This window comes from Leclercia sp. UBA1284, from assembly GCF_002308415.1.
Lineage (GTDB): Bacteria > Pseudomonadota > Gammaproteobacteria > Enterobacterales > Enterobacteriaceae > Enterobacter > Enterobacter pneumoniae.
In genome coordinates this window covers 1-57671 of the sequence record NZ_DBUS01000005.1, presented here as the reverse complement: position 1 = coordinate 57671, position 57671 = coordinate 1, and the positions used below count along the sequence as shown (strand labels likewise).

The window sequence follows — 57671 nt, the reverse complement described above, 5'->3', positions numbered from 1 at the left end:
TAGCCCAGCCCTGTTCGAATGTGTGAAATCTGGCACTGAATCGTTATGGTGTCCAGCGAGCGGAATTTTGTGTGATCTCAATCACGTAAATGTAGGGGGTGCGCAGATTATTGACGTGATCCGTGTCACAAATATGACGTGTAAAAAAAATACAGTGGTCAATAAAGTGGCTGAATCGGCACAAAAATGTGAGGTTTGTCACATAATGCTGGCGCTGGTTTGTTTATTAATTGTGATGAAATTCACAAAATATTTTTATGCAGATTACTCTGGATGTGATCGGGCGCAGAGTCTGTCATGGGAGAACTAAACGGTATGAAAGTGAGCAACATTATCTGTGAGTTGAATGATCTCTGCCCGGCACCCGTAATCTCACCGAAGGAGGTGACCTGCCTTTTTCTCTTTGCCTGAGCCATACTTAACCTTTTGTTGGCATACAGGAGCAGGCAATGAAACTTATCGGCAGTTATACCAGTCCCTTTGTCCGGAAGATCTCCATTCTTTTGCTGGAGAAGGGGATCACCTTCGAGTTCATCAACGAACAGCCCTATAACGCCGACAATGGCGTGGCGCAGTACAACCCGCTGGGCAAAGTACCCGCGCTGGTGACGGATGATGGCGAATACTGGTTTGATTCACCGATCATTGCCGAATACATAGAAAAGCTGGATATCGCCCCGGCGATGGTGCCGCGCGAGCCGAAGGCGGCGCTCTACATCCGCCAGATCGAAGCGCTGGCCGACGGCATTATGGATGCGGCTCTGGCCTCCGTGCGTGAGCAGGCCCGCCCGCCCGCACAGCAATCAGAAGCAGAGTTGCTGCGTCAGCGTGAAAAAATCAGCCGCAGCCTCGACTGGTGCGAAACCCTGATTCGCGAGGGCAAGCTGGCCACCGACAGCGTTAACCTGGCGACCATCGCCATTGCCTGCGCCATTGGTTATCTCAATTTCCGCCGCGTCTCGCCGGGCTGGTGCGTCGAGCGTCCACTGCTGGTCAAACTGGCCGAAACCCTCTTCCAGCGCGAAAGCTTCGCTCGCACTGAACCGCCAAAGGCGTGATGTCGCCTATAACACTTCCTGGCGCCAGGCTGTACAATCCCTCTTCATATTGACTCCCTCTCCCGTCGGGAGGGGGGAAGAGACCCAACAGCCAGGCACTTTCATGACTACTCAGCACTCTCTCTACAGCCAGCTACCCGCCACCGATCGTCTGCTTCGCGACCCCAGGCTTCTCCCCGTCGTAGAGAAGTTTGGTCATGTCCGCACGGTCGAAGCGTTGCGCCTGTTACAGGCAGAAGCCCGCGACTTTATTCGTCAACAGCAGGCGCTGCCGCAGTGGGACTGGTTTCTGGAAGTGGAAAAACGGCTGGCGGCGGACACGCCACCAGGGCTACGTCCGGTATTTAACCTGACGGGCACCGTGCTGCACACCAATCTGGGACGTGCGCTGCTGGCGGAAGAGGCGGTTGCGGCGGTCACCCAGGCGATGCGCCAGCCGGTGACGCTGGAGTACGACCTGGACGGCGCCGGGCGAGGTCATCGGGATCGCCCGCTGGCAGAGCTGCTGTGTCAACTCACCGGCGCGGAAGACGCCTGCATTGTGAATAACAACGCGGCCGCCGTGCTGCTGATGCTGGCGGCGACGGCGGCACAGAAAGAGGTGGTGGTGTCGCGCGGTGAGCTGGTTGAAATTGGCGGCGCGTTCCGCATTCCGGACGTCATGCTGCAGGCGGGATGTAGCCTGCGGGAAGTAGGCAGCACCAACCGCACCCACGCCAAAGACTATCGCGCGGCAATCAATGAAAATACCGCGCTGCTCATGAAAGTGCACACCAGCAATTATGCGATTGAAGGCTTTACCCACGCGGTGGATGAAGCCGAACTGGCGCAAATGGGTCGGGAGATGAATGTACCGGTCGTTGCCGATTTGGGCAGCGGCTCGCTGGTGGATCTGAGCCAGTTTGGTTTGCCGAAAGAGCCGATGCCGCAGGAGTTGATTGCCGCGGGGGTGAGCCTGGTGAGCTTCTCCGGCGACAAGCTGCTCGGTGGTCCGCAGGCCGGCATTATCGTCGGTAAACGTGAGCTGATTGCCAAATTGCAGCAGCACCCGCTGAAGCGCGCCCTGCGCGCCGACAAAATGACGCTCGCCGCGCTGGAAGCGACGCTGCGGCTCTATTTACACCCAGAGAAGCTGACCGAACGCCTGCCCACCTTGCGTCTGCTAAGCCGTGATGCCGCCTCGCTACATCAGCTGGGCGAGACGCTTCTGGCGCAGGTTGCCCCGCACTATTCGGACTTTGAGGTGCGCGTTGAGCCTTGCCTGTCACAGCCCGGCAGCGGTTCCCTGCCGGTGGAGAGATTGCCTGGCGCAGCGCTGACGTTCACCCCGCGCGATGGACGCGGCAGCCAGTTAGAGGCACTGGCCTCACGCTGGCGGGCGCTGCCCGTTCCGGTGATTGGCCGTATCAAAAATGGCCGGCTGTGGCTGGATCTACGCTGTCTGGAAGATCAAACCCTGTTTCTGGAGATGTTGCTGAAATGATTATTGCCACTGCGGGTCACGTTGACCATGGCAAAACGACGTTGTTGCAGGCGATTACGGGGATTAACGCCGATCGCCTGCCGGAAGAGAAAAAACGCGGCATGACCATCGACCTCGGGTATGCCTACTGGCCGCAGCCGGATGGCCGCGTGCTGGGGTTTATTGACGTTCCGGGGCATGAAAAATTTCTCTCGAATATGCTGGCGGGGGTGGGGGGTATCGACCATGCGCTGCTGGTGGTTGCCTGCGACGATGGTGTGATGGCGCAAACGCGTGAGCATTTGCACATCCTGCAGCTCACCGGCAGTCCCCAGCTCACCGTGGCGCTGACCAAAGCCGATCGCGTTGATGATGCGCGCGTGGCGGCGGTGCGTGAAGAGGTGCAGGCTAGCCTGGCGGAATATGGATTTGGCGATGCGGCGCTGTTTGTCACTGTCGCAACCCAGGGGCAGGGTATTGACGCCCTGCGCGACCATCTGCAACAGCTTCCGGCCCGCGAGCAGGCGGGGCATCAACGTTTTCGTCTGGCCATCGACCGGGCCTTTACCGTGAAGGGAGCGGGGCTGGTGGTCACCGGCACGGCCCTGAGCGGTGAAGTGAAGGTGGGTGATAGTCTCTGGCTGACCGGGGTCAATAAAAGCATGCGTGTGCGCGGTCTGCATGCGCAAAATCAGCCCACGGAGCAGGCCCATGCCGGGCAGCGTATTGCCCTGAACATTGCGGGCGATGCTGAGAAAGAAGAGCTTAGCCGGGGCGATTGGCTGCTGTCTGACGCACCGCCGGCGCCGTCGACGCGGGTGATCGTGGCCCTGCAGGGCGAATTGTCCCTGAGTCAGTGGCAGCCTCTGCATATTCACCACGCGGCCAGTCACGTGACCGGCCGCGTGTCGCTGCTGGAAAACGATCTGGCCGAGCTGGTGCTGGATAACCCGTTGTGGCTGGCTGATAACGATCGGCTGGTACTGCGGGACATCTCGGCACGCGTTACGCTGGCGGGAGCGCGCGTCGTTACCCTTCATCCGCCGCGCCGTGGCAAACGTAAACCTGAATATCTGCACTGGCTGGCGCAGCTTGCGAAAGCACCGGACGATCGTGCGGCGCTGCGTCAGCATCTGGAGCGCGGGGCGGTCAATCTGCTGGAGTTCGCCTGGGCGCGCCAGCGCAGTGAGGAAGGGCTACGCGAGCTGACGCGTCATCCCGATTTTATCCAGGCCGGATCCATGCTGCTGAGTACCGGGATTGCCGCCCGCTGGCAGCGTAAAATTCTTGATGTGCTTAGCGCTTACCATCATCAGCACCAGGATGAGCCGGGGCCAGGCCGTGAACGCCTGCGGCGTATGTCACTGCCAACGGAAGATGAAGCCCTGGTCCTGCTGTTGATAGAAAGGATGCGCGAGAATGGGGATCTGCACAGCTATCATGGCTGGCTGCACCTGCCGCATCACAAAGCCGGCTTTACCGATGCGCAGCGCGCCATCTGGCAAAAGGCGGAAGGGCTATTTGGTGATGAGCCCTGGTGGGTACGCGATCTGGCGCGCGAGACCGCGACCGACGAGCAGGAGATGCGCCAGATACTGAGGCTGGCCGCGCAGCAGGGGCTCATTACGGCGATCGTCAAAGATCGTTACTACCGCAATGATCGCATTGTGGCGTTCGCCAGTTTGATCCGTGAGCTGGATCAGGAGCGGGGGTCCACCTGCGCCGCCGACTTCCGTGACCGGCTGAACGTGGGGCGCAAGCTGGCGATCCAGATCCTGGAGTACTTCAACCGCATCGGCTTTACCCGCCGTCGTGGGAACGACCACCTGCTGCGCGATGCGCTGCTTTTTGCTGCGGATAGACCGCAACCTTAAGCCTCGCGTCGGGAAAGTGCCTGTTTTGCCAGCCAGACGGCGCCCAGCCGGCCCGCCTGGTTACCCAGTTCACAGGGCAAAATAGGCACCTGCAGCGCCTCCCACTCGTCAAAGGATTGCAGCTTACGGTCGAGCAACTGATAAATTTTCTCCTGCTCGCTGATGCCGCCGCCGATTAATACCACCTGCGGATCAAACATCGAGATTACGCTGTAAATGCCACGCGCGAGGAAGCGCGCCCACTCTTCCACCGCTTCCCGCAGATGCAGATCGTTTTCCATCAGTTTGAAGAGCGCTTCGCCTTTTGGCATCTCCTCCTCAGAGACCGCCAGCGCCCGGCGACAGGCCTCCATCAATCCTCTGGCAGAGGCGACTTCGTGCATCCCTTCGCCATTATTGCCGACCGGAATCACTCCAAACTCACCGGCGCGGTAGTGCGAACCACGCCAGAGATCGCCCTCCACCACGATGCCACCTCCTATGCCGGTGCCAAGCGTAATGCAGACAAAGTGCTGATAATCGCGCCCTGCACCCCGCCACAGTTCGCCCAGCGCCGCGCAGTTCGCGTCGTTTTCGGCAGTGACGGGGAGATCGGTAAGCTCTGCAAACAGGTCGTAGAGGTTTACATCGTCAAGGAAATCCAGCGCCCCGGCCTTAGCCGCTTTGCCGGTATGCGTATTGATATGGCCCGGGAAACTCACGCCAATGGCCGCAATCTCATGATCTTTCTGGTAAGCCTGCACCACCTCGCGCCACTTTTGCCTGAAGGTCTCTTCATCTTCTGGCGTATCAAATTGATCTTCCGCCAGTTCGTTACCATCTTCATCGATCACGCCATGTTTTATGTGCGTTCCACCGACATCAAAACCGATAAATAGCCGCATTTACGCTTCCTTTATGAGCCTGTGCACCTTAATTATGGCTCAGACCAAAAAACGGAACGTAAAGTAAGGTAATGCGTGAAGGGGCTCGCAAAGCAGACGCTGGCTGGCGCTGTTTTCACCGCCGCGGTCTACCTTTGAAGGACACTTCACGCAAGGAGATGGCCATGACCAACAATCCTCCCTCATCACGCATTCTGCCCGGCGAGTATGGTTTTCCTCTTAAGCTAAAAGCCCGTTATGACAACTTTATTGGCGGCGACTGGGTGGCACCGGCCGACGGCGATTACTATCAAAATGTCACCCCGGTCACCGGACAGCCGCTGTGCGAAATCGCCAGCTCCGGCAAGCGGGATATCGACCTGGCGCTGGATGCCGCCCACAAAGTGAAAGATCGGTGGGGGCAAACCTCGATGCAGGACAGGGCTGCCATCCTGTTTAAAATTGCTGACCGCATGGAGCAAAACCTTGAGCTGTTAGCCACGGCAGAGACCTGGGATAACGGAAAACCCATCCGTGAAACCATGGCTGCTGACGTGCCGCTGGCTATCGATCATTTCCGTTATTTTGCCTCCTGTATTCGCGCCCAGGAGGGGGGTATCAGCGAGGTAGATAAAGATACCGTGGCCTATCACTTCCATGAGCCGCTGGGGGTGGTGGGGCAGATCATTCCGTGGAACTTCCCGCTGCTGATGGCGAGCTGGAAGATGGCGCCAGCGCTGGCAGCCGGTAACTGCGTGGTGCTGAAACCGGCGCGTCTCACGCCGCTATCGGTATTGCTGTTGATGGAGGTGATTGGCGATCTGTTGCCGCCGGGCGTGGTGAACGTGGTGAACGGTGCGGGGGGCGAGATTGGCGAATATCTGGCGACCTCGAAACGCATCGCTAAAGTGGCCTTTACTGGCTCCACGGAAGTGGGACAACAGATTATGCAGTACGCGACCCAGAACATCATTCCGGTGACTCTGGAGCTGGGCGGTAAATCCCCTAACATCTTCTTTGCCGACGTGATGGATGAAGAGGATGCCTTTTTCGATAAGGCGCTGGAAGGCTTTGCCTTATTTGCCTTCAACCAGGGGGAAGTCTGTACTTGCCCGAGTCGTGCCCTGGTGCAGGAGTCTATCTATGAACGCTTTATGGAGCGCGCGATTCGCCGCGTAGAGTCCATCCGCAGCGGCAACCCGCTGGACAGCGTCACCCAGATGGGGGCGCAGGTTTCTCACGGGCAGCTGGAAACCATCCTTAACTATATTGATATCGGTAAAAAAGAGGGAGCGGATGTCTTAACCGGCGGGCGCCGCAAACAGCTTGGCGGCGATTTAAACGAAGGTTACTACCTCGAGCCTACGATCCTGTTTGGTAAAAACGATATGCGTGTCTTCCAGGAGGAGATCTTCGGCCCGGTGCTGGCAGTGACCACCTTCAAAACCATGGACGAGGCGCTGGAGCTGGCGAACGATACCCAGTATGGCCTGGGGGCAGGCGTCTGGAGCCGTAACGGTAACCTGGCTTATAAAATGGGTCGCGGCATACAGGCAGGGCGCGTATGGACTAACTGCTACCATGCTTACCCGGCACACGCCGCCTTCGGCGGTTATAAGCAGTCGGGCATCGGACGTGAAACTCACAAGATGATGCTGGAACATTACCAGCAGACGAAGTGCCTGTTGGTAAGCTATTCCGATAAGCCCCTGGGGCTGTTTTAACTTCCCTGAGCAGGCTGCCCCACGGCGGCCTGCTCAATCTGCTTACGCAGCGTATTCATTACGCCATCCAGCACATACTGCACGCGGAGTGGCTGGTATTCGCGTTTACGGAAGATGGTCACCAGATCCAGCCACCACTCCTCCTGATGGGTAAAGCAGGGCACCATCAAACCCTGCTCTATCTCTTTTTGCAGGCTCTCTTTTGGTGCGAAGACGATCCCCAGATGATTACGCGCCAGTTCGAGCGCCGCATGGGTGTTGTCACAAATATAGTTACCAGTGACTTTGTAATCGCGTATCTGGTCGCTCTGATGTGCGCGGAATCGCCAGATGTTGGCGTCATCGACGATCATAGAATCGATAAGAATACAGGAGTGGTTAATGAGATCGTCCGGGCTGTTAATCGGATGATTTTTTATATATTGCGGAGTAGCAAACGCAGTAATGGAATATTGGGTGAGGGTGCTGGCGACCAGGTTTTCATCTTTCGGTTGCGCATAGGTAATTAATATATCGCAGTCGTCAGGGAAGGTGACGCCTTCGTAGAATTCGTTGGTACTGAGATTATAGGTCTTCAGGCTAATATGAATGTCTTCGAGATTTTTAATTTCATGGATTACGTAGCGAGCCAGATAGGTAATAATTCCTGTTGGCGCATATATTGTCACTTTTCCGCGCTTTTCGTGCTTGTAATCACCAATGAAATTGATCAGTCGCTCGTTTTGTTTGAGTGAACGGTTAATGTAAGGCAACAGTGATTCGCCAAACTGAGTCAATGCCAGATGGCGGGTGGTACGCTCAAATACCTTAAGCCCGACCCGTGCCTCAAAATCAGAGAGATATTTGCTGACATTGGCCTGCGCCATGCCTAACAGAGCGGCAGCATCGCCGATACTGCGGGTCGCAGCGATGACCGAGACGATCTTTAATTCACGCGGTTTGATCTGCAGTTTGCGCATGGGTAACGCCCATCTATATGATTTCATATATAATATTATATAAACAACTTAATTGCACCGCGAATTTTGTAACCATTACTATGCGCCGGGTCGTAATATTATTAATGGACGCATGGAATGGCTTTTAAAAATAAATTTACCCTCGCCGCGCTTTTATTTTCCCCGTTTTCCGTCATGGCGGCAGAATTTTCCCTGGGCATGGGGGCTGCATATAATGAATCGCCTTACAAAGGGTATAGCGATACGCTCTCTGCCGTGCCGCTGGTCAGCTATGAAGATCATCATTTTTATGTGCGCCAGGCTTCTTTGGGCTGGATTATCTGGAAAGATGAGAAAAACGAACTGAGTTTGACCGCTTCCTGGATGCCGCTGCACTTTGACTCTGACGATAATGCCGACGCTCACATGCGCCAGCTGGATAAACGCCGGGCCTCTGCCATGCTGGGGGGCGCATTTTATCGCCACGAGCGCTGGGGTAGCCTTAAATTCACTCTTGCGGCAGATGCCGGGGACGAAAGCGGCGGCGTAATGGGGGAACTGGCTTATTTCAAGCCTGTTCGTATGGCGCGTTTTACTCTGACGCCCTCCGCGGGTGTTTATTATTACAATGAGAGCCTTAACGATAAGTACTATGGCGTATCCGCCTCTGAATCACGCCGCAGCGGCCTGCAGCAGTACGCCGCAGGCGACAGCTGGATGCCTTACGTCGGGCTTTCGGCCCAATATGCGCTTACGTCGCAACTCCTGCTGAACGCCAGCGCCCGCTACGCTGCATTGCCTGATGCGGTGAGAAAGAGCCCGATGATCGATCGTGACGATAGCGTTACGCTGATGATCGGGCTCGCCTGGCGCTTCTGATGATGCGAATCTGCAGCCAGGAAAAAGGGCATCCTTCATTCGCCTGGCGGTGCTCCCCTGCCTGGCGGTTCGCCCGGCGGGGTAGATGTCGCGTCGTACGGGGCGGGTTTATGCCTCGTCTACCCAGATCCGCATTTCCCCTTCGCCACGATTAGCCCAGCTAAACCACGGAATAAACGTTAGCGTCTGTGCCTGCGGTGGGCAGGGGGCGCGATCGTACTGCCAGAGCGGCGCGTTTGTGCCGTCTTCGCTGTTTCGGCAGTATCCTTCTGCTTGTATTAGCATTTTATGGGCGAAAATCCCCTTTCCTTCAAAGACACGGAATGTACTGTCGGCGGGCAGGGTTAAGTTATGCAGCCCCTCGCCGTTATCGGCCTGCTCCAGGCAGTAAACCAGCGGGCCGCGCTGGATGGCCACCTTGCCCGCCTGCTGACGCACCTGCCCGTTGCCATACACCCGGCGAACCGGCATCGGTAGGGTGAGCACCAGCGCATCTCCCTCCTGCCAGCGGCGATTGAGGTACAGATACCCCTGGCGCACCTCACCTTGCAGCGTCTCACCGTTCAGCGTTAATTGCGGAGAATCGCACCAGTCCGGCAGGCGCAGCGCCAGGGTATGTTCCACCGGTACCGGAGAGGTAATGGTGATAGTGACCTGATCCTGCCACGGATAGTTACCGCTGATGCGTAACTGCAACTCCTGGTCCCCTACCGGGAACGCCATACTGTTGCCCACGTATAAATTGATGAACAACGCGTCGTCACGGACTGTATAGATGTAATGACCAATCGAGGTCAGCACGCGGGCGATGTTCGGCGGACAGCAGGCGCAGCCAAACCAGCGCTGGCGAACCGGCTTCACGTGGTCGTAAATATGGTTGAAAGCCAGCGATTTAGGATGCACTTCAAGCGGGTTTACATAGAAGAAGTGCTTGCCATCGAGCGCCATGCCGCCCAGCACAGTATTGTAAAGCGCGCGCTCCATCACGTCGGCGTACTGGCTATTGGCTTCCATCTCCAGCATGCGTCGGGCAAACATCATCAGCCCAATGGAGGCGCAGCTTTCGGCGTAGACGGTGTCGTTCGGCAGATCATAATCGCTACTGAACGCTTCGCCGCTGCTTTGTGAACCAATACCGCCGGTGATGTACAGCTGGCGTTGCGCCATATTGTTCCACAGGCGCAGACAGTCCTGACGCTTGCCTTCGTCCTGGCTTAGGCGTGCCAGATGTGCCACGCCGGTCATCAGATAGACAAAACGCACCGCGTGGCCGATGGCCGTCTGCTGTTCGGCAATAGGCTGATGCGCCTGGCTATAGGCTTTATCTTTCACCATCCACGCCGGGCCGTAGGTATTCCAGTACGACGTTTTTCCGCGCTTCTCATACTCGATGTCGTAAAAGTGCGGCTGCGCGCCGCGCTCCTCGACGAAATATTTTACCAGCGCAAGGTAGCGAGGCTCCTGAGTGACATCGTACAGGCGCATCAGCGCCAGCTCGATTTCAGGGTGGCCGGGATAACCGTGGAGCTGCGTATCATGCGGGCCAAAGACGCTGTCGATATGGTCTGCCAGTTTGCACACCACCTCCAGCAGGTTACGTTTACCGGTGCCCTGGTACCAGGCCACGCCCGCTTCGATCATATGCCCTGCACAGTAAAGTTCATGACATTCAGCCAGGTTGGTCCAGCGCTCGTCCGGTGCTTTGACTGTAAAGTACGTATTGAGGTAACCATCGTCACACTGCGCCGCAGCGACCAGAGCAATCACCTCATCGGCCGTTTTCTCCAGCTCGGGGTCAGGTTTCTGGCACAGAGACCATGCGACGGCTTCCAGCCATTTTGCGACGTCGCTATCCTGGAAAACCATGCCGTAAAAGTCACCGTGCTCCAGCCCCGCTGCGATACGAAAGTTTGTGATGGCGTGACTCGGTTCCGCCTCGGCAATCCGGTCGTTCAGGGCATCCCACTGATAGGGGATCACCACATCGCGAACAAGCCGCTGATACTGACCCAGGAAAGGGTCACTGATTTTTAATTTATGCAGGTCGGGTTCCATTATGGACATCTTCTACTCCTCAGGACTGAACATGGCGCTGACGCAGGTCGGTCGCTATGCGCGCCATCATGGGGTTACTGAGTCTGCACCAGCGAATCGCGATCGCCAGTAGCAGGTGGAACAGGGCCGGCAGCAGGGTCTCCATCATGGTGATCCCCTGCAATGACGCAGCGGTCTGGTTGCCTGCGCCCGGCTGATAAGCGACAAATATAAATACCAGGCTGATGATCCCGGCGCTGGAGGCCCAGGCCAGCTTGATAAAGAACAGGTTAAAGGCGAAGTTCATTCCGGAGGAGCGCACACCGGTTTTCCACTCGCCGTAGTCGTCGGCAAACGCCATTAGCGAGAAGTGCAGCGGCAGGGTAAAACCAAGGATCACGCCGTTGCCGAGAATCACCGCCAGCCACAGGGTTTGATGTTCCGGCCCGCCGGGCAGGAACCACATCCCTACCGCCAGCCCAGCCAGCACCAGGTTGGTGTAGTAGTAGAGTTTGACCGTATCGCTACGTCGGGAGAGATAGTTAACGATCACCGCGCCCAAGATCGCCGCGAAGGTGACCATGGTGAAGAAGAGCGAGGTATAAGCTGTGCTGCCCTTCAGCACATAGGTGATGAAATACATGTAGCCGCCGCCGCGGATATTAAAAAACATTGATGAGCAAGAACGACATCACCAGCATCAGCAGTAGCTGATCGTTTTTACGCAGCCCGGAGAGGTGCTCGCGCAGGGTAAATTTGCCCATCAGCGCCAGGGGTACGCGCTCCCGCACCCAGAAGAAGCAGCAGAGGAACATGACTACCGCCACGGCGCAGAGCACCCCTACGCCAAGCTGATAACCCTGGGCCGCATCACCTTTACCGAGCACCGCCACCAGCCATGGCAGTCCCACGGAGACTAAAAAGCCCGCCACCCCGCACAGCACAAAGCGCCACGCCTGGCAGGAGATCACTTCACTGTGGCGCGTGGTCATGGTGTTGATGAGTGCGCAGTAGGGGACGTTGATGGCGGTATAGCCCACCGATAACAGCAGGTATGTGCCAAACGCCCACATGATTTTGACGCCCATGCCGGCATCCGGCACGGTGAAGGTGAGCACCCCGATAATCCCAATTGGCAGGGCTATCCACAGTTGCCACGGACGAAAACGTCCCCAGCGGCTCTGGGTGCGGTCAGCAATAACGCCCATGATGGGATCGGAAATAGCGTCGAATACGCGTAAGGCAATAAACAGCGTGCCTACCAGGGCGGGGGTTAAGCCAAAGATATCGGTATAGAAAAAGGTCAAAAAATTCATGATCAGGCAGGTGATGACGGTGCCACCGGCATCACCCAGGCCGTAGCCTATTTTTTCGCGAACAGAGAGGCGATCGTCAGCGGCCTGCCCGGCGATATCTCTCTGCGTAATCGAAGTAGAAGTCATGAGGTAACTCCTCGGTAATAGAATTTTTATAGGTGTTACTGTGGGGTACCTCATTCATTCTGCACTGAAAGTCTGGGGCGACAAGGGAAGGGAAAAGTATAAAAAGGTGAGGATTCCGACTTCGTCGTCAAAGTGTGATTTCGATCGGGAAGAAAAGGGAATAGCTGTTAATAATCAATGGAAAAGGCGTATTTAACGGCCATTTTCAGCGAGATAGTGAATATCCATGCTCGAATTATCCATAACACTTCCGATTAGCGTTCAGAATGGCGGGTACTTTATCTCCCGGGGTATTGGCCGGCACCCGGCGCGTAAACTCACCTCGTGGGAGATTATCTTCGTCGAAAAAGGGAAATTAACGATCCAGGAGGAGAATAGGGTTTTCGAGGTGCAGGCGGGAGAAAGCTTATTACTCTGGCCCCAGCGTCGTCATCAGGGCATTGAGGATTTCCCCCCCGATTTACGCTTTTACTGGCTGCATTTTGATGTGAATGAGCAAGCGTTGCAATCGCCACTGGGGACGCAGTTGGCAGTGCATCAACACGGCAAAAGCGGTGATCCTTCGTCGGTGATTTCGCTGTTCAGACAGTTTCTTACCGAGCAGGAGAAGTTACAGCGCAGTCCGGCGCTGGAGTACCTTTTACTGCTGATTTTACAACAAATCTCTCTTACGGCCGGCCCCCAACAGCCGCCCGATGAGGCCGGCGTGAGTTTAGCCTGGAAGGCCCGCCAGATTATTAGCACCCGCTTCCATTTACCCCTGAGCACCTCCCAGCTGGCTAAAGAGCTTCACTGTAATGCCGATTATCTAGGGCGGGTCTTTCGCCGGGTGTTCCATCTCACGCTAACGGAGGCCATTCATCGCCAGCGGGTGAGGGCGGCGGAAAAATTGCTGCTTAACGGTGCGGTTTCGCTTAAAGAGGTGGCAACCCGCTGTGGTTTTAATGAGGTGGGCTATTTCCGCCAGATTTTTCGCAAACATACAGGCTTAACGCCCGCCGTCTGGAAGCGGCGTTACTGCAAAGAACACATTAATTCGGCCTGACCTTAGGGCAATTTCCCAGTTTTGCTGGCAAGAACCCTAAATCCGCCGTTTACCGTAGTGGGATCAAGGCGGCTTCCCCGTTCACTCTGGCAACCTGACTTTTTTCCAACGTGGATGGAGCAGGAGATGAACCCGTATATTGTCGCGGACCCGGCAAAGTGCATCGGTTGCCGCACCTGTGAAGTGGCCTGCGTGGTCGCGCATCAGGAAGATCAATCATGCACGACGGTCAGCCCAGCGACCTTTGCTTCGCGCATTCGGGTGATGAAGGGGGCGACGTTCACCACGGCGGTGACCTGCCATCAATGTGAAGAGGCCCCCTGCGCCAGCGTCTGCCCCGTGCAGGCCATTCAGCGCGAGGCGGGGATCTGGCGGGTAGAGCAGCAGCGCTGCATCGGCTGTAAAAGCTGTGTGATCGCCTGCCCCTTTGGGGCGATGCAGGTGATGCGGGTTGATGAGCGGGCGCTGGCGTTGAAGTGCGATCGCTGCGCCCATCGCGAGAGCGGGCCTGCCTGCGTGGCGGCCTGCCCGACTCATGCGTTACGCTGTCTTGACCCGGTGACACTCCGCGCAGCGCGGCTGCGAGCGCGAGCTTAGGCCTCGTCGCGCCAGGCGCGATCGATCTCTTCGGCCAGAATTTTTACCCCGGCTTCGATTTTCTCCGGGTCTGGCACGTAGTTCATACGCATACACTGATGCGTGTGCGGCCAGGGTTTATCCAGCCCCGGGAAGAAGTAATCGCCCGGCACCATCAGCACGCCGCGTTTTTTCAGGCGCTGATAAAGCAATTCTGTGGTGATAGGCAGATCTTTAAACCATAGCCAGAGAAAAATCGCCCCTTCCGGTTTGTGGATCAGGCAGCGCTCTTCCGGCAGGTAACGACGAATCATGGCGATCGTCTCCTGCACGCGCTGATAGTAGAACGGCTTAATCACCTCGTTCGACAGGCGCAGCAGGTCGTTGCGCTTAATCATCTCGCACATCATTGCCGGGCCAATGCCGCCAGGCGAGAGGCTAATAATGCCGTTCATGTTGGTGATGGCAGTGATGATTTTTTCATTGGCAATGATAATCCCGCAGCGACTCCCAGGCAGACCGAGCTTGGAGAGGCTCATGCACAGTACAATGTTCGGGTTCCAGAGCGGGCGCGCTTCGCTAAAGATGATACCGGGGAACGGTACGCCGTACGCGTTATCAATGACCAGCGGAATACCGTGCTGATTGGCCAGCACGTCGAGTTTCATTAACTCTTCGTCGGTAATCACGTTGCCGGTGGGGTTGGTGGGGCGAGAGACGCAGATCATGCCGGTCTCTTCGCCAATGTGCAGGTGTTCAAAATCCACGTGATATTTGAACTGGCCTTCCGGCAGCAGCTCGATATTTGGACGCGCGGAGACGAACAGATCCTCTTCCAGGCCGGAATCGGCATAGCCGATATACTCCGGCGTCAGCGGGAAAAGCACTTTTTTGGTGCTGCCGTCGGCACGACGTCCGGCGAAAAGGTTAAACAAGTAGAAAAACGCGCTCTGGCTGCCGTTTGTCAGTGCAATATTCTGTGGCCCGATCTCCCAGCCCAGTTCGTTGCGCAGCATATCCGCCAGTGCGGTGAGCAGCTCGGTTTTGCCTTGCGGCCCATCGTAATTACAGAGCGCGTCCGTGGCTTTGCCGTTTTCGAGCATATCGGCCAGCAGGGTGCTGAAGTAGCTGTTCATGGCCGGGATTTGCGCCGGGTTTCCGCCGCCCAGCATGATGGCCCCTGGTGTGCGCAGGCCGTCGTTGAGATCCTCCATCAGGCGCGTAATGCCTGAATGGCGGGTGAATTTGTCGCCAAAAAGTGAAAAGGTCATAGCAGGTGGTCTATCGGGCTTGTAGTAAATTTGGCTCACCTTAACGCTACAACTGCGCAGGTGCAAATCGAAGTCGCTGGGCTTGTTTGCGTCTATATAGGGAAAAAAAGCCTTAGGGAAGTGAATTATGCTGTTTTAGCGCGCCTCGCCGGAGTGGCGAAGCGCGCATTTGGATTCAGTGTTGACCAGCCCACACCACCATCACTTTGTCGTCATGATGCTGGCGCACAAAACCGTACCCCTGGCTCAGCGTCAGGGTGGTTTGCTTGCCTTCACCTATTGCCGGATGGCGAGCGCGGAACTGCCCAAGCAACTGCCAGTGCGCCACGGACTTCGCCTGTTTGCCGGTCACCTCCTGCCAGTTCATCTCCGAGCGGGTGCCTTGCAAAGGGTCCGAGCCGGTTGGGCCAAACGGGCGGGCAGACTCATCGCCATAGAAGATTTGCACCGTGCCGGGCGCCAGCAACAGCAGCTCCGCCGCCCGCGAACCGCCTTCGCGGAACAGGCGCGTATCATGTGACGAGAGGTAGCTCAGCACATTGAAGTCCTGTAATTTCTCTGCCATTTGCTGCCAGGTGAGATCCATATCGGACAGGCAGTCCACCGCTTTGGCCGCTTGCTCCTGATAATCGAAATTGATCATCGCATCAAAACCGTGCTGGTAGTAATCGCTGCGCATTACGCCATGGCCCCAGGCTTCACCGGTCATCCAGAAGGGGGCGTCATCCAGCTTTTTATCGGGATTCGCCTGCTTCCATGCGACCAGCGCCTCGCTCGATCGCGCTTTTAACTGCTGCCAGGCCGCAAGCTCCACGTGTTTGGCAGTATCGACCCGGAAGCCGTCGATACCGTAATCCCGCACCCACTGACTGAGCCAGGTGACGAGGTAATCACGTGGGGTGGCATCGGGAAGCGGTTTCGCATGGGTATCGGGTTTGTGCTGATAAAAGTTTGGTAAACCCGATGGGGTGGTGGATTCGGTTTTCAGATCCGGTAAGAAAGCGAGCGACATGGTCTGGTCATCAAAGCCGGGGTTGTCGTAATCACCAATGTCGGTTCGAATCCACTGCTTGCCCCACCATTTATCCCAGGCGGCTTTGTCGCTGAAATTGATGTAATCATTAAAGCTATGCCAGCTCTGTCCGGCGGCAGGTTTCCAGTCGGTCCAGCGTTCACCCAGAATCTTTTTTTGCTCATCGCCCTTAAGGTAAAGGGCGCCAAACTGAAACGCCTGCATATCCGCAAGGGTGGCATAGCCCGTGTGGTTCATCACCACGTCAAACAGGATACGGATGCCGCGGCGGTGCGCTTCGTCGACCAGTTGTTGCAGGTCTGTCTCATTGCCCATATTGGCATCAAGCCGGGTCCAGTCCTGCGTGTAGTAACCATGGTAGGCGTAGTGGGGGAAGTCGCCTTTGGTGCCGCCGCCTACCCAGCCGTGGATCTGCTCCAGCGGAGAACTGATCCATAAAGCATTCACCCCGAGCTGCTGCAGGTAATCCAGCTTGCTGGTGAGCCCTTTTAAATCGCCGCCGTGGAAAGTACCGATCTCCTGCATACCGTCTTTGTGCCGGCCGTAGCTGTTGTCGTTGGTGGGGTCGCCATTTACATAGCGATCGGTTAAGACAAAATAGACGGTAGCGTTTTGCCAGCTAAAGGGGGCCGCTTTATCGGTTTCGGCGCGCTCGAGCAGCAACAGGCCATTACTATTGGCCGCAGGGCGCAGGGTAATTTTGCCCTGTTGAACGGTGGCAGTCTGCTTGCTGTAGAAATCCCGTACGACGCTGCCCTCCGGAAATGTGCTGCTGACATCCAGGGTCACCGGCGCGCCGTCCCATTTCGGACATTGACGGGTGACGCTGGCAACAGTCTGCGCGTTGGCGGTTTTGACACTCAGCATCAGTGTCGGCGTGCCAGAGCGGGTATCGATCTGCATTTGATACTCACCGTCGCGAAACAGGCGCCACTGTGGCTTATCACCTTCACAGGGTTTGAGCGACAGCATCTCATTGAGTTTGACGGGGCCGGCCGGCTGCCAGCACGTCTGGTCAAAAATGAGGCTTAAAGGGCGTGTACCCTTCGCAAGCTTTGCATGGGCGGTGTACAGACCTGTGCCTTCTGCCTGAAAGGCAGGAAAACCGTCGGCCGACCAGTCGGCGCAGGCCATGGCAGGCAACAACACAAGCGCTAAAGCTGAGTGTTTCATTTTACATTCCTGTCGCAGCGTTTTGCCTATTTTGCCAGCAGGCTGGCAGCGCAAACTCCTCCCTGGGAGAAAGGCTGAGGGAGGAGACGAAAGGGTGAGTGATCTCGCGCTAATTTAGCCACTTATCTGCGATATCGCGCACAATTTGCAGAAAATGATGCTTAACTGAGCAGCGTCCTGATGACATGGTTTCGGATTTAGACTATTTCTAAGGGTGCTCTGGAAGGGTATTTTTGTTATGATTTGAGATTCACCTCTCAATTTTGTGAAAAAAATAAGGTGTTGGAATGTTCAAATCCGACCAGGAGACCTAATGATATCGATTCCCATACGACGATATGGGGCCGCGATACTCATGTTACTCACCATGACATTTTCAGGTGGGGTGCTTGCGAAGACGCACACGGATACAACGAGTCACAAAGCCCATATTAGTAAGAAAGTAAGCAGTAAGACGGTAAGTAATAAGGTTAGCAGTAAACAAGAGTATTCTCGCAATAGTGTAAAGAGCAGTTCACTTCCTGATTTGCGAAAATACCCTTCCGGGACACCAAGGAAAAAAGCGTTTCTCCGGACGGTAATGCCTTATATCACAAGCCAAAACGCTGCGATTACCGCCGATCGTAACTGGTTAATATCTAAACAGTACGCGAGCCGCTGGTCTCCAGCTGAGCGCTCACGTCTGAAAGACATCACCAAACGTTACAAGATCAGCTGGTCTGGCAATACCCGCCGTGTTCCGTGGAACACTTTGCTTGAGCGCGTGGATATTATTCCAGGCAGCATGGTGGCAACCATGGCCGCAGCAGAAAGCGGTTGGGGTACCTCTAAGCTGGCCCGTAGCAACAACAACCTGTTCGGCATGAAGTGCGGAAAAGGCAGCTGTAATGCGCCGGGCAAAGTTCGTGGCTATTCGCACTTTGATTCCGTCAAAGATTCGGTCAATGCCTACGTGGTGAACCTGAATACGCACCCGGCGTACAACTCATTCCGTAAGTCCCGTGCTCAGTTGCGTAAAGCGGACCAGGAAGTGACGGCGAGCACCATGATTCACAAGCTGAAAGGGTACTCGACGCAGGGGCAGCGCTATAACAATTACCTGTTCTCAATGTATCAGGATAATCAGCGCTTAATTGCCGCCCATATGTAATCTGTTATCTTATAAAAACGCCTTCCATCCGGAAGGCGTTTTCTTTGCTCATTCAGCGTTAAATTAATACTTCGCTATGACGATCGCGATAATCCTTCGGCGTGGTGTCGTACTCTTTTTTAAATACCGAATAGAAATACTGCAGCGACGGATAACCACACATTTGCGAAATTTCGTTGATAGAGAGTGAGGTCGAAATTAACAGACTGCGCGCTTTCTCCAGTTTCTCGGCATGGATCACCGCGTGGATAGTCTCCCCCACCTCCTCTTTAAAACGCTTCTCCAGATTTGAGCGGGAAATCCCCACCGCATCCAGGACTTGATCTACCTTTATGCCTTTGCAGGCATGGTTGCGGATATAGTGCATGGCCTGAATAACCGCCGGATCGTTAAGCGAACGGTAATCGGTAGAGCGACGTTCCACCACGCGTACCGGCGGCACCAGCAGGCGTTGCAAAGGGAGATGTTCATTATCCAGCAGGCGGTGCAGCAGCTTGGCGGCCTGATACCCCATCTGGCGAGTTCCCTGCGCCACTGACGATAACGCCACCCGTGACAGGTAGCGGGTCAGCTCTTCGTTATCGATGCCAATCACGCACAGTTTTTCCGGTACCGGGATGTGCAGATGCTCGCAAACCTGCAGCACATGGCGTGCGCGGGCATCCGTCACGGCGATGATGCCGGTTTGCGGCGGCAAGGTTTGCAGCCAGTCGGCCAGGCGGTTCTGCGCGTGCTGCCAGTTTTCCGGCGCAGTTTCCAGCCCCTGATAGACCACCCCGCGATACTTCTCTTTCGCCACCAACTGACAGAACGCATACTCACGCTCGGCAGCCCAGCGTTTGCCGCTCGAGGCGGGCAGGCCATAGAAGGCGAAGCGATGTACCCCTTTTTCTTTCAAATGCAGAAACGCGCTCTCAACGAGCGCGTGGTTGTCGGTCGCGATGTAGTGCACGCCGGGATAATTTTCCGGCGCGTGATAGGATCCGCCGACGCCCACGATGGGCAGGTCGACATCTTTCAGCAGTTGTTGGATGACGTCATCGTCGTAGTCGGCGATCACACCGTCACCCAACCAGTCTTTAATGTTTTCGATGCGGGTGCGGAAATCCTCTTCGATAAAGATATCCCACTCCGATTGCGACGCCTGCAAATATTCACCAACGCCCTCTACCACCTGGCGGTCGTAGGCTTTATTGGCATTGAACAACAACGTAATGCGGTGGCGCTTCTCAAACATGGCACGCTTTTCCCAGTGTCATTGACAGGTGACCGATTTATCTTCAGGCACGTCGCTTGGTGGCTGAATCCATCCATACCGCCAGCAGCAAAATGGCGCCCTTAACGATATATTGCCAGAATGTCGGCACGTCCATCATACTCATTCCGTTATCCAGAGACGCCATAATAAATGCCCCCATCACCGCACCCGCCACGCTGCCAATCCCCCCGGCGAGACTGGTTCCACCAATCACACAGGCGGCAATCGCATCCAGCTCGGCGATATTGCCCGCAGAGGGTGAACCGGCTCCCAGACGTGAGCTTAAAATCAGCCCGGCAATCGCCACCATCAGGCCGTTGATAGCAAAGACGGCGAGCTTAGTGCGCTCAACGTTAATGCCGGAAAGGCGAGCGGCTTCAATGTTGCCGCCGATGGCATAAATTCGCCGACCAAATGCGGTGCGCGTCGCCATGAACATTCCCGCCAGCAGCAGTAAAACCAGCAACAGCACCGGCGTCGGTACGCCGCGATAGTCGTTAAGCAACCAGATAGCACCCAGCACGATCACCGCCGTCAGCGCCTGACGCCCCACGAATGGTGCCGCGGTGGGCGCAGCGAGCCCCAGCGCCTGGCGACGCATTCTGCCACGCCACTGCCAGGCGACAAACGCCATCAGGCCAATGGCGCCCAGGGTAAAGCCAATACCATCGGAGAGGTAACTTTGACCAATCTGTGACATAGAGGCGCTGGTGGGCGACACGGTGGTGCCGTTGGTAATACCAATCAGAATGCCGCGGAAGGCCAGCATCCCGGCGAGGGTCACAATGAATGAGGGTACTTTACGGTAGGCCACCCACCAGCCGTTCCAGGTTCCGAGCAGCAAGCCGAGCAGCAGGGTAACAACCACGGTCAGCGGCAGCGGCCAGCCCAGCCAGACATCAAAAATCGCCGCCACGCCGCCCAGCAACCCCATCATCGACCCGACCGAAAGGTCGATCTCCGCAGAGATAATCACAAACACCATGCCCACCGCCAGGATGCCAGTTATGGCGGTCTGACGCAGCAGGTTAGAGATATTACGCGCGCTGAGATAAGAGCCGTCCGTCATCCAGGTGAAGAACAGCATGATCGCCACAATCGCGGCGATCATCACAAAGACCTGCAAATTCAGCGCTTTTAGACCCGAAAAGGCCCCTGGCGTTGGCACGGCGACTTTCACTTCAGACGGGTTGCTTTTCGACATGACGTTCGCTCCTTAATGCGGCTTCCATTACCTGCTCCTGCGTCAGGTTCTGGTTTTTCAGGTTGGCTTTGAGTTTCCCTTCGTGCATAACCAGCACCCGATCGCTCAGCCCCAGCACTTCAGGCAGTTCTGAGGAGATCACAATGACGGCAATGCCCTGCTGCACTAGCTGGTTAATCAATTTGTAGATTTCATATTTCGCGCCAATGTCGATGCCGCGCGTGGGCTCATCGAGAATTAAAATGCGTGGATTGAGCAGCAGACAGCGGGCCAGAATCGCCTTCTGCTGGTTACCGCCGCTCAGGCGACCAATCGCCAGATCGGGCGATGAGGTTTTGACCTTCAGACGTTGCAGGGAGTGCAAAATACAGTGCTGCTCGGCAGCGTCGTCCAGGCTGCTCAGGGTTCCGGAGAACTGATCCAGAGCCGCAAGGGTGATATTTTTCCCCACCGCCATGACCGGCACGATGCCATCTTTCTTGCGATCTTCCGGCACCATGGCGATACCCTGGGCGATGGCCTGCTGACAGTTGTTGATGGTGACCGGTTGCCCGTCGATAAAGAGGGCCCCTTCGCGCCGACCGGGCCAGACGCCAAACAGGCACTGCATCGCTTCGGTACGCCCGGCGCCCACCAGGCCGGCGATACCGAGGATCTCTCCCCGATGCAAAGAGAAGGAGATATCGTTGACGCGCTTAATGTGGCGGTTCACCGGGTGCCACGCGGTGAGGTGCTCCACGCGCAGCACCTCTTCTCCAATGGTGTGGGGTTCGTTGGGGTAGAGCGCCGTCAGCTCACGTCCCACCATCATGGTAATAATGTCATCTTCGCTCATCCCCTCTGCGGCACGGGTGCCAATATGCTGCCCATCGCGAATCACGCAGATGGTGTCAGAGATGGCTTTCACTTCGTTCAGCTTGTGCGAAATATAGATGCAGGCAATCCCGTGGTTTTGCAGGTCACGAATGATGTCCAGCAATACCGCGGTCTCCTGTTCGGTGAGGGACGCCGTAGGTTCGTCGAGGATCAACAAGCGCACCTGTTTATTGAGCGCTTTGGCAATTTCCACCAGCTGCTGTTGCCCCAGCCCTAAGTCGCCGACTCGGGTATCGGGCGAGATCGCCAGGCTCACCTGCGCCAGCAGTTTCTCGCAGCGCAAAGTCATGGTGTCGTAATCCAGTACGCCGTGGCGGCTTAGCTCGGCACCGAGAAAAATGTTTTCCAGCACCGTGAGGTGTTTCACCAGCGCCAGCTCCTGATGAATGATGGCGATGCCTTTGCGCTCCGTATCGCGAATGTGGCTGGCCTGTAATGTCTCGCCCGCGAAGACGATTTCGCCGTCATAGCTGCCGTGGGGATAAATGCCGCACAGCACCTTCATGAGCGTGGACTTGCCGGAGCCATTTTCACCGCATAACGAGACGATTTCCCCGGCATTTAAGCGCAGACTAACGTTATCGACCGCTTTCACGGCGCCAAACGCTTTGGTGATACTTTTCATTTCCAGTAGATAAGACATAACTGCCCCGCATGCCCTGAGGAGAGATCAGGCCCCCGGAGGTGGGGGCCATACTGGATTAGAGTTCGCTCTTTTTATGGAAGCCGTCTTTGATGACCGTGGCGTCAATGTTCTCTTTATTGACTTCGATAGGGGTCAGCAGGCGGGCAGGGACATCTTTCAGGCCATTATTCAACGACGCATCCGCTTTAGGCTGCTGACCGTTGCCCAGCTCAACGGCAATTTCTGCTGCGGTGGTTGCCAGCTCGGTGATGGGTTTATAGACCGTCATGGTCTGCGTGCCGGCAACAATGCGTTTAACCCCAGCGAGGTCGGCATCCTGGCCGGAGATGGCGACTTTACCTGCCAGCCCCTGGGCGCTCAGCGCCTGGATGGCACCGCCGGCGGTGGCATCGTTGGAGGCGACAACGGCATCAATATGGTTGTTATTTGCCGTTAACGCGTTTTCCATAATTTTCAGTGCGTTTTCGGGTAACCAGCCATCGGCCCACTGATCGCCAACCACTTTAATCTTGCCGCCGTCGATATAAGGTTTCAGCACTTTCATCTGTCCCTGGCGGAACAGTTTGGCGTTGTTATCTACCGGCGAGCCGCCCATCAGGAAGTAATTGCCCTCAGGCACCTTGGCCACCAGGCTTTGCGCCTGCAGTTCACCCACTTTCTCATTATCAAAAGAAATATAATAATCGATATCGGCGTTATTAATCATCCGGTCATAAGCCAGGACTTTAATACCTTCTTGTTTTGCTTCTTTGATGACGTTACTTAATACCTGACCGTTGTAAGGAATAATGACTAATACGTCGACGCCGCGGTTAATCATATTTTCAATTTGCGACATCTGGGTCTCTTCATTGCCATTGGCAGACTGAACAAACACTTTGGCGCCTAATGCTTCTGCTTTATTCACAAAAATGTCGCGATCTTTTTGCCAGCGCTCCAGACGGAGATCGTCAATCGCCATTCCGATTTTGACTTCTTTCGCATGACCCGCCGCGCTCGCCAAAACGAGAGAGGCGCAGAGGGTGAGGCATAGATTCTTTATCTTCATAATTTTATAGCCTTTTTGTAGGGTGATGATGCTGAGATAAAAGAAACCTTCACTGCAGGAGACGCAACAAATTCTTAACGGGGAAAGGCAGGCTGGCAATTACAGATTTTTATCTTCTCGTTATGATATTTGGTTTATTTTCGAATTTATGACCGCGATCGGATTTTAAAAAACGTAAGCCATTAATTACACATCGATCTGGAATTAATGCCGAAAAATTAGCTTCTCTGCAGATTAATTTTGCGAGCCAGCGCACGTTTGCGCATTCTCTCAATAGCAGTGTGAAATAACGTAATTGAGCAAGCGGGAATGTCTATTCACTATTACTCCAGAATCACTTTTTCGCCGTATCCCTGATTATGGAGCTCAATATGCAAGCTTATTTCGACCAACTCGAACGCGTTCGTTACGAAGGGCCAAAATCCGCTAATCCATTAGCGTTTCGTCACTACAATCCGGATGAGCTGGTGCTGGGTAAGCGCATGGAAGACCACCTGCGTTTCGCCGCCTGTTACTGGCACACGTTCTGCTGGAATGGCGCCGATATGTTTGGTGTAGGCGCGTTTGACCGCCCGTGGCAGCAGCCTGGTGAGGCGATGGAGCTGGCAAAACGTAAAGCTGACGTCGCATTTGAATTCTTCCATAAACTGAACGTGCCTTATTACTGTTTTCACGATGTGGATGTCTCGCCTGAAGGCGCGTCGCTGAAAGAGTATCTGAATAACTTCGCCCAGATGGTTGATGTGCTGGCTGAGAAACAGCAACAAAGCGGCGTCAAACTGCTGTGGGGTACCGCTAACTGCTTCACGCATCCGCGTTACGGTGCGGGTGCGGCCACCAACCCGGATCCGGAAGTGTTCAGCTGGGCCGCGACTCAGGTGGTGACGGCCATGAATGCCACGCATCAACTGGGCGGCGAAAACTACGTTCTGTGGGGCGGCCGCGAAGGCTATGAAACGCTGCTGAACACCGATCTGCGCCAGGAGCGCGAACAGATTGGGCGCTTTATGCAGATGGTGGTCGACCATAAACATAAAATTGGTTTCCGCGGCACGCTGTTGATTGAACCGAAACCGCAGGAGCCGACCAAGCATCAGTATGACTACGATGTGGCGACCGTTTACGGCTTCCTGAAGCAGTTCGGCCTGGAAAAAGAGATTAAAGTGAATATCGAGGCTAACCATGCCACCCTGGCAGGGCACTCGTTCCACCACGAAATCGCCTCTGCTATCGCGCTGGGTATCTTCGGCTCTGTCGATGCCAACCGTGGCGATCCGCAGCTGGGCTGGGATACCGACCAGTTCCCGGTGAGCGTGGAAGAGAACGCGCTGGTGATGTACGAGATTATCAAAGCGGGTGGCTTCACCACCGGTGGCCTGAACTTTGACGCCAAAGTGCGCCGTCAGAGCACCGATAAGTATGATCTGTTCTATGGTCATATTGGGGCGATGGATACCATGGCGCTTTCCCTGAAAGTGGCGGCGCGCATGATTGAGGACGGCGAGCTGGATAAGCGCGTGGCAAAACGCTACGGCGGCTGGAACAGTGAGCTGGGCCAGCAAATTTTGAAAGGCCAGTTATCACTGACGGAGGTGGCGAAGTACGCTGAACAGCATAACCTGGCACCGCAGCACCAGAGTGGCCATCAGGAGTTGCTGGAAAACCTGGTCAATCATTATCTGTTTGATAAGTAATCGCCCAACCCGTATGCCCGGCCGCACTATGCTGCCGGGTCATTTTGTTAAGGAGTTACCACTATGTATATCGGGATCGATCTTGGCACATCGGGTGTGAAAGCTATCCTGCTTAGCGCCCAGGGAGAGGTGCTGGCTGCGCATACCGAAAAACTGGATGTCTCGCGCCCGCATCCGTTGTGGTCTGAGCAGGATCCTGAACAGTGGTGGCTGGCGACAGATCGCGCCATGAAGGCGCTGGGCGCGCAACATAGCCTGCATGAAGTTAAGGCGCTGGGCATTGCCGGACAGATGCACGGTGCCACGCTGCTGGACAAAAACCAGCAGGTACTACGCCCGGCGATTCTCTGGAATGACGGTCGCTGCGGTGAAGAGTGCGCGATGCTAGAAGCGCGGGTACCTGATTCGCGTGACATCACGGGCAACCTGATGATGCCGGGCTTCACCGCGCCAAAGTTATTGTGGGTGCAGCGCCATGAGCCAGAGATTTTCTCCCGGGTCGCAAAAGTGCTCTTGCCAAAAGATTATCTGCGTCTGCGGATGACCGGCGATTTTGCCAGTGATATGTCGGATGCCGCGGGCACCCTGTGGCTCGATGTGGCGAAGCGCGACTGGAGCGACACCATGCTGGATGCCTGTCAGCTTTCCCGTGAGCAGATGCCCAAACTCTATGAAGGCAGCGAAATCACCGGTGCGCTCACCCCCTCTGTCGCGCAGGGCTGGAATATGCCTGCCGTTCCGGTGGTGGCAGGCGGTGGCGATAATGCCGCAGGTGCGGTTGGTGTCGGCATGGCCGATGCCGGGCAAGCGATGCTGTCGCTGGGGACATCCGGGGTCTATTTTGCCGTGAGTGATGGCTATCGCAGCAATCCGCAGAGCGCTGTGCACAGTTTTTGTCATGCGCTGCCAGGGAAATGGCATCTGATGTCGGTCATGTTAAGTGCGGCCTCCTGCCTTGACTGGGCGGCGAAGCTGACCGGGCTGGGCACGGTGCCAGCGCTCATTGACGCGGCGCAGCAAGCAAATGAAGAGGCGGACGCCGTCTGGTTCCTGCCCTATCTTTCGGGTGAGCGTACGCCGCATAACAACCCCAACGCTAAGGGCGTCTTTTTCGGCTTAACGCATCAACATGGCCCTGCCGAGCTGGCGCGTGCGGTGCTGGAGGGTGTGGGGTATGCACTGGCTGATGGCATGGATGTGGTACATGAATGTGGACTGCGTCCCACCAGTATTACGCTTATCGGCGGCGGGGCTCGGAGTGCGTACTGGCGGCAGATGCTGGCAGATATCAGCGGGCATCAGCTCGATTATCGTACCGGCGGTGACGTCGGCCCGGCACTGGGGGCGGCGCGGCTGGCGCAAATCGCGGTGAACCCGAACACGCCTTTAGCCAGTTTGCTGCCACAGCTGGCGCTGGAGCAGCAGCACTCGCCTGAGGCCGCGCGTCACGCACGCTATGCCGAGCGACGCGAGGTGTTCCGCAAGATCTACCAGCAGCTGCAGCCGCTCATGTCCTGAAAATAGAGCCGGGCGACATGCCCGGCCTTGATTAACTGACAAAACGGCGCGTATCAATACGTTGCAACAGCATCGATAGCAGCAGACTCACCGCCACCGTGACGGTAAAAATCCAGACGATATCCAGCAATGGCCAGCTCTTCAGCTCTATGCCGCGCGTACGCAGGGCGTGGATCACCAGCGCATGGAAACCATAAATCGCCAGCGAGTGGCGGGAGATCAGCCCCAGTATCGGCAAGGGCCGGCTGTTCATGGTGTTTTTGGCAATGATCAGAAGCGACACCGCACAGATAAAGACCGCAGGGCCACAGTAGAGATACCAGGTGTCCGCAAAGGCTCCGCGCCATTGCAGTTCGTGCATTGTCCCCCGCGAGATAACCAGCACCGCCGCCAGGAACAGGGCGGTAGATAACCCGGTCAGCCAGGGTTTACGCGTATCCATCATGCCCAGCGCGCGGCCGAGCATACCGTACAGCACGTAGTAAAAAGTATCGCCATTGATATAGAGATTAATGGGCAGCCATTCAAAACCGCCGATCTTTTGCGATACCGTATTCGGGTTCGCCACCACGCCGACTACCACCATCAGCGCCAGTAGCATCCTCCCGCTGACGTTCTTGACCTGGATGAGCGGTGACATCAGGTAGATAACGATAATCGCGAAGAAGAACCACAAGTGATAGAAAACCGGCTTCTGCAGCAGGTTTGTCAGCGAAAGTTCGCTGTTAATTGAAGTGAACAGTGTGATGTAGAGGAAAGCCACCAGGCTATAAAACAGCAGGCAGAGCCCGATGCGTAAAAAGTGTCGTGGGCGGGCACTACGCTCACCAAAAAAGAGAAAACCGGAAATCATAAAAAAAAGCGGCACGCTGACGCGCGACGCAGAGTTCAAAATATTGGCAATATCCCAGTTAACCAGGCTGACACTGTGGGCGTTGGTAATATACCAGGTGGTAGTATGGATCATCACTACCATTAAACAGGCGATCCCTCGCAGATTATCAATCCAGCTAATTTTTTCCTGCATCCTTCCCTCGGTTTCCTCATTAAAAAGGGTATGACTCTTGATTATCACCAGCCGCTCACTGGATAAATCTGAGTTTAGGCCGGTCCGTCTTGCCCAGGCGTGGCCTGATTCGCAGAATAGGTCACCTTATTCTATAAAGCGTAGAGTGTAAAAATAACCGCCACCGCTAAGGGCGATAATAAATATGATGATGCGAGCAATGTTACTGCTGTTACCTGCGCTGTTGGCGGGGTGTAGCTCGTCAGATGCGCCACCGCCGCAAACCGCGCAGAACCTCAAGGTAAGCCCAACGCGGTCGCTGGATATGGAGGCGTTATGCCGTGGCGAAGCAGCTCACCGTTACAATACCGGTACGCAGACTATCGACGTGACTGGGTTTGAACAGTTCCAGGGCAGTTATGAGATGCGCGGCCTGACATCCCGCAATGAGAACTTTGTCTGTTCTTTTGATGCAGAAGGGCAGTTTTTACATCTTTCTATGCGTTAATCCCGCTGCAAACAGCCTGCCAGGCCGCTTTCTGCCGCGGGCTAGCCCGCTTATTTCCCAATTTTCCTTAAACACCCCCGTTTCGTACTGTATATCTTCCAGCCGACGGGTATACTGATCCCTTCCATTTAAAACCACACGTATCCAGCACGAAATACTATGCAAAAGTTTGATACCAAGACCTTCCAGGGCCTGATCCTGACGTTACAGGATTACTGGGCTCGCCAGGGCTGCACCATTGTTCAACCTTTGGACATGGAAGTTGGCGCCGGCACCTCACACCCAATGACCAGCCTGCGCGCACTGGGGCCAGAGCCAATGGCTACTGCCTATGTTCAGCCTTCCCGTCGTCCGACCGATGGCCGTTACGGCGAAAACCCGAACCGCTTACAGCACTACTATCAGTTCCAGGTCGTCATCAAGCCTTCTCCGGACAACATCCAGGAGCTGTACCTCGGGTCGCTGAAAGAGCTGGGTATGGATCCAACCATTCACGATATTCGTTTCGTGGAAGATAACTGGGAAAACCCAACGCTGGGTGCCTGGGGTCTGGGCTGGGAAGTGTGGCTGAACGGCATGGAAGTGACGCAGTTCACTTACTTCCAGCAGGTGGGTGGTCTGGAATGTAAACCGATCACCGGTGAGATCACCTACGGTCTGGAACGTCTGGCAATGTATATTCAGGGCGTAGACAGCGTTTACGACCTGGTCTGGAGCGACGGCCCGCTGGGTAAAACCACCTACGGCGACGTGTTCCATCAGAACGAAGTGGAACAATCCACTTATAACTTCGAATATGCGGACGTGGACTTCCTGTTCACCTGCTTCGAGCAGTACGAGAAAGAAGCGCAGCAACTGCTGGCGCTGGAGACTCCGCTGCCGCTGCCAGCCTACGAGCGTATTCTGAAGGCCGCCCACAGCTTCAACCTGCTGGACGCCCGCAAAGCTATCTCCGTGACTGAACGTCAGCGTTATATCCTGCGTATTCGCACCCTGACCAAAGCCGTTGCAGAAGCTTACTATGCGTCCCGTGAAGCCCTTGGCTTCCCGATGTGCAACCGAAACAAATAAGAGGCGGCCATGTCTGAGAAAACTTTCCTGGTGGAAATCGGCACCGAAGAGCTGCCACCAAAAGCCCTGCGCAGCCTGGCTGAATCTTTTGCTGCGAACGTGACTGCCGAGCTGGATAACGCCGGCCTGGCGCACGGTAAAATTGAGTGGTTTGCTGCACCGCGTCGTCTGGCGCTGAAAGTGGCCAGCCTGGCGGCGTCACAGCCGGATCGTGAAGTGGAAAAACGTGGCCCGGCCATTGCACAGGCATTCGATGCTGAAGGCAAGCCGAGCAAAGCGGCTGAAGGCTGGGCGCGCGGCTGCGGGATCACCGTGGACCAGGCTGAGCGTCTGACCACTGACAAAGGCGAGTGGCTGCTCTATCGCGCTCATGTCAAAGGCGAAAGCGCAGAAGCGCTGCTGCCAAACATGATCGCCACGTCGCTGGCGAAACTGCCTATTCCAAAACTGATGCGCTGGGGCGCGTCCGACGTGCACTTCGTGCGTCCTGTTCATACCGTGACCCTGCTGCTCGGCGATACCGTCATTCCTGCGACCATTCTGGGCGTGGCGTCCGATCGCGTGATCCGCGGCCACCGCTTTATGGGCGAGCCGGAATTCACCATCGATAACGCAGACCAGTATCCACAGATCCTGCTGGAGCGCGGTAAGGTCATTGCCGACTACGAACAGCGTAAAGCTAAAATCAAAGCGGACGCCGAAGAAGCGGCACGCCAGATTGGCGGAAACGCTGACCTGAGCGACAGCCTGCTGGAAGAGGTGACCTCTCTGGTGGAATGGCCGGTTGTGCTGACCGCGAAGTTCGAAGAGAAATTCCTGGCCGTTCCGGCAGAAGCGCTGGTTCACACCATGAAGGGTGACCAGAAGTACTTCCCGGTTTACGCCAACGACGGCAAACTGCTGCCGAACTTTATCTTTGTGGCGAACATCGAATCCAAAGATCCGATCCAGATTATCTCCGGTAACGAGAAGGTCGTGCGCCCACGTCTGGCGGATGCCGAGTTCTTCTTTAATAGTGACCGTAAAAAACGTCTGGAAGATCACTTGCCTCGCCTGCAAACCGTGCTGTTCCAGCAACAGCTGGGTACGCTGCGCGACAAGACCGACCGTATTGCGGAGCTCTCCGGCTGGATCGCCCGTGAAATCGGTGCGGACGTCAACCACGCCACCCGTGCAGGCCTGCTGTCCAAGTGCGACCTGATGACCAACATGGTCTTCGAATTCACCGACACTCAGGGCGTGATGGGCATGCACTATGCGCGCCATGACGGTGAAGCAGAAGATGTGGCCGTGGCCCTGAACGAGCAGTATCAGCCGCGCTTTGCGGGTGACGATCTGCCGTCTAACCCGGTAGCCTGTGCCGTGGCGATCGCCGATAAGATGGACACCCTGGCGGGTATCTTCGGTATCGGTCAGCATCCTAAAGGCGACAAAGACCCGTTTGCGCTGCGTCGTGCCGCGCTCGGCGTGCTGCGTATCATCGTTGAGAAGAACCTCAACCTGGATCTGCAGACTCTGACCGAAGAAGCGGTGCGCCTGTACGGTGACAAGCTGACCAACGCGAAAGTCGTGGATGATGTTATCGACTTTATGCTCGGCCGTTTCCGTGCCTGGTATCAGGATGAAGGCTATACCGTTGACACCATTCAGGCGGTGCTGGCCCGTCGTCCGACCCGTCCGGCCGATTTCGATGCGCGTATGAAGGCGGTTTCCCACTTCCGTACCCTGGACGCCGCGGCCTCGCTGGCAGCAGCGAACAAGCGTGTTTCCAACATTCTGGCGAAGTCGACTGATAAGCTTAACGAACGCGTAAACGCTGCGACCCTGAAAGAGCCGGAAGAGATCGCTCTGGCGATGCAGGTTGTGGTGCTGCGAGACAAACTGGAACCGGTCTTCGCTGAAGGTCGTTACCAGGAAGCGCTGGTGGAGCTGGCAGAGCTGCGTGACGTTATCGATGCCTTCTTTGAGAAAGTGATGGTGAACGTAGAAGATAACGATCTGCGTATTAACCGCCTCTCTATGCTGGAAAAACTGCGCGAGCTGTTCCTGCGCGTAGCGGATATTTCGCTCCTACAGCAGTAATATGGATGTGATAAAAACCCGCCAGTTGGCGGGTTTTTTTATCGCTACAGGGTGGTGAAAAAAATAACCTTGCCCCCGGCGGCGCACACGCGTTATCCTGACACCCGTTAAATTTCCCTCAGGAGCGCTCCGCCAAAATGAACAACCACGCCTAATGAACCTCGATCCTTGCCGCACGCAACCGCGTCAGCAGGGGATAACCGATTTCATTCAGGAGTGCTTATGGCTCATTTTGCGCAATCCCCCTCTTTTATATTGCATCAGGTCACCTGTCAGTTTCCCACAGGCGAAACGCTTTTCGGTCCGCTTACGCTGTCACTGGATAACGCCCTCTGCGCGCTGGTTGGCCGTAACGGCAGCGGCAAAACGCGTCTGCTTCGTCTGCTGGCCGGGCTCGAAAAACCGACCAGTGGTCATCTGGAACGATCGGGCAGCTGCCTGTATGTGGCACAGCAGCAAGACATTTCTCCAACCACCACGCTGGCCGGGCTACTGGGTTATGAGGCTATTTTTGCCGCCCGTAAACGGATCGACAGGGGAGATTATCAGCCCGAGGATCTGGAGCTGCTCGACGGGTGCTGGGATCTCCACGAGCGCCTGACTGAGGCGTTTATCGAGGCCCGCCTTCCTGCCTTTGACCCCGATCGCTACGCTGCAGAGTTAAGCGGCGGCGAACGTGTGCGCGCGCTATTGTGCGGGGCGTTTACCGCTAATGCTGACTACTTACTGCTGGACGAACCTACCAATCATCTCGATCAGCAAGGTCGGGCATGGTTTTATGCGGCGCTGGCCCAAAGAAAAGGCCGTGCGCTGGTGGCGACCCACGATCGTGAACTGTTGTCACAGGTGCCCCGTATTCTGGAGTTGGGCCCAGCGGGCCTGCGGAGCTACGGCGGGAACTATGCCGATTATCAACGCCAGCGTAATGCCGAACAGCAAGCTGCGCGCTCGGCGCTGGAGCATGCGGCGACGGAGCGCAAACGCGAGCGCGCGCGAATGCATAAAGAGCATGACGACAGTTTGCGGCGATCGGCGAAAACCCTGCGTACGGTCGATAATCTCAATATTGCCTCCTTTGAACGCGTCAAATACAAAGCGGCGGCGAAGGAGCGGCCCGGTTCGTGGCGCAGGCAGCATAACGAGCAAAATATCACCCTGAATACCGCCGTCAGCGAGGCGCGCAAGCGGGTTGAGGAGGATAGCCCGGTGATGTTTACTCTGCCCGGCAGCCAGATTGCGCAGGGAAAACAGGTCGTGGTTCTGGAAGAGCTTGTCCTGCCTTATCTCGCCTTGCCGCCGCTCAACTGGCGTCTGGAGGGGCCGATGCGCGTGGCAATACGCGGGCCAAACGGCTGTGGGAAATCGACCCTGCTGAAAGTGATTCTCGGGGAGTGTCCGCCAGTATCAGGGACATGCCGTGTATCGGTCAAAACGGCTTATCTTGATCAAAACCTTTCCCGGCTGGATTTGTCGCAATCGGTCATGACCCATCTCAATCTGCACAATACGCCGCTGGAAGAGGGGGTACTACGAAGTCGGCTGGCGCAACTGCAGCTGGGAGCAGAGAGCGTCACGCTGCCGTTGGCTGAGCTGAGCGGCGGTGAGCGGTTAAAAGCGGCGCTGGCCTGTGTGCTGTGGCGAGAGGAGACGGCCCAACTGCTGCTGCTGGATGAACCGACCAACCATCTCGATCTGGCATCCGTACAGGCAATTGAAGCGGCGCTGGCTGATTTTCCGGGGGCGGTGATAGTGGTTTCGCATGATAACGCGTTTCTGGAGAACCTGGCGTTGACCCATGAACTGCTGTGGCGCGAGGAGGGGTGGTACTGTCGTGCGCGCTAAGATCACAAACCCCCGCTTAGGCGGGGGTTAAACTCATTTACTTCACTGTCTGCTTGCTGAGGGCAGGGCTTGCCTGAATCAGGCTCATTAGCTTCAGCTCGCTTGGGGTGGGTTTTTCTCTTTTCGACTCCCACTCCTGCACCATAGCCACGCTAACACCCATTGCTCTGGCGAAATCATCTAACTTGAGGCCTGTTCCTTTACGTAAACGCTCGAATTCAGTAAAGGGATTAGACTTCTGCGTCAGGGTAACCGTCTGCGGTACATCCTTAAAAACAATTTGTTCAAGACTGCTCAGCAACTCAAACGTCGGATCTTTTAATTCCATTGAGAACTCCTCTTAAATCGCACAACGGGATCAAGAACATCAAAGAGCAAATTAAGAATAGTCGGTAAAACAGACAACAGATCGTCACGTGCGTGATTAATTGCAGGCCATACGTTTGGTTTGGATGATCCAGAGATAGATTTGCATGCTAATGATCTGATTTTTCGATAGTCGGTTTGACAATGTCGAATTTTGTAAATCGTAAGAATTTTATTCGCACAAGCCGTTTTATATGAAAAGAGTATCTTGCCGGCTTCAGCTGGACTATTCTTGTGGGCGTCGGGCACGCGTGTGCTGGTGTGCGTTTTTTGGGTGAAAGGAGTATTAAAAATGGCGACAGGAAAGTCCTGCTCTCGCTGGTTTGCGCCGATTGCGGCGTTACTGATTGTAGTTGGCCTGAGTGGGTGTTTCGATAAAGAAGGCGATCAGCGTAAAGCGTTTATCGATTTTCTGCAAAATACCGTGATGCGCAGTGGTGAGCGTCTGCCTACGCTGACTGCGGATCAGAAAAAACAGTTTGGTCCTTTCGTCTCCGATTACGCCATTCTGTATGCTTATTCACAGCAGGTTAATCAGGCGATGGATTCCGGCTTGCGTCCAGTGGTCGACAGCGTAAACGCCATTCGTGCGCCGCAGGATTATATGACCCAGCGCGAACCGCTAAGCCAGTCAAATGGTGCGCTTGGGGTACTGAGCCAGCAGCTGCAAAATGCCAAAATGCAGGCCGACAGCGCCCATTCAGCCCTGAAGCAGGCCGACGATTTAAAACCGGTGTTCGACAAAGCCTTTGCGAAAGTGGTGACCGAACCTGCCCAGGCTATGCAGCCCCTCATCCCGGCTGCGCAGATCTTTACTCAGCAGCTGGTGCAGGTGGGTGACTTTATTACTCAGCAGGGCACGCAGGTGAGCTTCGTCTCGGGCGGTATTCAGTTCCCGACCTCCCAGCAGGCCAGTCAGTACAATACCTTGATCGGACCGCTGGCGTCTCAGCACCAGGCATTTAGCCAGGCGTGGAGTTCGGCAGTTGCTGCCACCGAATAAAATAAAAAACCCCGCCAGAAGCGGGGTTTTTTGTCTGTAGCTAAAATAAAGCTTGTCATTCATCTACCACATCGGTATAACTATCCCCGTCGGTTTGTTACACAGACCTAAAGCAGTTTAGTTAAGCAGTCCAGATGAGTTATCCATAGATACCCTTCGTAGTGACCCTTCCTTCATCGCTTAAAAATCTGTAACGCAACCATCGCGCCGGAAGGCACAACAAATTTTTAATAAGGTAATTTCTATGTCTGGTAAAATGACTGGTCTGGTAAAATGGTTCAACGCTGATAAAGGTTTCGGCTTCATCACTCCTGACGATGGCTCTAAAGACGTGTTCGTACACTTCTCTGCTATCCAGAACGATGGCTACAAATCTCTGGACGAAGGTCAGAAAGTGTCCTTCACCATCGAAAGCGGCGCTAAAGGCCCAGCAGCTGGTAACGTTGTAAGCCTGTAAGCTTCAACTCAGCAGCACATGAATTCAAAAACCCGCCTTCTGGCGGGTTTTTTCGTTTCTAGCCTTTTATCTGCGGGTTCACGCAGTTTTTCTCTACCTTACCCTCAAGGGCATTGATAAGGTTATCCACCGCCGTCGCCGCCATGTTGTAGCGAGTTTCGTGCGTGGCAGAACCAATATGCGGCAGCGCAACCACGTTCGGAAGTTGGAGCAGCGGTGAATCAACGGGCAGCGGCTCCTGCTCAAACACATCCAGACCTGCGGCATGGATCTCCCCGTTTTTCAGCGCTTCAATCAACGCTTTTTCATCCACGACCGGACCGCGACCCGCATTGATAAAGATAGCCGACGGCTTCATCTTCGCGAACGCGTCCTTACCTATCAGATGATAGGTCTCATCCGTCAGCGGCAGGATCAGACAGACGTAATCGGCTTCCTGAAGAAGGGTATCCAGCTCGCAGTAGCGTGCATTGAAACGCTCTTCAGCCTCGCTGTGGTGGCGCCGGGCGTTATAAAGAATCGGCATGTTAAAACCGAAGTGCGCGCGCTGCGCCAGCGCCAGGCCAATACGACCCATGCCAACAATACCCAATGTCTTGCCGTGAACGTCCACGCCAAACCAGTCTGGTCCGATGCTTTTGGTCCATTCACCCGCTTTAACCCGTTCAGCCACCTCCACCACGCGGCGAGCGCTGCTCAGTACCAGCGCCATCAGCGTATCGGCCACGGTTTCTGTCAGGGCATAAGGGGTGTGCATCAGAAAGACATGGCGGGCATTCAGGGCATCCACGTCGAAGTTGTCATAGCCAACGGAGATGGTTGAGGTGGCACGCAGCGCCGGCATTTTTTCCAGCAACGCAGCATCTACTTTTTCGCTTGAACCCAGCAGACCGACGGCACGGCTAAAGGCATCGGCGTGCTGCGCCACGGTATCCGGGCTGAGGTCTTTTACCTGGGTCACGGTGAAGTGTGATTCAAGGCGTTTTTGCAGATCTTCAGGCAGTGCTTTATACAAAATGACGGACGGCTTCATGCTAATCTCCGTTGATGTTAAGGGTTCAGGCGTGGCGTGCGCCGGCAGGTAACTGCTGATTATTAGCAGGCTTAACAATCAGAGTAAGCCACACCGACACGAAAAGTGCCACCCCCATAAATATGTACGAGGCGGATGGACTGCCGGTGGCGCCGTTGAGATAGCCCACAAACCAGGAGCCGAAGAACGAGCCCAGCGCGCCCATACTGTTGATTAAGGCCATTGCGCCGCCTGCCACATTACGCGGCAGCATTTCCGGGATGATGGCAAAGAACGGGCCGTAAGGGGCATACATTGCCGCACCGGCGATCACCAGCAGGGTATAAGAGGCCCAGAAGTGGTTGGCACCTACCGCCCAGGAGCCGATAAAGGCACAGGCAGCAATCAGCAACAGCGGCCAGACGAAGAGTTTACGGTTCTGCAGTTTGTCCGATGCCCAGGAGGCGATGATCATCGCAATGGTGGCAGCCAGGTAAGGAACAGAAGAGAGCCAGCCCACTTCGACCATGCCGAGGTTTTCACCGCCGCTACGAATAATCGATGGCAGCCACAGCACAAAGCCATACACCCCGATGCTCCAGGCGAAGTACTGCATGCAGAGCAGGATAACGTTGCGTGAGCGGAAAGCTTCGCCGTAGTTTCGCACCGCTTTCAGCCCCTGCTGCTCTTTATCCAGCTGTGCCTGTAGAGCCGATTTTTCATCTTCAGAGAGCCAGTTCACCTGAGAGGGTTTGTCTTTTACCAGCACCCACCAGCAGAAGGCCCAAATCACCGCCGGGATCCCCTCGATGATAAACATTTCGCGCCAGCCGAAAGACTGAATGAGATAGCCTGAGACCACCGACATCCACAGTACCGTTACCGGGTTACCGAGGATCAGGAAGGTATTGGCCCGTGACCGCTCGGATTTTGTAAACCAGTTGCTGATGTAGATAAGCATCGCGGGCATGACCGCCGCTTCCACCACGCCGAGGATAAAGCGAATCGCCGCCAGCGCCGGTATATTGTTAACGACCCCGGTAAGGGAGGCACAACCGCCCCATAAAATCAGGCAGATGAAAATCAGTTTGCGCACGCTGCGACGTTCCGCATAGATGGCGCCCGGGATCTGGAAGAAGAAGTAGCCCAGGAAGAACAGGGCACCCAGCAGGGAAGAGATGCCTTTAGTGATCCCCAAATCTTCGGTGATCCCCGCGGCTGATGCGAAACTGAAGTTCGCGCGGTCAAGATACGCCAGGCTGTACGTGATAAACACGATCGGCATGATGTACCACCAGCGTTTTACTGCATTCGTCGAGCTGTTCATAGGCTTGCCTCTGTGGTTGAGGTAATGACCGCCGTTGTCTGTAGGGTACACGGTGGTTCTGTGATGTTGCGGGGGTTATTCCCCCAGTTGGCTACGCGTGGGTAATCCTTCGCTGTCGCCCTGCACCTGGATCGCCAGCGATCCGATTTTGTTACCGCGTGAGATAGCCTGTTGCAGCGTTTTGCCTTCCAGCAGGGCGCTAATCACCCCCACGGCAAAACCATCGCCTGCGCCAACCGTATCAACGACGTTGTCCACTTTTACAGCGGCCACGGCACCTTTCTCGCCGTTGCTGGTTTTAAACCAGGCGCCATCGGCACCGGTTTTCAGGACCACCGCCTTCACGCCTCTATCAAGGTAGAAATCTGCAATCCCTTCCGGCGTGCGTTGCCCGGTAAGGATGATGCCCTCGTTCACGCCGGGTAAGACCCAGTCAGCCTGGAAGGCTAACTGGTTAAGTTTTTCAACCATCTCCGCTTCGCTTTTCCACAGCACCGGCCGCAAATTGGGATCGAAAGAGAGGGTTTTGCCTGCGGCTTTCATTGCGCCTGCAGCGTGATCGAGCAGGGCCCATGAGCTCGGCGACAACGCCGCAGCCACGCCGCTCAGGTGCAGATGTCGCGCGGTGGTAAAATAGGCCGGATTAAAATCCTCCACCGACAGATGGCTGGCAGCAGAACCTTTGCGGAAATACTCCACGATGGGATCGGTTCCATCCTCGACCTTAGATTTCAGCTGGAAGCCGGTTGCGAAGCGGCCATCAAGGGTGACGCCCGAGGTCTCTATCCCCTCTTTTTTCAGGGCGTTAAGGATGAAATGACCGAAGCTGTCGTCGCCCACGCGGCTGACCCAGCCCACTTTCAGACCCAGGCGCGCCAGCCCGGTGGCGACATTGAGTTCGGCGCCAGCTACACGTTTAAAGAAATGTTCAACCTGGCTTAGCTCGCCAGGCTCGCTGGCCACAAACATGGCCATGGCTTCGCCAATGGTGATGACATCCAGTGCTTGCGGCATGGCTTAGACCTCGCGCAGTAAATTAACGTAGTGACGGGTGACGGCCGTCAGATCCGGGCCTTCAAGCGGGAACTCGATCCCGCGAGGCGCATCGGCAGGCAGCTGATCCAGCAGCGCCAGCCAGCGGCAGTTTTCTGCTGCCGGGGGAACGGCACGGAAGTGATGTTGATGCGGCTCCGCCGCTTTCACGTGAATATAGCTCACCGCAGGCGCCAGGTGCTGCGCGGCCTCTTCCGGTGAATCACCCACCCACAGCCAGTTGCCCATATCGAACGTCAGGCTGACCGGAAGCGCCTGCACACGGCAGGCGGCTTTAAAGCGCTGCATAGGGGCGAGCTGACCGAAATCGGTCTGATCGTTCTCGACCACCAGCGTCATGCCGCTCTCCTGCAGTAGCGGGCGCAGGGCTTCAAGCTGGTTTTTATCGCGAAAATGACCTAAAGAGACCTTCAGCCAGAGGGCATTAAGCGTACTGGCTTCGGCAAGGTAGCGCGGCAGCGCTGGGTTCAGCTCGCCTTCGGCGGTGAACAGGGAATCGGGAGCGGAGTAGCAGGCTAGCAGGCCCAGCAGCTCAATGGAGCGCGCCAGGGTAGGCAGCGCATTCAGTTCAGCGTCGTTGAACAGTTCGCGGCGGATCTCCACGCCGTCTGCGCCCGCTTTAGCAATGACAGGCAGTATGGCGCGCTGGCCCCCTGCTTCACGTATCCGGTCGGCGCCATAGGCGGCGGTGACGACAATAATTTTTCTGCCCACTGGCTGACTCCATCGCGTTATCGATACTATTACGCTAGATGGAACCGGTTCCAAAGAAAAGATCAGTATGTTGAATTTATGATCGTCATCACGAAGGGAGGTTAACGGGCGGTAGAGCCGCGAACAATCAGCTCGCCGGAGAAGTGCTGCTCGCGTACGGTATCACTGGCCCCTTCAATGCGGCGAACAACCTGTTCCACCGCGGCATAGCCAATCTGCCAGGTGGGCTGTTTAAGGGTAGTGATCCCCACGCCTGCCAACTCTGCCCACTCCAGCTCATCAAAGCCCAGTAAGCCGATGTCGCTGCCCCAGTGCAGCCCAACACGGCGCAGAGAACGAGCCACCTGCAGGGTGAGGGCACCGTTAGCGGAGATCACCGCCTTGCGCATACCGCGATGGCGTGAATGAAATTGACGCAGGGCGATGTCCATCTGGTCCCCTTCATGCAGAGGAATTTCCGCGTTTTCAGCAATGACGCCAGGATAGCGGGCCAGGGTAGCGCGGAAGGCCGCCAGGCGTTCGCGGCGAGTATTGACCATACCCAGCGGCTCGCTGAGGAATAGGATCGCTTCAAAGCCCTGTTCGATAAGATGTTCTGTCGCCGTCGTGGCGGCCTGCGTATTGTCCAGACCCACGACGTCGCAGGCGAATTCGGGAATTTTACGGTCGATAAGCACCATCGGCAGCGCCGACTGTTGCAGGCGGTTTAGCCCCTCTTCACGCATGCCCACCGCGTTGACCACAATGCCTTCAACCTGATAACTGCGCAGCAGATCGAGATAGTGCAGCTCCTGGTCGAGTTCATTATTAGTGTTACAGACCAGCGGGGTGAACCCCTTTTCCCGACAGGCGGCTTCGATACCGCTCAGAACATTGACGGAGTAGGGGTTGGTGATATCGGCGATAATCAGGCCAATGAGCCGCGTACGGCCATGCTTCAGGCCACGGGCCATCAGGCTTGGACGATAGTTAAGATCGGCGATCGCCTGTTCAATACGGGCCAGCAGCGCGTCGGAAAGCAGATGCTTTTCACCGTTGAGGTAACGGGAAATACTGGTTTTACCGGTTTTGGCGGCTTTCGCCACGTCGCTGATAGTGGCCCGTGTTGATTTGCTCATCGCTGATTCCCTTGCCTGAAGTGAGAACACCTTAGCGCGAAAATCAACGATGGCAAGCCCTTACTGGATTGGGCTCAGGGTAATTTCTACGCGGCGGTTCTGCGCTTTGCCTTCCGCCGTGCTGTTACTGGCGATCGGATTTGCCGGGCCCATACCGTTGGTACGAATACGGTTCGCGGCGACGCCCTGGGTGATCAGCGCGCTGGCCACGGAATCCGCACGCTGCTGGGAGAGACGCATGTTCAGATCCTGGCTGCCGGTGCTGTCGGTGTAGCCAAGCACGTTAACCGCCGTTTTGCTGTACTCTTTCAGCACCATCGCCACGCCGGTCAGGGTGTTCGCGCCAGCCGGTTTCAGCGTTGCGCTGCTGCTATCGAAGGTCACGTTGTTTGGCATGTTCAGAATGATGTTATCGCCGCTGCGCGTCACGCTAACGCCTGTACCCTGCATTTTGTCGCGCAGTTTCGCTTCCTGCACGTCCATGTAATAACCGACGCCGCCGCCCAGCGCGGCACCGGCTGCTGCGCCAATTAACGCCCCTTTGCCGCGATCTTTCTTAGAGGAGGAGAGGGCGCCAACGCCCGCGCCTACCAGGGAACCGAGCCCGGCACCGATGCCGGATTTACCGGCTTCGCGTTCGCCGGTGTAAGGGTTTGTGGTGCAGCCTGAAACAGCCAGTGCGCCGCTGACCAGCGCGGCAATCATGAGTACGCGTTTTTTCATCTTATTTCCTTAATCCTTTTTATTCTTTGCCACGACGAGCGTGGCGGTTGATTATGACGCGCAGATATGTAGAAAATTCCAGGGATAACTCTGAATTATGTTTCTAATCATAAATAGCCTCGAAGAAGGCGATGAAAACCTGCAACAGGCAACCCGGGAGCGCACGCTTTGACCACTTCAATTAAAACCATTCTGACCGCGGCCCACTGGGGGCCGATGCTGGTAGAGACCGATGGCGACACAGTGTTGTCATCCCGCGGGGCGCTGCCCACCCCTTACCCCAACTCATTGCAGACGGTGGTGCGCGATCAGGTGCACAGTAAAACCCGCGTGCGCTGGCCGATGGTGCGGAAAGGTTTTCTCGCTTCGCCAGATAATCCGCAGGGGGTACGCGGGGAAGATGAATTTGTCCGTGTCAGCTGGGACGATGCCCTGGCATTGATTGATTCGCAGCATAAACGTATCCGCAACAGCTATGGCCCGTCCTCTATCTTTGCCGGATCGTACGGCTGGCGATCTAACGGCGTGTTACACAAGGCGGCGACGCTACTGCAGCGCTATATGAGCCTCGCCGGCGGCTATACCGGCCATCTTGGGGATTACTCCACCGGTGCCGCGCAGGCGATCATGCCGTATGTTGTAGGGGGAAATGAGGTTTATCAGCAGCAGACCAGCTGGCCGCTGGTGCTGGAACATACCGACGTGGTGGTGCTCTGGAGCGCCAACCCACTCAATACCCTGAAAATTGCCTGGAACGCCAGCGACGAGCAGGGTATCCCTTACTTCGATGCACTGCGTAAGAGCGGTAAGCGCATCATCTGTATCGATCCTATGCGCTCTGAAACTGCCGATTTCTTCGGCGAGGCGGCAGAGTGGATCGCCCCGCATATGGGCACCGACGTGGCGATGATGCTGGGCATTGCGCATACCCTGGTTGAAAACAACTGGCACGACACGGCGTTTCTTGCCCGCTGCACCAGCGGTTATGACCAATTCGCCGATTACCTGACGGGGAAAACGGATGGCATCGCGAAAACGGCCGAGTGGGCGGCGGCGATTTGCGGCGTAAATGTCGGGAAAATTCGTGAGCTGGCAGAGCTTTTCCATAACAACCGCACCATGTTGATGGCGGGCTGGGGGATGCAGCGCCAGCAGTTTGGCGAGCAGAAGCACTGGATGCTGGTCACTCTGGCGGCCATGATCGGCCAGATTGGTACGCCGGGCGGCGGTTTTGGTCTCTCTTATCACTTCGCTAATGGCGGTAATCCAACGCGTCGTGCGGCGGTACTGGCCTCGATGCAGGGCAGCGTACAGGGTGGCACTGATGCCGTAGAAAAAATCCCGGTAGCGCGCATCGTCGAGGCGCTGGAAAATCCGGGCGGTTTCTACCAGCACAACGGTATGGACCGGCACTTCCCGGATATCCGCTTCGTCTGGTGGGCGGGCGGCGCCAACTTTACGCACCACCAGGACACTAACCGATTAATCCGCGCCTGGCAGAAGCCGGAGCTGGTGGTCATTTCCGAGTGCTTCTGGACCGCAGCGGCCCGACATGCAGATATCGTTCTGCCGGCCACCACCTCGTTTGAACGCAACGACATGACCATGACCGGCGACTACAGTAATCAACACATGGTGCCCATGAAGCGCGTGGTGCCGCCGCGCGATGAGGCGCGTGATGATCTGGAGGTCTTTGCTGAGCTGAGCGAACGGTGGGAAGCGGGTGGACGTGCGCGATTTACGGAAGGCAAAACCGACCTGGTGTGGCTGGAGAGCTTCTATCAGATCGCAGCGCAGCGCGGTGCGTCACAGGGGGTGACCTTGCCTCCCTTTGCCGAGTTCTGGGAGGCGAATGCGATCGTCGAAATGCCCGAAAATGCGCAAAATGCGCAGTTTGTACGTTTCGCCGACTTCCGTCGCGATCCTGAGGCGCATCCGTTAAAAACCGAAAGCGGCAAGATTGTGATCCACTCAGCACGTATCGCCAGTTTTGGTTACGCCGATTGTCCGCCGCATCCGATGTGGCTGGAGCCGGACGAGTGGCATGGCAACGCCGAGCCGCAACAACTGCAGATACTCTCTGCTCATCCAGCGCATCGCCTGCATAGCCAGTTGAACTACTCTTCACTGCGCGAACAGTATGCGGTTGCCGGGCGCGAGCCGGTCACGCTGCACCCCATCGACGCTCACGCGCGCGGCATTGCCGATGGTGACGTGGTACGTGTCTGGAACCAGCGTGGGCAGGTACTGGCGGGGGCGGTCGTGAGCGAGGGTATCAAGCCCGGCGTGATCTGTATTCACCAGGGGGCATGGCCTGATCTGGAACGTAGCGCAGGGGGGATCTGTAAAAACGGTGCGGTTAACGTTCTGACGAAAGATCTCCCCAGCTCGAAGCTAGGGAATGGTTGCGCGGGGAATACGGCGCTGGCCTGGCTGGAGAAATATCAAGGGCCGGAGCTACCGCTTACGGCGTTTGATCCGCCTGCCAGCTCATAATCCACGTCGGGTGCTGGGTGTCTTCCTGCCAGGCGCTATCCATAATGCGAAAGCCCTGAGCATGGTAGAAATTCACCGCCCGGGTGTTTTTCTGATACACCTCCAGGCTCAGGGCCGGGTAGCGCTGTTTAACATGGTTGATCAGCGCCTTCCCGATGCCTTTACCCGTGTATGACGGCGCGACAAATAGCGCGCCGATATACTGAACATGCAGGACGCTGATAAATCCGCACACCTCATCTGCCTCGTCCCAGACCCAGGTCTCTGCCGATGGCAGATAAACATCCCGGACGATCGCTTCGCTCTCTTGCCAGTAGCTGGCCTCAATAAACGGATGGGCGAGGGTCGTGCTTTCCAGCCATAAGCGCAGCAAGGGAGAGGTGTCATCACTCAGCCATGCGCGGATCATGCTGGCCTCCGGAATAACAAAAACAGCTCGTCACGTGGTCATTCACCATCCCGCTGGCCTGCATAAAGGCATAACAGATGGTGGTGCCGACAAATTTAAACCCGCGCTTTTTCAGCGCTTTCGATAAGGCGTCTGAGGTTGGCGTCGAGGCGGGGACCTCTGCCAGGGTCATGGCCTGGGTCAGTTGCGGCTGATGGCCGACAAACGACCAGATAAAATCTGAAAATGCTTCGCCATTTGCCTCCATTGCCAGCAGCGCGCGTGCGTTACCGATAATGGCCTGAATCTTACCGCGATGGCGAATAATCCCCGCGTCCTGCACCAGCCGCTCAACGTCGTCTTCCGTCATCTCCGCCACCTTTTCCGGATCGAAATGGTGGAAGGCCTGGCGGTAATTCTCGCGTTTTTTCAATACGGTAATCCAGGAAAGACCGGCCTGCTGGCCCTCAAGGCAGATCATTTCAAAAAGATAGCGGCGGTCGGTTTCTGGTACGCCCCACTCTTTATCGTGATAGGCGATATAGAGCGGGTCTTCGCTTACCCAGCCACAACGTTGCATAGTCCATCTCCCTCATAGTGATTGAATCCACGAAAATTTCCATCGGCCCGGCTTGACGTGGTAGTTAAAAAGACAATAGTTAATACAGGGTTTAATGCGTTCTACGCCATGCCTGAAAACCCGCTTACCCATCTATTAACAATGACAAATATCGCCGAATTCGGCTCTCTTCTGGAGTCGCTTTGATGATGATAAAAAAAATCAGTGGCCGCCATGCCGCGACAGGCATGGTGAGTTTGTTAGTCTGTCTGCTTTCAGGTAACACAGCATTTGCCTGGCAACAGGAATATATCGTTTCAGATAACGTAAATAATACTACTGAGCGCTACACATGGGATGACGATCACCAACCGCGTTATGAAGATATCCTCGCGGAGCGGATCCGCTCATCGCAAAATGCCCCGGCCGTGTCGGTCAATCTGGCCGACGCCTCTTCAGCGATGCCGGGAAGTACGATGAGCGTGGGGGTCAATATTCCTGTAGCACGCCGCATCACTACCGGGCCGATTGTCTCCTGGCGCTATGATGGCTCACCTTCAACCATGTATAACGAGTTTGGGGACAGCGTCAGCACGTCATCTCTAACCGATCCCCTCTGGCATGCCAGCGTCAGCACCCTGGGCTGGCGTGTAGACTCCCATCTGGGCGGCCTGCGGCCATGGGCGCAAATCAGTTATAACCAGCAGTTTGGCGATAACCAGTGGAAGAGCCAGGCGGGGTTCAGTAAAACCGCTGCATCGCAGCAGCCAGACAGCTGGATGGACGTCACCGTGGGGGCCGATATTCCGCTTTATCCCCATATGGCGGCCTACGCTTCGCTCTCTCAGTCTGAGAGCATGGTCTTAGGCGAGGATTACCTCTATACGCTGGGTGTTAGCGCTAAGTTTTAAAGTTGTTGTTTTTTTGTGCGTGAAATTCGTAAAAAGTGTACGGATGGCAGGCCTTGTAGCGATAGTAGGTACTAACGCAATTAGGCAGAATCGTATCGTCCAGGCCATTCATTCCCCATTTACGGCATTTCATTCCGTCTCCCCTGCATTTCATGCCGTTTTCCCCCTATGGATGCAGGGTTTTGCGTATCGTTGTCAGCAGTGAATTTCCCCTTTTCCCTGCAGGACAACTGCCATGAATACATCAACCTCTAACCGCACTCGCTGGCTTACCCTTTTCGGTACTATCGTGACCCAGTTTGCGCTGGGATCGGTTTATACCTGGAGCCTGTTTAACAGCGCGCTGTCCGATAAACTGGATGCGCCTGTCAGTCAGGTTGCTTTCTCGTTTGGCTTACTGAGCCTGGGCCTGGCGCTCTCCTCCTCCGTGGCCGGTAAATTACAAGAGCGTTTTGGCGTGAAGCGCGTGACCATGGCCTCCGGGATTATGCTGGGTGTCGGCTTCTTCCTGACGGCGCATTCCAACAGCCTGCTGATGTTGTGGCTCAGCGCCGGGGTGCTGGTCGGGTTAGCGGACGGGGCGGGTTACCTGCTGACGCTGTCGAACTGTGTGAAATGGTTCCCCGAGCGTAAAGGGCTGATCTCTGCCTTTTCGATCGGCTCCTATGGTTTGGGCAGCCTCGGGTTTAAATTTATCGATTCCCAACTGCTGGCCTCCGTCGGCCTCGAAAAGACCTTTATGATCTGGGGCGCCATCGTGCTGGTGATGATTGTCTTCGGCGCGACGCTAATGAAAGACGCACCGCAGCAAACGGCGAAGTCGGTGAATGGGGTGGTGGAGAACGACTTCACCCTGGCGCAGTCCATGCGTAAACCGCAGTACTGGATGCTGGCGGTGATGTTCCTGACTGCCTGCATGAGCGGCCTGTATGTCATCGGCGTGGCGAAAGATATTGCCCAGGGAATGGTGAAGCTGGATGTGGCTACTGCGGCGAATGCGGTGACGGTGATCTCTATCGCCAACCTCTCGGGTCGCCTGGTGCTGGGCATCCTCTCTGACAAAATCGCCCGTATCCGTGTTATCACGCTCGGACAGGTCGTCTCTCTGGTGGGGATGGCAGCGCTGCTCTTCGCTCCGCTGAATGAAATCACCTTCTTTGCGGCTATTGCCTGTGTTGCCTTTAACTTCGGTGGCACCATCACGGTCTTCCCGTCGCTGGTCAGTGAGTTCTTCGGCCTGAACAACCTGGCGAAAAACTACGGTGTGATTTACCTGGGCTTTGGGATTGGTAGTATCTGCGGTTCGTTGATTGCATCGCTGTTCGGCGGCTTCTATGTCACCTTCTGCGTTATCTTCGCTCTGCTGATCCTCTCACTGGCGCTCTCCACCACCATTCGTCAGCCGCAGCGTGAAGTTTACTCCGAAGCGCATGCCTGAATAATCCCCCTTAAGGCCGGAGCCTCCGGCCTTTGCTTCCCCGCCTTACTACAGAAACGGGTCAGATGAATGTCATCGGACTTGTTTTTTTGTAAATATCTGCAGCGATCACACTCTATGCTGCCACTTTTTCGTCTCCCTGTGGTCTACTCTACCGCGCTTGAGATGGTTTCCCTTAAAAACATCGTCAACGAAGACTCCGCCTGTGCACTGTTAATCTGTAAGTGAAGCAGCAATATTTTCTTTTTTCCAGGTCATTTTAATGAAATATATCAAAGCGATGACGCAACAAAAGCTGAGCTTTTTGCTGGCGTTGTACATCGGTCTGTTTATGAATGGCGCCGTATTTTTCCGTCGGTTTGATGGCTATGCGCAAAACTTTACCGCCTTGAAAGGAGTTGCTGCGGTTGTTGAGTTGGCTGCTACGGTACTCGTCACCTTCTTCTTATTACGCTTGCTTTCGCTGTTTGGGCGACGGGTATGGCGGGTACTGGCCACGCTGGTGGTGTTGTGCTCGGCGGGTGCCAGTTACTACATGACGTTTATGAACGTGGTGATCGGCTACGGGATTATCGCGTCGGTGATGACCACCGATATTGACCTCTCTAAAGAGGTGGTTGGCTGGCACTTTATCCTCTGGCTGGTCTGCGTCAGCGTGTTGCCGCTGCTCTTTATCTGGAGTAACCGCTGCCGTTATACCTTGCTCCGTCAGCTGCGTACGCCAGGACAACGTATCAGAAGTGTTGCGCTGGTGGTGATTGCCGGTTTGATGGTCTGGGGCCCGATTCGCTTACTGGACATTCAGCAGAAACACGTTGAGCGTACGACCGGTGTCGATATGCCGAGTTACGGCGGTGTGGTGGCGAACTCCTATCTGCCATCAAACTGGATCTCGGCGCTGGGGTTATATGCCTGGGCGCAGGTGGATGAGTCTTCAGATAATAAATCGCTGATGAACCCGGCGAAGAAATTTAGCTATCAGGCGCCAGCGGATATTGATGACACCTACGTGGTGTTTATCATCGGTGAGACGACCCGCTGGGATCATATGGGAATGCTGGGCTATGAGCGTGACACTACGCCGAAACTGGCCCAGGAGAAAAACCTCGTTGCCTTCCGCGGTTACTCGTGTGATACGGCCACTAAGCTCTCTTTGCGCTGCATGTTTGTGCGTGAAGGCGGGGCGGATGATAACCCACAGCGTACGCTGAAAGAGCAAAACGTCTTTGCGGTACTGAGTCAGTTGGGCTTCAGTTCCGACCTGTACGCCATGCAGAGTGAGATGTGGTTCTACAGCAACACCATGGCCGATAACATTGCTTACCGCGAGCAGATTGGCGCTGAGCCACGTAACCGTGGCAAACATGTGGATGACATGCTGTTGGTCGATGAGATGCAGCGCTCTTTACAGGGCAACCCGGACGGCAAACATCTTATTATCCTGCACACCAAAGGATCGCACTTTAACTATACCCAGCGTTATCCGCGCAGTTTTGCCAAATGGACGCCGGAGTGTATTGGGGTTGATAAAGGGTGTACTAAAGAAGAGATGATTAACTCTTACGATAACTCGGTCACCTATGTGGATCACTTTATCGATAGCGTGATCGATCAGCTGCGTGATAAGAAAGCGATTGTCTTCTACGCCGCCGACCACGGGGAGTCGATCAACGAGAAGGAACATCTGCACGGTACGCCACGTAAGATGGCTCCGCCGGAGCAGTTCCGCGTGCCGATGATGGTATGGATGTCTGATAAATATCTGGAAAACCCGGATAAGGCGAAGATGTTTGCCCATCTGAAACAGCAGGCGGATATGAAAGTGCCGCACCGCCATGTTGAGCTGTACGACACGATCCTTGGCTGCCTGGGCTATACCTCGAAAGACGGTGGTATCAACGAAAATAACAACTGGTGTCATGTCCCGGATACCGGCGTAAAAGCGGTTCAGTAAAGGGTTGGCGAGCGACTCGCCACCTTAAAGGCTTTTTTATTGTAAGGGATTGACGGAGCCGTACCTCAGCAGTAAGATGCGGCCCGCATTCGGTGATTGGCGCAGCCTGGTAGCGCACTTCGTTCGGGACGAAGGGGTCGGAGGTTCGAATCCTCTATCACCGACCAAATTCAAGAGCCTGCTCACTGAGCAGGCTTTTTTGCACCTGAGGCTTGCGAGGATGAGAACCTCCGGGGGGCAGAGGTTCGACTCGAGCGAAGCGAGAGAACGTTGCGTCAGCAACGGCCCGAAGGGCGAGCCACGGAGTGGCGAGTCATCCTCTATCACCGACCAAATTCAAAAGCCTGCTCACTGAGCAGGCTTTTTTGCACCTGAGGCTTGCGAGGATGAGAACCTCCGGGGGCAGAGGTTCGACTCGAGCGAAGCGAGAGAACGTTGCGTCAGCAACGGCCCGAAGGGCGAGCCACGGCGTGGCGAGTCATCCTCTGGCACCGACCAAATTCAAAAGCCTGTTCACTGAGCAGGCTTTTTTGCTTCTGGCGCCTACAGTTAGTTACGACAACAAACTAAAACGCTTGTTACCTTCCATTAACCCTGCCTGTTAACGTTTTTGTGACATATTCCATTGTATTTTTTTATATATAGATTGATCTTTTTTCGCGTTGCTTATGGATAACCTCAGCATTTTCCGCTGTGCGTTTTAACGTTCGCGGAATTTAGTGCTCAGATATTCACCATCCTGTAAGAAAATTTAACCCGTCTGAATAAATGTTAATCACTGGTCACAGCAGAATAAGAAGTGAGTTGTGCTGCATCATGGCGGGTAGCATAAATTTCCCTGCTGAAAATAGTGCCTCTGGGTTTTTTTAATCTTTGTTTGCTGATTCTCACACTTAGCGTAAATCCCCGTCACCTGTATTGACGTTTTCACATTCTGTTGACAGATTGTAGGGCACGAGGGGCATTTCAGGGAGAATCTGCGCTGCAACTCAGTTGCTCTTCTGAAAGGAATCTCCATCCCTTATAACGCCTTCGGGCATCACCGACCGGACCGGGTAAAAAATAAATTAAAGGTCAGGCGGCGTAACACAACAAAAAACATCACATTGGAGCAGAATAATAATGAGTATTTCCTTGAAGAAGTCAGGGATGCTGAAGCTTGGTCTGAGCCTGGTGGCAATGACCGTCGCGGCTAGCGTGCAGGCAAAAACCCTGGTCTACTGTTCTGAAGGCTCGCCGGAAGGCTTTAACCCACAGCTGTTTACCTCTGGTACCACGTACGACGCTAGCTCCGTACCTATCTATAACCGTCTGGTTGAATTCAAAACCGGTACCACGGAAGTGATTCCGGGTCTGGCAGAGAAGTGGGAAGTCAGCGAAGACGGCAAAACCTATACCTTCCACCTGCGTCAGGGTGTGAAGTGGCAGGACAGCAAAGAATTCAAACCAACGCGCGACTTTAACGCCGACGACGTTGTGTTCTCCTTTGATCGTCAAAAAAATGCTCAGAACCCGTACCATAAAGTTTCTGGCGGCAGCTATGAATACTTCGAAGGGATGGGCCTGCCAGACCTGATTAGCGAAGTGAAGAAAGTGGACGATAAAACCGTTCAGTTCGTCCTGACGCGTCCAGAAGCGCCATTCCTGGCTGACCTGGCCATGGACTTCGCCTCTATCCTGTCTAAAGAGTATGCCGACAACATGCTGAAAGCCGGCACGCCGGAAAAAGTCGACCTGAACCCGGTCGGTACCGGTCCGTTCCAGCTCCTGCAATACCAGAAAGACTCCCGCATTCTGTACAAAGCCTTTGAAGGCTACTGGGGCACCAAGCCGCAGATCGACCGTCTGGTCTTCTCCATCACGCCTGACGCCTCCGTACGTTATGCGAAACTGCAGAAAAACGAGTGCCAGGTCATGCCGTATCCAAACCCGGCTGATATCGCACGTATGAAGCAGGACAAAAACATCAACCTGCTGGAGCAGGCGGGCCTGAACGTGGGTTACCTCTCCTTCAACACCGAGAAGAAACCGTTTGATGACGTGAAAGTGCGTCAGGCGCTGACTTACGCGGTGAACAAAGAAGCGATTATCAAAGCGGTTTACCAGGGCGCTGGCGTTGCTGCCAAAAACCTGATCCCGCCGACCATGTGGGGCTATAACGACGACGTTAAAGACTACAACTACGATCCTGAGAAAGCGAAAGCCCTGCTGAAAGAAGCGGGTCAGGATAAAGGCTTTACCGTTGAGCTGTGGGCGATGCCGGTACAGCGTCCGTACAACCCGAACGCTCGCCGTATGGCCGAGATGATTCAGGCTGACTGGGCGAAGATTGGCGTTCAGGCCAAGATCGTGACCTATGAGTGGGGCGAATACCTGAAACGTGCTAAAGCGGGCGAACACCAGGCCGTGATGATGGGCTGGACGGGCGACAACGGGGATCCGGACAACTTCTTCGCGACCCTGTTCAGCTGCGCAGCGGCGAAAGATGGCTCCAACTACTCTCGCTGGTGCTACAAGCCGTTTGAAGACCTGATTCAGCCGGCGCGCGCTGCAGAAGATCACAACAAACGTATTGAGCTGTACAAACAAGCTCAGGTGGTTATGCACGACCAGGCGCCTGCCCTGATCATCGCGCACTCCACCGTGTACGAACCAGTGCGTAAAGAAGTGAAAGGCTACGTGGTTGATCCACTGGGCAAACACCACTTCGAAAACGTCTCTGTTGAATAATAAGTAGGGTATTCTCCCTCTCCTTTTGGGAGAGGGCAGGGGTGAGGGGCGTGCATGCATCCCCTCACCCTTAACCTCTCCAAAGGGAGAGGGAATTTACATTTGTGAGCAATACAGACCACATCCCCTGGTTGTGCGTCATTATAGAGAATCCGGGTTATGTTGCAGTTCATCCTCCGACGTCTGGGGCTAGTTATCCCCACGTTTATCGGTATCACCCTTCTCACCTTTGCCTTTGTCCATATGATCCCCGGCGACCCGGTAATGATTATGGCGGGCGAGCGTGGCATTTCTCCTGAACGTCATGCGCAGCTGCTGGCCGAACTGGGCCTGGATAAACCGCTGTGGCAGCAATATCTCCACTATATCTGGGGCGTGCTGCATGGTGATTTAGGCATCTCGCTGAAAAGCCGTCTCCCGGTGTGGGACGAGTTCGTGCCGCGCTTTAAAGCGACGCTGGAACTCGGCGTCTGCGCCATGATTTTCGCGACCGCAGTAGGCATCCCTGTTGGCGTGCTGGCTGCCGTTAAGCGCGGTTCAATCTTCGATCACACCGCGGTTGGCCTGGCGCTGACCGGCTACTCCATGCCTATCTTCTGGTGGGGCATGATGCTGATTATGCTGGTATCGGTGCAATGGAACCTGACGCCGGTATCCGGGCGAGTTAGCGATATGGTGTTCCTTGATGACACCAACCCTCTCACCGGATTCATGCTGATTGATACGGCAATCTGGGGGGAAGAGGGCAACTTTATTGATGCGGTAGCGCACATGATTCTGCCTGCGATGGTGCTGGGCACCATTCCCCTGGCCGTTATCGTGCGTATGACCCGTTCTTCAATGCTGGAGGTGCTGGGTGAGGATTACATCCGTACCGCGCGCGCCAAAGGTCTGACCCGCATGCGCGTTATCATCGTGCACGCACTGCGTAACGCCATGCTGCCGGTGGTAACCGTTATCGGTCTGCAGGTGGGAACGCTGCTGGCGGGGGCGATTTTGACCGAAACCATCTTCTCCTGGCCGGGCCTGGGACGCTGGCTGATCGACGCGCTGCAACGCCGCGATTATCCAGTGGTGCAGGGCGGCGTACTGCTGGTGGCGACGATGATTATCCTCGTCAACCTGCTGGTCGATCTGCTTTACGGCGTGGTGAACCCGCGTATTCGGCATAAGAAGTAAGGGGCCATCATGTCACAAGTTACTGAAAATAAAGTGGTCGCAGCACCGGTTCCCATGACGCCGCTGCAGGAGTTCTGGCACTACTTCAAACGCAACAAAGGGGCGGTGGTAGGGCTGGTGTATGTCACTGTCATGATCCTGATTGCGGTCTTTGCGAACGTTCTCGCGCCCTATAACCCGGCTGATCAGTTCCGTGATTCGCTTCTGGCGCCACCGGTATGGCAGGAGGGGGGAACCTTTGCCCATCTGTTAGGTACCGATGATGTGGGCCGTGATGTCCTGTCGCGCCTGATGTACGGCGCACGTCTGTCGCTGCTGGTGGGCTGTCTGGTGGTGGTGCTGTCGCTGATTATGGGCGTGGTACTCGGCCTGGTGGCCGGTTACTTCGGCGGTATCGTTGATAACATCATTATGCGTATCGTCGATATTATGCTGGCGCTGCCAAGTCTGCTGCTGGCGCTGGTATTGGTGGCCATCTTCGGTCCGTCGATCGGCAACGCCGCGCTGGCGCTAACCTTTGTGGCACTACCTCACTATGTACGTCTCACGCGTGCGGCTGTGCTGGTAGAAGTGAACCGCGATTACGTCACCGCTTCCCGCGTAGCGGGTGCCGGTGCGATGCGTCAGATGTTCGTTAATATTTTCCCGAACTGCCTTGCGCCGTTGATTGTTCAGGCGTCGCTTGGTTTCTCTAACGCCATTCTCGATATGGCCGCTCTTGGCTTCCTTGGCATGGGTGCGCAACCGCCAACACCGGAGTGGGGCACCATGCTCTCCGATGTGTTGCAGTTCGCGCAAAGCGCCTGGTGGGTCGTCACCTTCCCGGGTCTGGCGATTCTGCTCACGGTGCTGGCATTTAACCTGATGGGTGATGGTCTGCGTGATGCACTTGATCCCAAACTGAAGCAGTAAGAGGCACGAGATGGCGTTATTAAATGTAAATGAATTATCGGTGCACTTCGGCGACGAAGGCACACCGTTTCGCGCCGTGGACCGCATCAGCTATAGCGTAAATCAGGGCGAAGTGGTCGGCATCGTAGGGGAATCGGGCTCCGGTAAGTCAGTAAGTTCACTGGCGATTATGGGGCTGATTGACTATCCCGGCCGCGTCATGGCTGAAAAGCTGGAGTTTAACGGTCAGGATCTGAAGCGTATCTCCGAAAAACAGCGCCGCCAGTTGGTGGGCGCTGAAGTGGCGATGATCTTCCAGGATCCGATGACCAGCCTGAACCCGTGTTACACCGTTGGTTTCCAGATTATGGAAGCCATCAAGGTGCACCAGGGCGGGAATAAGAAAACCCGTCGCCAGCGCGCGATCGACCTGCTTAACCAGGTAGGTATACCGGATCCGGCATCGCGACTGGATGTTTACCCGCATCAGCTGTCCGGCGGGATGAGCCAGCGTGTGATGATTGCCATGGCGATCGCCTGTCGGCCTAAGCTGTTAATTGCGGATGAGCCGACGACCGCGCTGGATGTCACCATTCAGGCGCAAATCATCGAGTTGCTGCTGGATTTACAGCAGAAAGAGAACATGGCGCTGGTGCTGATTACGCACGACCTGGCGCTGGTGGCCGAAGCGGCGCACAAAATCATCGTAATGTATGCAGGTCAGGTGGTAGAGACCGGAAGTTCGCACGACATCTTCCGCGCGCCGCGTCACCCGTACACTCAGGCTCTGCTACGTGCTCTGCCGGAATTTGCGCAGGATAAAGCGCGTCTGGCCTCGCTGCCGGGCGTGGTACCGGGTAAATATGACCGTCCGCAGGGCTGTCTGCTCAACCCGCGCTGTCCGTATGCAACGGATAAGTGTCGCGTCGATGAACCCGCGCTGAACCTGCTGGCTGACGGTCGTCAGTCCAAATGCCACTACCCACTCGATGATGCCGGGAGGCCAACACTATGAGTACGCAACAGGCCACCACGCAACAACCGCTGTTGCAGGCCATCGATCTAAAAAAACATTACCCGGTTAAGAAGGGACTGTTTGCCCCCGAGCGCCTGGTGAAAGCCCTGGACGGCGTGTCGTTCAACCTCGAGCGCGGTAAAACGCTGGCGGTAGTGGGTGAATCTGGCTGTGGAAAATCTACACTGGGTCGTCTGCTGACAATGATCGAAACGCCAACCGGCGGCGAACTGTACTATCAGGGCCAGGATCTGCTTAAGCACGATCCGCAGGCGCAGAAGCTGCGTCGCCAGAAAATCCAGATTGTGTTTCAGAACCCCTACGGTTCCCTGAACCCGCGTAAAAAAGTGGGACAGATTCTGGAAGAGCCACTGCTGATCAACGCTTCACTGAGTAAAGAGCAGCGCCGGGAAAAAGCGCTGGCGATGATGGCGAAAGTGGGCCTGAAAACCGAGCATTATGATCGCTACCCGCATATGTTCTCTGGCGGCCAGCGTCAGCGTATCGCCATTGCCCGCGGTCTGATGCTTGACCCGGACGTGGTGATTGCCGATGAACCGGTTTCCGCGCTCGACGTTTCTGTGCGCGCTCAGGTGTTAAACCTGATGATGGATCTGCAGCAGGAACTGGGGCTCTCTTATGTGTTCATTTCGCATGACCTCTCCGTGGTGGAGCATATTGCTGACGAAGTGATGGTGATGTATCTGGGGCGCTGCGTAGAGAAGGGGAGCAAAGACCAGATCTTTAACAATCCGCGTCACCCTTATACTCAGGCGCTGCTGTCAGCAACACCTCGCCTTAATCCGGACGATCGCCGCGAGCGTATCAAGCTGACCGGCGAGCTGCCGAGCCCGCTGAATCCACCGCCGGGCTGTGCGTTCAACGCCCGCTGTCGTCGTCGCTTCGGGCCCTGCACGCAGTTGCAGCCGCAGTTGAAGGACTATGATGGACAGCTGGTAGCCTGCTTCGCAGTCGATCAGGATGAAAACGGCGAGAAACCGCAGCCATAAGCGAAAAACAAAAAACCGGCGATCATCGCCGGTTTTTTTATGCCTGTCAGGCTGCTATTTGCGCAGGCGAACCTGGTCCACCGCATGATTTTCACTCTTGGTGAGGATCAGGCTGGCGCGTTCGCGGGTAGGGAGGATGTTCTCTTTCAGGTTAACGTAGTTAATCTCGTTCCACAGGGCGGTCGCCACATTCACCGCTTCTTCTTCAGAAAGCTGGGCATAGTTGTGGAAGTAAGAGTCCGGATCGGTGAACGCCCCTTCGCGGAACTTCAGGAAGCGATTGATATACCAGCTTTGCAGTAAATCTTCCGGGGCATCAACATAAATCGAGAAATCTACGAAATCAGACACGAAGACGTGATGCGGATCGTGCGGATAATCCATACCGCTCTGCAAGACGTTTAGCCCTTCCAGAATCAGAATGTCCGGCTGAACGACCGTTTTGTCACCATCCGGGATGCGATCATAAATGAGATGCGAATAGACCGGGGCGGTAACGTTTGGCACGCCGGACTTGAGATCCGAGACAAATTTCACCAGACGGTGCATATCATAGGAGAGCGGGAAGCCTTTTTTCTTCATCAGACCGCGCTCTTTTAATACCTCGTTCGGGTGGAGAAAACCGTCGGTGGTGATCAATTCTACGCTGCGGTGTTCTGGCCAGCGGCTCAGCAGGGCTTGTAACACGCGAGCCGTGGTACTTTTGCCCACCGCCACGCTGCCGGCGATGCTGATGATATAAGGAATACGTTGACCGTTGGTGCCAAGGAACTGCTCCAGTACGGCCTGTCGGCGTAAATTGGAGCTGATATAGAAGTTAAGCAAGCGCGACAGAGGTAAATAAATCTCGGCCACTTCTTCCAGAGAGAGATCTTCGTTTATCCCCTTTAACCGCGCTATCTCCCCCTCGGTTAAGGTCATAGGGACGGAGTCGCGCAAAGCAGCCCACTGGCTGCGATTAAACTGGAGATAGGGCGTCATTAGCGTTTGCTCTTTTTTGCTCATAAGCATGCTTCTGTGAGCCTGTGATAGCGCTTCACGTAGTAGTTAATTTTGGACAATGGGCAGGAGGTTAACACCAGATGGGAGGAATAATAAGAAAAAATATAGGCGAGGCGCGCGTTACGAGGGGAGCATCACGGTAAGAAAAAAACGCTATGGAGCGGGTATTTCTGCTGAATAATTGACCTGATATGGGTGAAATTGCAGCGTTCACCGCATTCTTCGCGCAAAATGTGAGCGAAAGAATGTTTTAAGTGATTTTTTAGTTGCATGACTGCGCAGGTCTCCCTAAAATGCGCGCTACTTGATGCCGACTTAGCTCAGTAGGTAGAGCAACTGACTTGTAATCAGTAGGTCACCAGTTCGATTCCGGTAGTCGGCACCATCAAGTCCGGTGGGGTTCCCGAGCGGCCAAAGGGAGCAGACTGTAAATCTGCCGTCACAGACTTCGAAGGTTCGAATCCTTCCCCCACCACCACTTTCTGGCAGCGTTAACGCCGCCGGAGCTGGTTTAAAAAATAAATCAGCTCGAATAGAAAAAGAGAGAAATCTCTTTTTTTGTTACAGAAAGAACTGGGTAGCCGAGTTTCAGGATGCGGGCATCGTATAATGGCTATTACCTCAGCCTTCCAAGCTGATGATGCGGGTTCGATTCCCGCTGCCCGCTCCAATACGTGCTGATATGGCTCAGTTGGTAGAGCGCACCCTTGGTAAGGGTGAGGTCCCCAGTTCGACTCTGGGTATCAGCACCACTTCACTTCTCCCTCCCGTTTCTCTCTGTTTCAATATCAATGTATTCAACAGTTCAGGCATATCGCCTGGTTGATGTGGTGATATCACCGATTTATCCGTGTCTTAGAGGGACAATCGATGTCTAAAGAAAAGTTTGAACGTACAAAACCGCACGTTAACGTCGGTACTATCGGCCACGTTGACCATGGTAAAACAACGCTGACCGCTGCAATCACTACCGTACTGGCTAAAACCTACGGCGGTGCTGCTCGCGCATTCGATCAGATCGATAACGCGCCAGAAGAAAAAGCGCGTGGT

46 protein-coding genes, 5 tRNA genes, 2 other RNA genes and 1 pseudogene are annotated in these 57671 nt (G+C 55.5%); 33 read left to right on the top strand and 21 right to left on the bottom strand.

All coding sequences use genetic code 11. The features are described 5' to 3' along the window. Window positions 1-449 precede the first annotated feature (449 nt). The 3 genes from B3511_RS02295 (at window position 450) to selB (ending at window position 4394) form a co-directional block, all read left to right on the top strand. Window positions 450-1058 (top strand): glutathione S-transferase, encoded by a 609-nt coding sequence (locus tag B3511_RS02295; RefSeq protein ID WP_040077873.1) that lies wholly within the window; start codon window positions 450-452, stop codon window positions 1056-1058. A gap of 103 nt (window positions 1059-1161) precedes the next feature. After that, on the top strand, window positions 1162-2541 hold the full coding sequence (gene selA, locus B3511_RS02290; protein WP_286772303.1) for an L-seryl-tRNA(Sec) selenium transferase: 1380 nt from the start codon (window positions 1162-1164) through the stop codon (window positions 2539-2541). Further along, window positions 2538-4394, top strand: coding sequence for a selenocysteine-specific translation elongation factor (selB, locus tag B3511_RS02285; RefSeq protein WP_286772302.1), 1857 nt, complete (start codon window positions 2538-2540; stop codon window positions 4392-4394). The genes selA and selB overlap by 4 nt, the downstream gene beginning before the upstream one ends. Here selB and B3511_RS02280 read toward each other — a convergent pair. Then, a complete protein-coding gene (locus B3511_RS02280) occupies window positions 4391-5278 on the bottom strand; it encodes an ROK family protein (protein ID WP_046886282.1) in 888 nt (295 codons plus the stop codon). The two genes, selB and B3511_RS02280, sit on opposite strands and share 4 nt — an antisense overlap. A gap of 164 nt (window positions 5279-5442) precedes the next feature. Between B3511_RS02280 and aldB the strand changes: the two genes are divergently transcribed. Further along, window positions 5443-6981, top strand: a complete 1539-nt coding sequence (gene aldB / locus B3511_RS02275; protein WP_286772301.1) for an aldehyde dehydrogenase AldB — start codon at window positions 5443-5445, stop codon at window positions 6979-6981. On the opposite strand, the gene B3511_RS02270 is transcribed toward aldB, so the two are convergent. Further along, window positions 6978-7940: a LysR family transcriptional regulator gene (locus B3511_RS02270; protein WP_286772300.1), complete on the bottom strand. Its 963-nt coding sequence runs from the start codon at window positions 7938-7940 to the stop codon at window positions 6978-6980. The two genes, aldB and B3511_RS02270, sit on opposite strands and share 4 nt — an antisense overlap. 117 nt (window positions 7941-8057) lie before the next feature. Between B3511_RS02270 and B3511_RS02265 the strand changes: the two genes are divergently transcribed. Next, window positions 8058-8798 carry a MipA/OmpV family protein gene (locus tag B3511_RS02265; RefSeq protein ID WP_286772299.1) on the top strand — a complete coding sequence of 247 codons (741 nt, stop codon included), beginning with the start codon at window positions 8058-8060 and terminating at the stop codon, window positions 8796-8798. A 108-nt stretch (window positions 8799-8906) separates the two neighbouring features. Here the strand turns inward: B3511_RS02265 and B3511_RS02260 are convergent, their stop codons facing one another. Further along, the gene (locus B3511_RS02260) at window positions 8907-10862 is read right to left on the bottom strand and encodes a glycoside hydrolase family 127 protein (RefSeq protein ID WP_286772298.1); all 1956 of its coding nucleotides are present in this window, start codon (window positions 10860-10862) and stop codon (window positions 8907-8909) included. A gap of 10 nt (window positions 10863-10872) precedes the next feature. Further along, a pseudogene (locus B3511_RS02255) lies at window positions 10873-12274 on the bottom strand (MFS transporter). A gap of 226 nt (window positions 12275-12500) precedes the next feature. Here B3511_RS02255 and B3511_RS02250 point away from each other — a divergent pair. Beyond that, window positions 12501-13319: an AraC family transcriptional regulator gene (locus B3511_RS02250; RefSeq protein ID WP_286772297.1), complete on the top strand. Its 819-nt coding sequence runs from the start codon at window positions 12501-12503 to the stop codon at window positions 13317-13319. Between the two features lie 126 nt (window positions 13320-13445). Then, a complete protein-coding gene (locus tag B3511_RS02245) occupies window positions 13446-13916 on the top strand; it encodes a 4Fe-4S dicluster domain-containing protein (RefSeq protein WP_286772296.1) in 471 nt (156 codons plus the stop codon). Here B3511_RS02245 and avtA read toward each other — a convergent pair. After that, complete coding sequence (gene avtA, locus B3511_RS02240) at window positions 13913-15166, bottom strand: valine--pyruvate transaminase (protein WP_207292755.1); 1254 nt, start codon at window positions 15164-15166, stop codon at window positions 13913-13915. The genes B3511_RS02245 and avtA overlap by 4 nt on opposite strands. Window positions 15167-15341: 175 nt before the next feature. Next, window positions 15342-17372, bottom strand: coding sequence for an alpha-amylase (locus B3511_RS02235; protein WP_286772295.1), 2031 nt, complete (start codon window positions 17370-17372; stop codon window positions 15342-15344). Window positions 17373-17685: 313 nt separating this feature from the next. Here B3511_RS02235 and B3511_RS02230 point away from each other — a divergent pair, with 313 nt between their 5' ends. After that, window positions 17686-18522 (top strand): protein bax, encoded by an 837-nt coding sequence (locus tag B3511_RS02230; protein ID WP_046886273.1) that lies wholly within the window; start codon window positions 17686-17688, stop codon window positions 18520-18522. 58 nt (window positions 18523-18580) lie between these two features. On the opposite strand, the gene xylR is transcribed toward B3511_RS02230, so the two are convergent. The 4 genes from xylR to xylF are packed head-to-tail and all read right to left on the bottom strand — an operon-like array spanning window position 18581 to window position 23554. After that, complete coding sequence (gene xylR / locus B3511_RS02225) at window positions 18581-19759, bottom strand: D-xylose utilization transcriptional activator XylR (RefSeq protein WP_040077890.1); 1179 nt, start codon at window positions 19757-19759, stop codon at window positions 18581-18583. A 43-nt stretch (window positions 19760-19802) separates the two neighbouring features. Continuing rightward, window positions 19803-20984, bottom strand: coding sequence for a xylose ABC transporter permease XylH (xylH, locus tag B3511_RS02220; protein WP_040077891.1), 1182 nt, complete (start codon window positions 20982-20984; stop codon window positions 19803-19805). Continuing rightward, window positions 20962-22503, bottom strand: a complete 1542-nt coding sequence (locus tag B3511_RS02215) for a xylose ABC transporter ATP-binding protein (protein WP_286772294.1) — start codon at window positions 22501-22503, stop codon at window positions 20962-20964. The genes xylH and B3511_RS02215 overlap by 23 nt, the downstream gene beginning before the upstream one ends. Before the next feature lie 58 nt (window positions 22504-22561). Further along, the gene (gene xylF, locus B3511_RS02210) at window positions 22562-23554 is read right to left on the bottom strand and encodes a D-xylose ABC transporter substrate-binding protein (RefSeq protein ID WP_040077894.1); all 993 of its coding nucleotides are present in this window, start codon (window positions 23552-23554) and stop codon (window positions 22562-22564) included. A 371-nt stretch (window positions 23555-23925) separates the two neighbouring features. Here xylF and xylA point away from each other — a divergent pair, with 371 nt between their 5' ends. Together xylA and xylB are read left to right on the top strand one after the other, a co-directional pair. Beyond that, window positions 23926-25248, top strand: coding sequence for a xylose isomerase (gene xylA / locus B3511_RS02205; protein ID WP_286772293.1), 1323 nt, complete (start codon window positions 23926-23928; stop codon window positions 25246-25248). A gap of 63 nt (window positions 25249-25311) precedes the next feature. After that, window positions 25312-26766 carry a xylulokinase gene (gene xylB, locus B3511_RS02200; protein ID WP_286772292.1) on the top strand — a complete coding sequence of 485 codons (1455 nt, stop codon included), beginning with the start codon at window positions 25312-25314 and terminating at the stop codon, window positions 26764-26766. A 31-nt stretch (window positions 26767-26797) separates the two neighbouring features. Here the strand turns inward: xylB and B3511_RS02195 are convergent, their stop codons facing one another. After that, window positions 26798-27793, bottom strand: coding sequence for an acyltransferase (locus tag B3511_RS02195; RefSeq protein ID WP_212478145.1), 996 nt, complete (start codon window positions 27791-27793; stop codon window positions 26798-26800). A 190-nt stretch (window positions 27794-27983) separates the two neighbouring features. Between B3511_RS02195 and B3511_RS02190 the strand changes: the two genes are divergently transcribed. From B3511_RS02190 to B3511_RS02175, 4 genes are all read left to right on the top strand, one after another. Beyond that, window positions 27984-28280 carry a YsaB family lipoprotein gene (locus B3511_RS02190; protein ID WP_411815390.1) on the top strand — a complete coding sequence of 99 codons (297 nt, stop codon included), beginning with the start codon at window positions 27984-27986 and terminating at the stop codon, window positions 28278-28280. 159 nt (window positions 28281-28439) lie between these two features. Beyond that, window positions 28440-29351 carry a glycine--tRNA ligase subunit alpha gene (glyQ, locus tag B3511_RS02185; protein ID WP_003860141.1) on the top strand — a complete coding sequence of 304 codons (912 nt, stop codon included), beginning with the start codon at window positions 28440-28442 and terminating at the stop codon, window positions 29349-29351. A gap of 9 nt (window positions 29352-29360) precedes the next feature. Further along, complete coding sequence (glyS, locus tag B3511_RS02180; protein WP_207292763.1) at window positions 29361-31433, top strand: glycine--tRNA ligase subunit beta; 2073 nt, start codon at window positions 29361-29363, stop codon at window positions 31431-31433. 222 nt (window positions 31434-31655) lie between these two features. After that, a complete protein-coding gene (locus tag B3511_RS02175) occupies window positions 31656-33275 on the top strand; it encodes an ABC-F family ATP-binding cassette domain-containing protein (RefSeq protein ID WP_286772273.1) in 1620 nt (539 codons plus the stop codon). 37 nt (window positions 33276-33312) lie between these two features. On the opposite strand, the gene B3511_RS02170 is transcribed toward B3511_RS02175, so the two are convergent. Next, window positions 33313-33603: an HTH-type transcriptional regulator gene (locus B3511_RS02170; RefSeq protein WP_046886264.1), complete on the bottom strand. Its 291-nt coding sequence runs from the start codon at window positions 33601-33603 to the stop codon at window positions 33313-33315. A gap of 330 nt (window positions 33604-33933) precedes the next feature. Here B3511_RS02170 and B3511_RS02165 point away from each other — a divergent pair, with 330 nt between their 5' ends. Both B3511_RS02165 and cspE read left to right on the top strand, forming a co-directional pair. Next, the gene (locus B3511_RS02165) at window positions 33934-34644 is read left to right on the top strand and encodes a DUF3053 domain-containing protein (RefSeq protein ID WP_040077902.1); all 711 of its coding nucleotides are present in this window, start codon (window positions 33934-33936) and stop codon (window positions 34642-34644) included. Window positions 34645-34888: 244 nt separating this feature from the next. After that, window positions 34889-35101, top strand: coding sequence for a transcription antiterminator/RNA stability regulator CspE (gene cspE, locus B3511_RS02160; protein ID WP_032615822.1), 213 nt, complete (start codon window positions 34889-34891; stop codon window positions 35099-35101). Window positions 35102-35159: 58 nt separating this feature from the next. Here cspE and ghrB read toward each other — a convergent pair whose 3' ends face one another. The 6 genes from ghrB to B3511_RS02130 all read right to left on the bottom strand — a co-directional run bounded on the left by ghrB (window position 35160) and on the right by B3511_RS02130 (window position 41048). Next, window positions 35160-36134: a glyoxylate/hydroxypyruvate reductase GhrB gene (gene ghrB / locus B3511_RS02155; protein WP_286772271.1), complete on the bottom strand. Its 975-nt coding sequence runs from the start codon at window positions 36132-36134 to the stop codon at window positions 35160-35162. A gap of 25 nt (window positions 36135-36159) precedes the next feature. Further along, window positions 36160-37440 (bottom strand): MFS transporter, encoded by a 1281-nt coding sequence (locus B3511_RS02150; protein ID WP_040077904.1) that lies wholly within the window; start codon window positions 37438-37440, stop codon window positions 36160-36162. A 75-nt stretch (window positions 37441-37515) separates the two neighbouring features. Further along, window positions 37516-38454, bottom strand: coding sequence for a sugar kinase (locus B3511_RS02145; RefSeq protein ID WP_286772270.1), 939 nt, complete (start codon window positions 38452-38454; stop codon window positions 37516-37518). 3 nt (window positions 38455-38457) lie between these two features. Then, window positions 38458-39207 (bottom strand): sugar phosphate isomerase/epimerase family protein, encoded by a 750-nt coding sequence (locus tag B3511_RS02140; RefSeq protein ID WP_286772269.1) that lies wholly within the window; start codon window positions 39205-39207, stop codon window positions 38458-38460. A 101-nt stretch (window positions 39208-39308) separates the two neighbouring features. Further along, window positions 39309-40325, bottom strand: a complete 1017-nt coding sequence (locus B3511_RS02135) for a LacI family DNA-binding transcriptional regulator (RefSeq protein ID WP_040077907.1) — start codon at window positions 40323-40325, stop codon at window positions 39309-39311. A gap of 60 nt (window positions 40326-40385) precedes the next feature. Next, window positions 40386-41048 (bottom strand): OmpA family lipoprotein, encoded by a 663-nt coding sequence (locus B3511_RS02130; RefSeq protein WP_040077908.1) that lies wholly within the window; start codon window positions 41046-41048, stop codon window positions 40386-40388. Window positions 41049-41216: 168 nt separating this feature from the next. Here B3511_RS02130 and B3511_RS02125 point away from each other — a divergent pair, with 168 nt between their 5' ends. Continuing rightward, the gene (locus tag B3511_RS02125; RefSeq protein ID WP_286772268.1) at window positions 41217-43544 is read left to right on the top strand and encodes a molybdopterin guanine dinucleotide-containing S/N-oxide reductase; all 2328 of its coding nucleotides are present in this window, start codon (window positions 41217-41219) and stop codon (window positions 43542-43544) included. Here B3511_RS02125 and B3511_RS02120 read toward each other — a convergent pair. Beyond that, window positions 43513-43953, bottom strand: a complete 441-nt coding sequence (locus tag B3511_RS02120) for an N-acetyltransferase (protein WP_046886262.1) — start codon at window positions 43951-43953, stop codon at window positions 43513-43515. The genes B3511_RS02125 and B3511_RS02120 overlap by 32 nt on opposite strands. Then, complete coding sequence (gene tag / locus B3511_RS02115; protein WP_286772267.1) at window positions 43931-44512, bottom strand: DNA-3-methyladenine glycosylase I; 582 nt, start codon at window positions 44510-44512, stop codon at window positions 43931-43933. The genes B3511_RS02120 and tag overlap by 23 nt, the downstream gene beginning before the upstream one ends. A 185-nt stretch (window positions 44513-44697) precedes the next feature. Here tag and B3511_RS02110 point away from each other — a divergent pair, with 185 nt between their 5' ends. From B3511_RS02110 to dppF, 11 genes are all read left to right on the top strand, one after another. Then, complete coding sequence (locus tag B3511_RS02110) at window positions 44698-45402, top strand: autotransporter domain-containing protein (protein WP_286772265.1); 705 nt, start codon at window positions 44698-44700, stop codon at window positions 45400-45402. 235 nt (window positions 45403-45637) lie between these two features. After that, window positions 45638-46840 (top strand): L-lactate MFS transporter, encoded by a 1203-nt coding sequence (locus tag B3511_RS02105; RefSeq protein ID WP_286772264.1) that lies wholly within the window; start codon window positions 45638-45640, stop codon window positions 46838-46840. 262 nt (window positions 46841-47102) lie between these two features. Beyond that, window positions 47103-48794: a kdo(2)-lipid A phosphoethanolamine 7''-transferase gene (gene eptB, locus B3511_RS02100; RefSeq protein ID WP_040077915.1), complete on the top strand. Its 1692-nt coding sequence runs from the start codon at window positions 47103-47105 to the stop codon at window positions 48792-48794. A 90-nt stretch (window positions 48795-48884) separates the two neighbouring features. Further along, a tRNA-Pro gene (locus B3511_RS02095) sits at window positions 48885-48961 on the top strand. 31 nt (window positions 48962-48992) lie between these two features. After that, window positions 48993-49127: non-coding RNA, RtT sRNA (locus B3511_RS02090), on the top strand. A 31-nt stretch (window positions 49128-49158) separates the two neighbouring features. Continuing rightward, a non-coding RNA gene (locus B3511_RS02085) (RtT sRNA) lies at window positions 49159-49292 on the top strand. Between the two features lie 624 nt (window positions 49293-49916). Continuing rightward, window positions 49917-51524, top strand: coding sequence for a dipeptide ABC transporter periplasmic-binding protein DppA (gene dppA, locus B3511_RS02080; protein WP_207292773.1), 1608 nt, complete (start codon window positions 49917-49919; stop codon window positions 51522-51524). Window positions 51525-51683: 159 nt separating this feature from the next. After that, the gene (dppB, locus tag B3511_RS02075; RefSeq protein WP_040077917.1) at window positions 51684-52703 is read left to right on the top strand and encodes a dipeptide ABC transporter permease DppB; all 1020 of its coding nucleotides are present in this window, start codon (window positions 51684-51686) and stop codon (window positions 52701-52703) included. 9 nt (window positions 52704-52712) lie between these two features. Further along, entirely contained in the window at window positions 52713-53615 is a 903-nt protein-coding gene (gene dppC, locus B3511_RS02070; protein WP_040077918.1) for a dipeptide ABC transporter permease DppC, read from the top strand. A 10-nt stretch (window positions 53616-53625) separates the two neighbouring features. Then, window positions 53626-54609: a dipeptide ABC transporter ATP-binding protein gene (dppD, locus tag B3511_RS02065; RefSeq protein WP_286772263.1), complete on the top strand. Its 984-nt coding sequence runs from the start codon at window positions 53626-53628 to the stop codon at window positions 54607-54609. Continuing rightward, window positions 54606-55619, top strand: coding sequence for a dipeptide ABC transporter ATP-binding subunit DppF (gene dppF / locus B3511_RS02060; protein ID WP_040077922.1), 1014 nt, complete (start codon window positions 54606-54608; stop codon window positions 55617-55619). The genes dppD and dppF overlap by 4 nt, the downstream gene beginning before the upstream one ends. A 54-nt stretch (window positions 55620-55673) precedes the next feature. Here dppF and coaA read toward each other — a convergent pair whose 3' ends face one another. Beyond that, window positions 55674-56624: a type I pantothenate kinase gene (coaA, locus tag B3511_RS02055; protein WP_040077924.1), complete on the bottom strand. Its 951-nt coding sequence runs from the start codon at window positions 56622-56624 to the stop codon at window positions 55674-55676. A gap of 306 nt (window positions 56625-56930) precedes the next feature. On the opposite strand from coaA, the gene B3511_RS02050 reads away from it, so the two are divergent. From B3511_RS02050 to B3511_RS02030, 5 genes are all read left to right on the top strand, one after another. Beyond that, a tRNA-Thr gene (locus tag B3511_RS02050) sits at window positions 56931-57006 on the top strand. Between the two features lie 8 nt (window positions 57007-57014). Then, window positions 57015-57099, top strand: a tRNA-Tyr gene (locus B3511_RS02045). A 117-nt stretch (window positions 57100-57216) separates the two neighbouring features. Beyond that, window positions 57217-57291, top strand: a tRNA-Gly gene (locus tag B3511_RS02040). A gap of 6 nt (window positions 57292-57297) precedes the next feature. Then, window positions 57298-57373 (top strand) — tRNA-Thr (locus tag B3511_RS02035). Between the two features lie 118 nt (window positions 57374-57491). Further along, a partial coding sequence (locus B3511_RS02030; RefSeq protein ID WP_023994387.1) for a GTP-binding protein occupies window positions 57492-57671 on the top strand: 180 nt, incomplete at its 3' end.

Coding starts and splice junctions, on each gene's coding strand:
- B3511_RS02280 (WP_046886282.1), bottom strand. CDS start 5,278: ATGCGGCTATTTATCGGTTTTGATGTCGGTGGAACGCACATAAAACAT.
- glyS (WP_207292763.1), top strand. CDS start 29,361: ATGTCTGAGAAAACTTTCCTGGTGGAAATCGGCACCGAAGAGCTGCCA.
- B3511_RS02195 (WP_212478145.1), bottom strand. CDS start 27,793: ATGCAGGAAAAAATTAGCTGGATTGATAATCTGCGAGGGATCGCCTGT.
- xylA (WP_286772293.1), top strand. CDS start 23,926: ATGCAAGCTTATTTCGACCAACTCGAACGCGTTCGTTACGAAGGGCCA.
- B3511_RS02170 (WP_046886264.1), bottom strand. CDS start 33,603: ATGGAATTAAAAGATCCGACGTTTGAGTTGCTGAGCAGTCTTGAACAA.
- B3511_RS02230 (WP_046886273.1), top strand. CDS start 17,686: ATGATATCGATTCCCATACGACGATATGGGGCCGCGATACTCATGTTA.
- B3511_RS02105 (WP_286772264.1), top strand. CDS start 45,638: ATGAATACATCAACCTCTAACCGCACTCGCTGGCTTACCCTTTTCGGT.
- selA (WP_286772303.1), top strand. CDS start 1,162: ATGACTACTCAGCACTCTCTCTACAGCCAGCTACCCGCCACCGATCGT.
- dppB (WP_040077917.1), top strand. CDS start 51,684: ATGTTGCAGTTCATCCTCCGACGTCTGGGGCTAGTTATCCCCACGTTT.
- B3511_RS02245 (WP_286772296.1), top strand. CDS start 13,446: ATGAACCCGTATATTGTCGCGGACCCGGCAAAGTGCATCGGTTGCCGC.
- B3511_RS02235 (WP_286772295.1), bottom strand. CDS start 17,372: ATGAAACACTCAGCTTTAGCGCTTGTGTTGTTGCCTGCCATGGCCTGC.
- xylH (WP_040077891.1), bottom strand. CDS start 20,984: ATGTCGAAAAGCAACCCGTCTGAAGTGAAAGTCGCCGTGCCAACGCCA.
- dppD (WP_286772263.1), top strand. CDS start 53,626: ATGGCGTTATTAAATGTAAATGAATTATCGGTGCACTTCGGCGACGAA.
- xylF (WP_040077894.1), bottom strand. CDS start 23,554: ATGAAGATAAAGAATCTATGCCTCACCCTCTGCGCCTCTCTCGTTTTG.
- B3511_RS02175 (WP_286772273.1), top strand. CDS start 31,656: ATGGCTCATTTTGCGCAATCCCCCTCTTTTATATTGCATCAGGTCACC.
- B3511_RS02190 (WP_411815390.1), top strand. CDS start 27,984: ATGCGAGCAATGTTACTGCTGTTACCTGCGCTGTTGGCGGGGTGTAGC.
- coaA (WP_040077924.1), bottom strand. CDS start 56,624: ATGAGCAAAAAAGAGCAAACGCTAATGACGCCCTATCTCCAGTTTAAT.
- B3511_RS02265 (WP_286772299.1), top strand. CDS start 8,058: ATGGCTTTTAAAAATAAATTTACCCTCGCCGCGCTTTTATTTTCCCCG.
- B3511_RS02135 (WP_040077907.1), bottom strand. CDS start 40,325: ATGAGCAAATCAACACGGGCCACTATCAGCGACGTGGCGAAAGCCGCC.
- glyQ (WP_003860141.1), top strand. CDS start 28,440: ATGCAAAAGTTTGATACCAAGACCTTCCAGGGCCTGATCCTGACGTTA.
- B3511_RS02145 (WP_286772270.1), bottom strand. CDS start 38,454: ATGCCGCAAGCACTGGATGTCATCACCATTGGCGAAGCCATGGCCATG.
- avtA (WP_207292755.1), bottom strand. CDS start 15,166: ATGACCTTTTCACTTTTTGGCGACAAATTCACCCGCCATTCAGGCATT.
- B3511_RS02150 (WP_040077904.1), bottom strand. CDS start 37,440: ATGAACAGCTCGACGAATGCAGTAAAACGCTGGTGGTACATCATGCCG.
- dppA (WP_207292773.1), top strand. CDS start 49,917: ATGAGTATTTCCTTGAAGAAGTCAGGGATGCTGAAGCTTGGTCTGAGC.
- aldB (WP_286772301.1), top strand. CDS start 5,443: ATGACCAACAATCCTCCCTCATCACGCATTCTGCCCGGCGAGTATGGT.
- B3511_RS02260 (WP_286772298.1), bottom strand. CDS start 10,862: ATGTCCATAATGGAACCCGACCTGCATAAATTAAAAATCAGTGACCCT.
- tag (WP_286772267.1), bottom strand. CDS start 44,512: ATGCAACGTTGTGGCTGGGTAAGCGAAGACCCGCTCTATATCGCCTAT.
- B3511_RS02165 (WP_040077902.1), top strand. CDS start 33,934: ATGGCGACAGGAAAGTCCTGCTCTCGCTGGTTTGCGCCGATTGCGGCG.
- B3511_RS02110 (WP_286772265.1), top strand. CDS start 44,698: ATGATGATAAAAAAAATCAGTGGCCGCCATGCCGCGACAGGCATGGTG.
- eptB (WP_040077915.1), top strand. CDS start 47,103: ATGAAATATATCAAAGCGATGACGCAACAAAAGCTGAGCTTTTTGCTG.
- ghrB (WP_286772271.1), bottom strand. CDS start 36,134: ATGAAGCCGTCCGTCATTTTGTATAAAGCACTGCCTGAAGATCTGCAA.
- B3511_RS02215 (WP_286772294.1), bottom strand. CDS start 22,503: ATGTCTTATCTACTGGAAATGAAAAGTATCACCAAAGCGTTTGGCGCC.
- cspE (WP_032615822.1), top strand. CDS start 34,889: ATGTCTGGTAAAATGACTGGTCTGGTAAAATGGTTCAACGCTGATAAA.
- B3511_RS02270 (WP_286772300.1), bottom strand. CDS start 7,940: ATGCGCAAACTGCAGATCAAACCGCGTGAATTAAAGATCGTCTCGGTC.
- B3511_RS02250 (WP_286772297.1), top strand. CDS start 12,501: ATGCTCGAATTATCCATAACACTTCCGATTAGCGTTCAGAATGGCGGG.
- dppC (WP_040077918.1), top strand. CDS start 52,713: ATGTCACAAGTTACTGAAAATAAAGTGGTCGCAGCACCGGTTCCCATG.
- B3511_RS02120 (WP_046886262.1), bottom strand. CDS start 43,953: ATGATCCGCGCATGGCTGAGTGATGACACCTCTCCCTTGCTGCGCTTA.
- xylB (WP_286772292.1), top strand. CDS start 25,312: ATGTATATCGGGATCGATCTTGGCACATCGGGTGTGAAAGCTATCCTG.
- B3511_RS02130 (WP_040077908.1), bottom strand. CDS start 41,048: ATGAAAAAACGCGTACTCATGATTGCCGCGCTGGTCAGCGGCGCACTG.
- selB (WP_286772302.1), top strand. CDS start 2,538: ATGATTATTGCCACTGCGGGTCACGTTGACCATGGCAAAACGACGTTG.
- dppF (WP_040077922.1), top strand. CDS start 54,606: ATGAGTACGCAACAGGCCACCACGCAACAACCGCTGTTGCAGGCCATC.
- B3511_RS02295 (WP_040077873.1), top strand. CDS start 450: ATGAAACTTATCGGCAGTTATACCAGTCCCTTTGTCCGGAAGATCTCC.
- xylR (WP_040077890.1), bottom strand. CDS start 19,759: ATGTTTGAGAAGCGCCACCGCATTACGTTGTTGTTCAATGCCAATAAA.